This is a genomic window from Polaromonas sp. P5_D5 (genome assembly GCF_054049435.1).
In genome coordinates this window covers 57,168-103,169 of the sequence record NZ_JBFUMJ010000009.1, presented here as the reverse complement: position 1 = coordinate 103,169, position 46,002 = coordinate 57,168, and the positions used below count along the sequence as shown (strand labels likewise).

General features: G+C 60.9%; 42 protein-coding genes. 11 read left to right on the top strand and 31 right to left on the bottom strand.

Features of this window, described 5'->3' with window-relative positions; translation table 11 throughout:
• Positions 1 to 2,393 (bottom strand): HAMP domain-containing protein (locus ACXJKE_RS22405; RefSeq protein ID WP_457282794.1); only part of this gene is annotated, 2,393 nt, incomplete at its 3' end.
• A gap of 200 nt (positions 2,394 to 2,593) precedes the next feature.
• Here ACXJKE_RS22405 and ACXJKE_RS22400 point away from each other — a divergent pair.
• Both ACXJKE_RS22400 and ACXJKE_RS22395 read left to right on the top strand, forming a co-directional pair.
• Positions 2,594 to 3,412 carry a hypothetical protein gene (locus ACXJKE_RS22400; RefSeq protein ID WP_457282793.1) on the top strand — a complete coding sequence of 273 codons (819 nt, stop codon included), beginning with the start codon at positions 2,594 to 2,596 and terminating at the stop codon, positions 3,410 to 3,412.
• Positions 3,413 to 3,523: 111 nt separating this feature from the next.
• A complete protein-coding gene (locus ACXJKE_RS22395; RefSeq protein WP_457282792.1) occupies positions 3,524 to 4,429 on the top strand; it encodes a hypothetical protein in 906 nt (301 codons plus the stop codon).
• Between the two features lie 38 nt (positions 4,430 to 4,467).
• Here ACXJKE_RS22395 and ACXJKE_RS22390 read toward each other — a convergent pair whose 3' ends face one another.
• Genes ACXJKE_RS22390 through ACXJKE_RS22380 form a run of 3 tightly spaced genes read right to left on the bottom strand, consistent with a single transcriptional unit; the run spans position 4,468 to position 5,451 of the window.
• Positions 4,468 to 4,653, bottom strand: coding sequence for a hypothetical protein (locus ACXJKE_RS22390; RefSeq protein WP_457282791.1), 186 nt, complete (start codon positions 4,651 to 4,653; stop codon positions 4,468 to 4,470).
• A 22-nt stretch (positions 4,654 to 4,675) separates the two neighbouring features.
• Entirely contained in the window at positions 4,676 to 5,029 is a 354-nt protein-coding gene (locus ACXJKE_RS22385; protein WP_457282790.1) for a hypothetical protein, read from the bottom strand.
• 11 nt (positions 5,030 to 5,040) lie between these two features.
• Complete coding sequence (locus ACXJKE_RS22380) at positions 5,041 to 5,451, bottom strand: response regulator transcription factor (protein ID WP_457282789.1); 411 nt, start codon at positions 5,449 to 5,451, stop codon at positions 5,041 to 5,043.
• A 344-nt stretch (positions 5,452 to 5,795) separates the two neighbouring features.
• On the opposite strand from ACXJKE_RS22380, the gene ACXJKE_RS22375 reads away from it, so the two are divergent.
• Together ACXJKE_RS22375 and katE are read left to right on the top strand one after the other, a co-directional pair.
• On the top strand, positions 5,796 to 6,065 hold the full coding sequence (locus ACXJKE_RS22375) for a hypothetical protein (protein ID WP_457282788.1): 270 nt from the start codon (positions 5,796 to 5,798) through the stop codon (positions 6,063 to 6,065).
• A gap of 108 nt (positions 6,066 to 6,173) precedes the next feature.
• Positions 6,174 to 8,348 (top strand): catalase HPII, encoded by a 2,175-nt coding sequence (katE, locus tag ACXJKE_RS22370; RefSeq protein ID WP_457282787.1) that lies wholly within the window; start codon positions 6,174 to 6,176, stop codon positions 8,346 to 8,348.
• Positions 8,349 to 8,363: 15 nt separating this feature from the next.
• On the opposite strand, the gene ACXJKE_RS22365 is transcribed toward katE, so the two are convergent.
• From ACXJKE_RS22365 to ACXJKE_RS22355, 3 genes are all read right to left on the bottom strand, one after another.
• Complete coding sequence (locus ACXJKE_RS22365; RefSeq protein WP_457282796.1) at positions 8,364 to 10,934, bottom strand: penicillin acylase family protein; 2,571 nt, start codon at positions 10,932 to 10,934, stop codon at positions 8,364 to 8,366.
• Between the two features lie 98 nt (positions 10,935 to 11,032).
• The gene (locus ACXJKE_RS22360; RefSeq protein WP_457282786.1) at positions 11,033 to 11,965 is read right to left on the bottom strand and encodes an FHA domain-containing protein; all 933 of its coding nucleotides are present in this window, start codon (positions 11,963 to 11,965) and stop codon (positions 11,033 to 11,035) included.
• A gap of 142 nt (positions 11,966 to 12,107) precedes the next feature.
• Entirely contained in the window at positions 12,108 to 13,547 is a 1,440-nt protein-coding gene (locus tag ACXJKE_RS22355; protein ID WP_457282785.1) for an aldehyde dehydrogenase family protein, read from the bottom strand.
• 282 nt (positions 13,548 to 13,829) lie between these two features.
• On the opposite strand from ACXJKE_RS22355, the gene ACXJKE_RS22350 reads away from it, so the two are divergent.
• Positions 13,830 to 14,171, top strand: coding sequence for a hypothetical protein (locus ACXJKE_RS22350; RefSeq protein ID WP_457282784.1), 342 nt, complete (start codon positions 13,830 to 13,832; stop codon positions 14,169 to 14,171).
• A 158-nt stretch (positions 14,172 to 14,329) separates the two neighbouring features.
• On the opposite strand, the gene ACXJKE_RS22345 is transcribed toward ACXJKE_RS22350, so the two are convergent.
• Positions 14,330 to 15,274: an LD-carboxypeptidase gene (locus ACXJKE_RS22345; protein WP_457282783.1), complete on the bottom strand. Its 945-nt coding sequence runs from the start codon at positions 15,272 to 15,274 to the stop codon at positions 14,330 to 14,332.
• A gap of 77 nt (positions 15,275 to 15,351) precedes the next feature.
• Here ACXJKE_RS22345 and ACXJKE_RS22340 point away from each other — a divergent pair, with 77 nt between their 5' ends.
• The gene (locus ACXJKE_RS22340) at positions 15,352 to 15,960 is read left to right on the top strand and encodes a trimeric intracellular cation channel family protein (RefSeq protein WP_457282782.1); all 609 of its coding nucleotides are present in this window, start codon (positions 15,352 to 15,354) and stop codon (positions 15,958 to 15,960) included.
• Here the strand turns inward: ACXJKE_RS22340 and tadA are convergent.
• The 6 genes from tadA to guaB form a co-directional block, all read right to left on the bottom strand.
• A complete protein-coding gene (gene tadA, locus ACXJKE_RS22335) occupies positions 15,944 to 17,347 on the bottom strand; it encodes a tRNA adenosine(34) deaminase TadA (RefSeq protein ID WP_457282781.1) in 1,404 nt (467 codons plus the stop codon). The genes ACXJKE_RS22340 and tadA overlap by 17 nt on opposite strands.
• A 64-nt stretch (positions 17,348 to 17,411) precedes the next feature.
• Positions 17,412 to 17,639, bottom strand: coding sequence for a hypothetical protein (locus tag ACXJKE_RS22330; RefSeq protein ID WP_457282780.1), 228 nt, complete (start codon positions 17,637 to 17,639; stop codon positions 17,412 to 17,414).
• A gap of 1 nt (position 17,640) precedes the next feature.
• Positions 17,641 to 18,279 carry an FMN-binding negative transcriptional regulator gene (locus ACXJKE_RS22325; protein ID WP_457282779.1) on the bottom strand — a complete coding sequence of 213 codons (639 nt, stop codon included), beginning with the start codon at positions 18,277 to 18,279 and terminating at the stop codon, positions 17,641 to 17,643.
• A gap of 80 nt (positions 18,280 to 18,359) precedes the next feature.
• On the bottom strand, positions 18,360 to 18,944 hold the full coding sequence (locus ACXJKE_RS22320; RefSeq protein WP_457282778.1) for a 2'-5' RNA ligase family protein: 585 nt from the start codon (positions 18,942 to 18,944) through the stop codon (positions 18,360 to 18,362).
• 13 nt (positions 18,945 to 18,957) lie between these two features.
• A complete protein-coding gene (gene guaA, locus ACXJKE_RS22315) occupies positions 18,958 to 20,577 on the bottom strand; it encodes a glutamine-hydrolyzing GMP synthase (RefSeq protein WP_457282777.1) in 1,620 nt (539 codons plus the stop codon).
• Between the two features lie 121 nt (positions 20,578 to 20,698).
• On the bottom strand, positions 20,699 to 22,168 hold the full coding sequence (guaB, locus tag ACXJKE_RS22310) for an IMP dehydrogenase (protein ID WP_457282776.1): 1,470 nt from the start codon (positions 22,166 to 22,168) through the stop codon (positions 20,699 to 20,701).
• A 166-nt stretch (positions 22,169 to 22,334) separates the two neighbouring features.
• On the opposite strand from guaB, the gene ACXJKE_RS22305 reads away from it, so the two are divergent.
• Positions 22,335 to 22,874: a DUF4124 domain-containing protein gene (locus ACXJKE_RS22305; RefSeq protein ID WP_457282775.1), complete on the top strand. Its 540-nt coding sequence runs from the start codon at positions 22,335 to 22,337 to the stop codon at positions 22,872 to 22,874.
• Between the two features lie 45 nt (positions 22,875 to 22,919).
• Here the strand turns inward: ACXJKE_RS22305 and ACXJKE_RS22300 are convergent, their stop codons facing one another.
• Positions 22,920 to 23,279 carry an RnfH family protein gene (locus ACXJKE_RS22300; protein ID WP_457282774.1) on the bottom strand — a complete coding sequence of 120 codons (360 nt, stop codon included), beginning with the start codon at positions 23,277 to 23,279 and terminating at the stop codon, positions 22,920 to 22,922.
• Entirely contained in the window at positions 23,266 to 23,712 is a 447-nt protein-coding gene (locus tag ACXJKE_RS22295) for a type II toxin-antitoxin system RatA family toxin (protein ID WP_457282773.1), read from the bottom strand. Before ACXJKE_RS22295 ends, ACXJKE_RS22300 begins: the two co-directional genes overlap by 14 nt.
• Positions 23,713 to 23,791: 79 nt before the next feature.
• Between ACXJKE_RS22295 and smpB the strand changes: the two genes are divergently transcribed.
• Positions 23,792 to 24,325 carry an SsrA-binding protein SmpB gene (gene smpB, locus ACXJKE_RS22290; protein WP_457282772.1) on the top strand — a complete coding sequence of 178 codons (534 nt, stop codon included), beginning with the start codon at positions 23,792 to 23,794 and terminating at the stop codon, positions 24,323 to 24,325.
• 131 nt (positions 24,326 to 24,456) lie between these two features.
• Complete coding sequence (locus ACXJKE_RS22285; protein WP_457282771.1) at positions 24,457 to 24,831, top strand: COG4315 family predicted lipoprotein; 375 nt, start codon at positions 24,457 to 24,459, stop codon at positions 24,829 to 24,831.
• A 9-nt stretch (positions 24,832 to 24,840) separates the two neighbouring features.
• Here ACXJKE_RS22285 and ACXJKE_RS22280 read toward each other — a convergent pair whose 3' ends face one another.
• The 12 genes from ACXJKE_RS22280 to ACXJKE_RS22225 form a co-directional block, all read right to left on the bottom strand.
• A complete protein-coding gene (locus tag ACXJKE_RS22280) occupies positions 24,841 to 25,956 on the bottom strand; it encodes an enoyl-CoA hydratase/isomerase family protein (RefSeq protein WP_457282770.1) in 1,116 nt (371 codons plus the stop codon).
• Positions 25,953 to 26,828 carry a DMT family transporter gene (locus ACXJKE_RS22275; protein WP_457282769.1) on the bottom strand — a complete coding sequence of 292 codons (876 nt, stop codon included), beginning with the start codon at positions 26,826 to 26,828 and terminating at the stop codon, positions 25,953 to 25,955. Before ACXJKE_RS22275 ends, ACXJKE_RS22280 begins: the two co-directional genes overlap by 4 nt.
• A 221-nt stretch (positions 26,829 to 27,049) precedes the next feature.
• Positions 27,050 to 28,876: a translational GTPase TypA gene (typA, locus tag ACXJKE_RS22270; protein WP_457282768.1), complete on the bottom strand. Its 1,827-nt coding sequence runs from the start codon at positions 28,874 to 28,876 to the stop codon at positions 27,050 to 27,052.
• A gap of 35 nt (positions 28,877 to 28,911) precedes the next feature.
• Positions 28,912 to 29,958 (bottom strand): tRNA pseudouridine(55) synthase TruB, encoded by a 1,047-nt coding sequence (truB, locus tag ACXJKE_RS22265; protein ID WP_457282767.1) that lies wholly within the window; start codon positions 29,956 to 29,958, stop codon positions 28,912 to 28,914.
• Positions 29,959 to 30,048: 90 nt separating this feature from the next.
• Positions 30,049 to 30,417 (bottom strand): 30S ribosome-binding factor RbfA, encoded by a 369-nt coding sequence (rbfA, locus tag ACXJKE_RS22260; protein ID WP_457282766.1) that lies wholly within the window; start codon positions 30,415 to 30,417, stop codon positions 30,049 to 30,051.
• Between the two features lie 60 nt (positions 30,418 to 30,477).
• The gene (gene infB / locus ACXJKE_RS22255) at positions 30,478 to 33,375 is read right to left on the bottom strand and encodes a translation initiation factor IF-2 (protein WP_457282765.1); all 2,898 of its coding nucleotides are present in this window, start codon (positions 33,373 to 33,375) and stop codon (positions 30,478 to 30,480) included.
• Positions 33,376 to 33,402: 27 nt separating this feature from the next.
• The gene (gene nusA, locus ACXJKE_RS22250; protein WP_457282764.1) at positions 33,403 to 34,929 is read right to left on the bottom strand and encodes a transcription termination factor NusA; all 1,527 of its coding nucleotides are present in this window, start codon (positions 34,927 to 34,929) and stop codon (positions 33,403 to 33,405) included.
• A gap of 32 nt (positions 34,930 to 34,961) precedes the next feature.
• A complete protein-coding gene (gene rimP / locus ACXJKE_RS22245) occupies positions 34,962 to 35,564 on the bottom strand; it encodes a ribosome maturation factor RimP (protein WP_457282763.1) in 603 nt (200 codons plus the stop codon).
• Between the two features lie 458 nt (positions 35,565 to 36,022).
• Complete coding sequence (locus tag ACXJKE_RS22240; protein WP_457282762.1) at positions 36,023 to 37,666, bottom strand: ABC transporter ATP-binding protein; 1,644 nt, start codon at positions 37,664 to 37,666, stop codon at positions 36,023 to 36,025.
• Positions 37,666 to 38,820: an ABC transporter permease gene (locus ACXJKE_RS22235; RefSeq protein WP_457282761.1), complete on the bottom strand. Its 1,155-nt coding sequence runs from the start codon at positions 38,818 to 38,820 to the stop codon at positions 37,666 to 37,668. The genes ACXJKE_RS22240 and ACXJKE_RS22235 overlap by 1 nt, the downstream gene beginning before the upstream one ends.
• On the bottom strand, positions 38,786 to 39,820 hold the full coding sequence (locus ACXJKE_RS22230; RefSeq protein ID WP_457282760.1) for a microcin C ABC transporter permease YejB: 1,035 nt from the start codon (positions 39,818 to 39,820) through the stop codon (positions 38,786 to 38,788). Before ACXJKE_RS22230 ends, ACXJKE_RS22235 begins: the two co-directional genes overlap by 35 nt.
• A gap of 140 nt (positions 39,821 to 39,960) precedes the next feature.
• Entirely contained in the window at positions 39,961 to 41,763 is a 1,803-nt protein-coding gene (locus ACXJKE_RS22225; protein ID WP_457282759.1) for an extracellular solute-binding protein, read from the bottom strand.
• Between the two features lie 107 nt (positions 41,764 to 41,870).
• Between ACXJKE_RS22225 and fabI the strand changes: the two genes are divergently transcribed.
• Positions 41,871 to 42,680 (top strand): enoyl-ACP reductase FabI, encoded by an 810-nt coding sequence (gene fabI / locus ACXJKE_RS22220; RefSeq protein ID WP_457282758.1) that lies wholly within the window; start codon positions 41,871 to 41,873, stop codon positions 42,678 to 42,680.
• Positions 42,681 to 43,024: 344 nt separating this feature from the next.
• On the opposite strand, the gene ACXJKE_RS22215 is transcribed toward fabI, so the two are convergent.
• Complete coding sequence (locus ACXJKE_RS22215; RefSeq protein ID WP_457282757.1) at positions 43,025 to 43,765, bottom strand: GNAT family N-acetyltransferase; 741 nt, start codon at positions 43,763 to 43,765, stop codon at positions 43,025 to 43,027.
• Positions 43,766 to 43,949: 184 nt separating this feature from the next.
• On the bottom strand, positions 43,950 to 44,309 hold the full coding sequence (locus ACXJKE_RS22210) for a GFA family protein (protein WP_457282756.1): 360 nt from the start codon (positions 44,307 to 44,309) through the stop codon (positions 43,950 to 43,952).
• 150 nt (positions 44,310 to 44,459) lie between these two features.
• On the opposite strand from ACXJKE_RS22210, the gene ACXJKE_RS22205 reads away from it, so the two are divergent.
• The gene (locus tag ACXJKE_RS22205; protein ID WP_457282755.1) at positions 44,460 to 45,389 is read left to right on the top strand and encodes a DNA ligase; all 930 of its coding nucleotides are present in this window, start codon (positions 44,460 to 44,462) and stop codon (positions 45,387 to 45,389) included.
• A gap of 147 nt (positions 45,390 to 45,536) precedes the next feature.
• On the opposite strand, the gene ACXJKE_RS22200 is transcribed toward ACXJKE_RS22205, so the two are convergent.
• Positions 45,537 to 45,962: a hypothetical protein gene (locus ACXJKE_RS22200; RefSeq protein ID WP_457282754.1), complete on the bottom strand. Its 426-nt coding sequence runs from the start codon at positions 45,960 to 45,962 to the stop codon at positions 45,537 to 45,539.
• Positions 45,963 to 46,002: the final 40 nt, after the last annotated feature.

Below are 46,002 nucleotides of genomic sequence, written 5' to 3'. Positions count from 1 at the left end.
ACCATGGTGTTGATGGTGTTCTTGAGCTCCAGAATCTCGCCCTTCACGTCCACCGTGATCTTCTTGGAAAGGTCACCGGCCGCCACGGCGGTCGTCACCTCGGCAATGTTCCGCACCTGTGCCGTCAGGTTGGAGCCCATGGAGTTGACCGAATCGGTCAAATCCTTCCAGGTACCGGCCACTCCCTGCACGTCGGCCTGCCCGCCCAGTTTGCCTTCGGTGCCCACTTCTCGTGCCACCCGCGTCACCTCCGAGGCAAACGATCGCAACTGATCCACCATGGTGTTGATGGTGTTCTTGAGCTCCAGAATCTCGCCCTTCACGTCCACCGTGATCTTCTTGGAAAGGTCACCGGCCGCCACGGCGGTCGTCACCTCGGCAATGTTCCGCACCTGTGCCGTCAGGTTGGAGCCCATGGAGTTGACCGAATCGGTCAAATCCTTCCAGGTGCCGGCCACGCCCTGCACGTCGGCCTGCCCGCCCAGCTTGCCCTCAGTACCCACCTCGCGCGCCACACGCGTCACCTCCGAGGCAAACGATCGCAACTGATCCACCATGGTGTTGATGGTGTTCTTGAGCTCCAGAATCTCGCCCTTCACGTCCACCGTGATCTTTTTGGAGAGGTCGCCCGCCGCCACAGCCTTGGTCACCTCGGCGATGTTGCGCACCTGGCCGGTCAGGTTGGAGCCCATGGAGTTGACCGAGTCGGTCAAATCTTTCCACGTGCCGGCTACACCTTGCACATCGGCCTGGCCGCCCAGTTTGCCTTCGGTGCCCACTTCTCGTGCCACCCGCGTCACTTCAGACGCAAAAGACGAGAGCTGGTCCACCATGGTGTTGATGGTGTTCTTGAGCTCCAGAATCTCGCCCTTCACGTCCACCGTGATCTTCTTCGAAAGATCACCGGCCGCCACAGCCGTCGTCACCTCGGCAATGTTGCGCACCTGGCCGGTCAGGTTGGAGCCCATGGAGTTGACCGAGTCGGTCAAATCTTTCCACGTGCCGGCTACACCTTGCACGTCGGCCTGCCCGCCCAGCTTGCCCTCAGTACCCACCTCGCGCGCCACACGTGTCACTTCAGACGCAAAAGACGAGAGCTGGTCCACCATGGTGTTGATGGTGTTCTTGAGCTCCAGAATTTCGCCCTTCACGTCCACCGTGATCTTCTTGGAGAGGTCACCGGCGGCCACAGCTTTGGTCACGTCGGCGATGTTTCGCACCTGTGATGTCAGGTTACCGGCCATGAAGTTCACGTTGTCGGTCAGATCCTTCCAGGTACCGGCCACKCCCTGCACGTCGGCCTGCCCGCCCAGCTTGCCCTCAGTACCCACCTCGCGCGCCACCCGTGTCACTTCAGAGGCAAATGACCGAAGCTGATCCACCATGGTGTTGATGGTGTTCTTGAGCTCCAGAATCTCGCCCTTCACGTCCACCGTGATCTTCTTGGARAGGTCACCGGCCGCCACGGCGGTCGTCACCTCGGCAATGTTCCGCACCTGTGCCGTCAGGTTGGAGCCCATGGAGTTGACCGAATCGGTCAAGTCCTTCCAGGTGCCGGCCACGCCCTGCACGTCGGCCTGCCCGCCCAGCTTTCCTTCGGTACCCACCTCGCGCGCCACCCGCGTCACCTCGGCCGAGAAGGTTCCGAGCTGCTCCACCATCTTGTTGATGATCATGGCCGTACGCAGGAACTCACCTTCCAGCGCCTTGCCTTCTGCTTCGAGGGCCATGCTCTTGGACAGATCGCCCTGGGCGACGGCACCAATCACACGCGCCACCTCGCTGGTCGGATGAACCAGATCCGCTATCAGGGAATTGATGGATTCGGCAGAGTCGCGCCAAAAGCCGGAGGCATCGGGCACAAATGCGCGCTCTTTCAGGCGGCCCTCCTTTCCGACCACCCGGCTCAATCGCTCCAGCTCCCGCGCCATCCGGACATTCTCGGAAACCACATCGTTAAATGCATCTGCAACCTTGCCCGGTACACCCGTCCAGTCCTGCGGCAACGACGCATGCACATCGCCCTTCTTAAGGTCGGTCAACGCTGCGAGAATAATTTTTGTCTGATCCGCTGCCGTATCGGCGTCATCAAGCACGGTATTAATCGCGACAGCATTTTCCAGCCAGAAGCCGGATAATTTTTCTTCCGGCAGACGGCGACTCACTCGCGCCGTAGAGCGGGATTTGGCAGCAAGTCCCTTGCAGCGGCTGGTGGTCGCCGCCGTCATAGCCGACAGCTGATTGAATTCAGCGGCGATCTTTCCGTAGACGCCTTCCCACTCCGTCGGCAGTGTGACTGCGAGTTCGCCCCGCCGTAGTGCGCTGAGGGATTTGAGAATGAACTTGAGTTCGGTGTCGCGCTCCACCACGGCCAGCTTGGCTAGTGCCTCCATATCATTCATCCTGTATTGAAGGTAACGTTTTGTAGAAACGGCTGACGAGATTACTCGCGAACATTCAGAATGACAACACAAAGCCCTCACTATTTACCGAAGGGCGCGGCAATCTGCAGCATGCCTGTCACAACCTTTCATCTGTAGGTTTTGGCTTACATACCCCTCCGTTCTAACGCTGTATATTTTGAAGTTACGCCTTGAAAATATCGCAGCAAGATGTATTCAAAAAGCGGCGCGGCCCTGCAGCCAACCCTGCAGTTTTCTGGAGCATTTTCGACGGCACGATCACCATGAATGTTCAATTCCACAGCACATCAATCCAGGAAACGGCATTGGAAAGATGCGTGACGGAGGCGGCGCAATACGCACTCCTGCGGCGGCTCGCTCCCGTGATCCGTCACAATATGGCGGGTACGCTGCAACCGATTGCCATGGTTGCGGCCATGCTGGAAAGGCGACTCCAAAAAACAGACACAGATCCGGAAACGCTGCTGCGAAATGCACGCGACATCGTGGCGCTGTCCAAAGAGGCAGCTGCATCCTGTGTTGATTTGATGGGCTGGCTTGCCCCCCGGGAAAACAAGTCAGTCAAAGCCGGAAAAGGCATTGCGGAGTGTCTGGGCATGGTGGCAACCCAGCTCTCGTTCAAGGGCATTTCCATTGTCGACAACACCAGCCAGGTCGATGTCGAGCTGTCCCAGTCGGCGCTGCGCAATGTGTTAACTGCCGCGATCATTACCCTGACCGACACGGCCACCGGACCCAGGGCACTGCTCATGGAAACTGAATTCACCGATGGTTTCTTTTCCGTTCAGGCTTCATTGAATGAGCCGAATGCGTCCGCGCCTGCGCGGGTGCCTGAGAAGTCGTCGTATCGGCAACTTGAATGGCATGACCTGGAAGCATTGGCGCTGCGGGAAGCCGTGCGTCTGACTCGTACGGAAAATCGGATTGCGCTGCTATTTGAAACATCCCCAACAACGCCGGACAGGCTGGCCGAAGTGGCACAAGCCTGACCAAATCCTTTTGGGCTCCCGCTTCCTCCCTTCCTCCTTCTTTTCGGCGATAAATGTAGGACGATGGAGCATATGACCCAATTGCCTGTTTTCCACTGGCACACTGAGACCATGAGCAGCTTTCAAACCCTCGTGGTCGCCTGTTGCCTGGCATTCGGCACATCCCTGCTGCCGGTTGCCGCGCAAGCGCAGCAAGCTCCAGTTGTTTCGGCGGAACCCCACGCCGCTGCCCTGCTCGAAAAGCACATGGCGTTGGCAGGACAGCTGGCGCAGAACGCCTACCACAGGCCGCTTTTTCTGGAGTCTTCAGAAGGCACCAACACGGTCAGTGGAAGTGCATATGCTGTACTGAATTCCCCTTTCAATACGGTTAGCGCCACGTTCAAAAGTCCCAATCGCTGGTGCGAAATGCTGATGCTCCACATCAACACCAAATACTGCCACGCCAGTTCGGACAGCAGCCCCAGCACTCTGAAAATGAACATCGGCAAAAAAACCGCGCAGCAGCTGGAGGACGCATTCGCGTTGCAATTCAACTATCGGCTGACCGCCAGTTCTTCCGACTATCTGGGTGCCCAACTCAACGCCGACAAAGGTCCGCTGGGAACCAGCAACTACCGAATCGAATTGCAGGCAGTTGCACTACCTGGTGGAAAAACCTTCATCCATTTGGGTTATTCCTATGGCTACGGCATCACCAGCCGCCTGGCCATGCAGGGCTACCTTGCCACCGTGGGCAATGGAAAAGTGGGATTCACCCAAATACGGCAAGACCAGAACATGACACATGTAGGCGGAATGCGCGGCGCGGTAGAGCGCAACACCATGCGTTACTACCTGGCGATCGAAGCCTACCTCGCCGCTGTGGACAAACCAGCCGCGCAGCAACTTGAAGCGCGCATGCTGCATTGGTTTGATGCCACGGAACAGTACGCACGGCAGCTTCATGAGGTAGACAAGAACACTTATCTCACCATGAAAAGGGCTGAGTACCAGCGGCAGCAGGCCGCCCTGTAAGCTATTGCGCTGAGTGCCCGCGCGAGCTGGAGCTGTGTTTAAACCGCCTGCGGTGGCACGTTTGTCGCCGGCTCGCGGATCGGTAGCGTCGGCTCCAGCGGTGGATCATTGACCTCAGGGGGCGTGCCTGGCGCAGGAGGAATAATCACCGGCGGCACCTCGGTGGGAACATGGATGCCAGGGGTGCCGGGACTGGGTTCCGGAACGGGAACATGAAGTCGCATAGGATGCTCCGGGGCCAGGGAGTTATCTGATCCAGCGTGGCAAGTGCGAACCGGCGCGGCGACGCAACTGTGATCGCAGCATGATCATGGCCAAGGCGCCGGCGGCGGCGGCCATCAATGCCGAACGGCACGGGTATTCCGCGACCTGGGTTCGAAAAGAACCCATAAGAGGGGCCCGCTTGTCGCCGGCCCGGACTGCCGGCGGCCGGGTCACCTGGGCGTCGGACGGAAAACCGCCTGTTCCATGGACTTGCTCCGCCAATACTGCCTCTTCGGCGGACGGAAAAATATCTTCCGACAACTTGCGTTGACCTGCACCGGAACGGTAAACAGGGTCCTCTGTGGACTGGCCGGTTAACACTGCAGATTCGTTCATGCCGTCCTCCTTCAGGCTCGCTGGAGCGCGGATTCGTCATTCGCAACCTGGTCCAGTTTTTGGCTTTGAGTCACGCAGTAAGCAAGCAGGCAGTCAATTTCAGTCGATTTGTCAAATACCGCATCGACACCCAACTCCGCACAGCGCCTGCGCATTTCGGGTGTTGCGTAGTTACTGAATACCACTATTTTTTGAAGCGGCCTGCGGGCGCGGCAAGCCTGCAACACCCCGAGACCGCTACCTTTCTTGAGAAAGAGGTCGACGATGGCCAGATCCCATTGCGCGTCGTTGCGCGTCAACCACTCTGCCCCCTGCTCTTCAGAATCAGACGTGCCAACCGCTTCCACCGGAGCGAGTTCTTCCAGCGTACTGATCAGGTTTTCGCGGATGGTCGGGTTGTCCTCTACGACATAGGTTTTCATTTTTGGCAACGTCATCGGCGTATCCCCGTCTGTAACTGGGCATGGATGTCTTTCATGGCTGCAAATTTAAGCGAAGCGTCTTCCGGTTTCTGCCGGAGGGACGAGCATGCCCGTGTAGGAGAAAAGGCCAGCGCGCCGCCAAAGGCGCCTGAAACCTGACGTCCACATGAACACTTTGCACACGCTAAAACGGTAAGCCATGTCTTACGCAAGGAGAAGAAAGGCCTTACAGGGTGCACCGGCATCCGGCTACCGGATATGGATCTGCCGGCCCGTATGGTCTATGCACCAGACAACGACACCGGGACACAACCGGTGGAGCGCAAACCACACGGGGAATCACCATGAAACTGATGGGCGGACTTTTGGCAGGCATGGCAGCAGGATTGCTCACCGCCTGGCGAATTCATGCAAGCCCCCGGGATATCGACCTCGTCCATGCATTTCTCACCGCGCTTGTCTGCGCAGCAAGCCTGTTTTTGTGTTCAATGCTGTTGCCCGATGGCCTTGCCGACGCACTTCAGGAACTCATGGGCTGGTGCCTGGCCGGCACCGTTGCCGCACTGGCACTGCTGGCCTGCGTGAAGGGGCTGGAAGGTTTACTCGATACGTGACGGCCATATTTGCGCCGGCCAAACCGCCGGCCCGCCTGCGACAGAAAGCTCCAGGTGCACTCTCATTTCACCGCCCCCGACGCCCTCTTTTAAGAAGAAAGATTTTTCATGCCGCCATCCAAGCGCAACGCTATCAACCCTGGCCGAAATGCGGAAGGTGCAAAAGACAAAAAGTCGCAGCTTGAGGGGTTCTCCACCGGCCCGGCCGCGGCCCTGACCACCAACCAGGGCCTGCAGATTCCGGACAACCATAACTCGCTGAAGGCGGGCGTGCGCGGCCCTACCCTGCTGGAGGATTTCATCCTTCGCGAAAAAATCACCCATTTCGACCACGAACGCATTCCGGAACGCGCCGTCCATGCACGAGGCTCCGCTGCACATGGGTACTTCAAACCCTACAAGTCGATGGTGCAATACACCAGCGCTGCCTTTCTCCAGGACCCGGACGTGGAAACGCCGGTATTTGTGCGGTTTTCTACCGTGGCCGGCTCCAGGGGCTCGGCGGATACTGTGCGTGACGTGCGCGGGTTTGCCGTGAAGTTTTACACCTCCGAGGGAAATTACGACCTTGTCGGCAACAACATTCCCGTTTTCTTTATCCAGGATGCCATCAAGTTTCCGGACCTGATCCATGCGGTCAAGCCGGAGCCGCACCATGAAATGCCCCAGGCGGCCAGTGCCCACGACACGTTCTGGGATTTTGCTTCGCTGATGCCTGAAACTACACACATGCTGATGTGGGCCATGTCAGACCGCGCCATACCGCGCAGCCTCCGCATGATGGAGGGCTTCGGTGTCCATGCATTCCGTTTTATCAATGCCCGCGGCGATTCGCACTTTGTGAAGTTTCACTGGAAACCCAAGCTCGGCATTCACGGACTGGCATGGGATGAAGCCCAGAAGATTGCCGGCAAAGACGCTGACTTTCACCGGCGCGACCTGTGGGAGGCTATCGAAAGCGGCAATTTTCCCGAATGGGAACTGGGCGTTCAAATCGTGGACGAAGGCAAGGAGGACGAGCTGGGGTTCGACATCCTGGACCCGACCAAACTGATTCCGGAAGAACAGGTGCCCGTGCAGATCATCGGGAAGATGGTGTTGAACCGTAATCCCGACAATTTCTTTGCTGAAACCGAGCAGGTGGCATTCCACCCCGGCCACCTGGTGCCGGGCATCGATTTTTCCAATGACCCTCTGCTGCAGGGCCGCCTTTTTTCCTATACGGACACGCAGCTGTCACGCCTGGGCGGCGCCAATTTCCACGAGATTCCGATCAACCGCGCCGTCTGCCCGATGCACAACTTCCAGCGGGACGGCATGCACCGCCAGGCGATCAGCAAAGGACGGGTAGCGTATGAGCCCAATACGCTGGGCAATGGGACAGAGTTCAGGATCGATGGCGGAGCGCATGGCTTCCAGTCATACCCAGAACAGGTAGAGCCACCCAAAATAAGGCGCCGCAGCCCTTCATTCGACGACCATTTCTCCCAGGCGGCACTGTTCTGGAACAGCCAGAGCGCGGTGGAAAAAGACCATATCGTTGCGGCATTCCGGTTTGAGCTCTCCAAGGTGGAGGTCCCTGAAATACGCCAGCGCATGGTGGACAACCTGGCCCATGTGGACCTGAAACTGGCAACCCGTGTGGCAACCCCGCTGGGCATCAATCCGCCGGATCCCAAGGCTGCATCCGGCCGGCTGGGTTTCCGGGACTACCGCATCACCAGCAAGATCGAGGAAGACCCGGCATTGCGCATGGTGGGCCGCACCGGCGGCAGCGTCAAGACACGCAAAGTGGCCATCCTGGTAGCGGACGGCGTCGAAGCCGCAGCCCTCAAGCGCATCCAGCAAGACCTCCTGGACGCCGGTGCGCTGTGCAAACTCGTCGCGCCGCACCTGGGCACGGTCAGCACCTCGTCCGGCCGGCAGCTTGCGGTGGACCATACTTTCACGAATATGCCCTCCGTGATGTTCGACGCGGTGCTAATCCCCGGGGGAGGCGACAGCATAGGCACCCTGGCCGCCATGGGCGAAGCTGTGCATTTCGTGCTGGAGGCCTACAAGCATTGCAAAACGATTTGCGCCATCAACGACGGCGCCCAGCTGTTAAGCACCCTGGGTTTCAGTCTGGGCAAAGACCCGGAGCTGATTCACGTGCCGACGCCGGGAGTCCTGATAGCCGATGCACGCAAAGTGACTGAGGGGCAGGTTTCCCAAGACTTCATGACAGCCATCGCCCAGCATCGCCACTGGGACCGGCTGAATGTCGACGCCATCCCGGCGTGAGACTTCGAAGCCCGTTCAGGGACTCAGCGTGAGCCGGTGCACGTAGGTTGACGGGTTCATCTGCAACGGCCGGTATTGCACTGCGGCCCAGCGGTCCTTCATGTCGCGATAGCGCCCGGAAAACACCAGGCCGCTTTGCCCCGTCTGGTAAATGAAGCGTGAGTTCTCCAGGTCTGCGAGGTCATACACGGCCCGCAAAGAAGCGGCCTGCCTGTTGGCGAAAGGCGTCGCGTCCCCGGTCGCCCAGTACTGCCCCACGTTGACGGTAAAGGTATCGCCACCGGTGGGAACGCGGACATCAAAGAACTTAGCGAGCCAGGGCACGTTGCCAAATGGCTTGTGGGCAGACAGCGCGAAGTGCGCCCTGCCCCAGCTCCAGGCCTCTACGTCGTTCCCATAGGCTGCCTGGAGGCGATCCAGCGCCCGGTTCAGCGCAGCAGCAGACTGCGCCGCACAACCAGCGGTGCCGCACCATCCGGTGTCGTTACTCTCGAGAATGTCTTCCAGCGTGCTCCTGAAATGGCGCTTGCCGTAAAGGGCCTTGAACGTGGGCTCACCCAGTTTTGCACCGATGGTGCCCCGTGTCAGCTCGTCTACCCAGGCGGCAAACACCAGAGGTTCCGCCTGGTCGGCGCGCATGGTCCCGTCAAATCCCGCCATCTTGCGGCGTACTGCTTCTGCCAACGGATGGGCGGAAGACTGCGACAGCGTTTCCTGCAGGAAAGGCAAGAGCCGCACCGTGGCCGCCGAGTACTGGTCACCCTGTATTTTTTGCATGGACTCCATGGTGTGCCTGGGTGTGGCAGCCAGCAACTGTTCAATGCGGTTGTAGCGGTAAGGCACGGTCCAGTCCTGCCCGATGAAGAAGGGATAAGCAGGTGGCGTAATGCGCTGGTTCGCCGTAGACCACCAGCCCTTGGCCTCAATCGCCGGATTGGCGGCCTCGGGCGTCTGCGCATAAGGCACCCAGCCTGCCCAGTCGTAGCGCGCCTCCCACCCGGGGGACGGCGCGGTCCCGAGGATGTCGTTATCGGGTTTTCGCAGCGGTACCTTGCCGACCGCCTTGAAACCGGTTTGGCCGAAGACATCCGCGGTCACGACGTTTTGCATGGGCGAGTGATAGGCCGAAAATGCCGCAARCAACTCCTGGGCAGACTGTGCCCGGTTAGCGCGCAGGCCTGCCAGCACGGTCTGGTTGTCGGCATCCAGGGCACTCCAGCGCAACGCGATCACATATTTGCGGATATCAAGCAGGTCGGCGTGCGACTTCTGGACATCGCTGAGAACGGGGCCGTGGCGGCTTTCTCGCACATTGAGCACCACATCGGGTTGACCCTTCACCTTGATCGTCTCGCTACGAACCTTGAAGTCCTCCCAGGCCGTGTCGGCGTTTGCGCCGCCAGCATGGGGTACGCGGTACTGCTGCGCATTGGCAGGATTAATCTGCTCCAGGTACAAATCCTGCACATCCGGGGCGGTGTTGGTGAAGCCCCAGGCCACCTTCCCGGTATGCCCCATCACCACAAAGGGCAAGCCGGGCAATGTCGCGCCGATCACGTCCAGCGCCGGCGCGCTACCGCCGTTCGCTGTCTTGCCTTCGGATGCCTGCAGCCGCGCGAAATACCAGACAGCCGGCGCAGACAGCCCCAGATGCGGGTCGTTGGCGAGCAGCGGCTTGCCGCTGTCGGTGTGGGAGCCCGCCACCACCCAGTTATTGGAGCCTTTGCCCCCTACGTTACCGAGTGCCAAGGCCCAATCGTTGATGTTCGAAGCCAGGGCTGCGACGTCCAGTGGTCGATTTTCAGCCTCAAATAGCCTCCTAGACCTTGACTGACGGGCGCTGGAAGCTATCTTTTTAGTAGCATCCGGGAGGTCGGACCGGTAAACGCCCAAGCCCGCATACAGCTTGGAAAAGTCCACTTTCGAGGCAGGCTGTTCGCCTGGGTAAGGCGGAAACAACTGCTGGAGTTCTGCGGGCTTCAGCAGCCGGGCCGCCGACAGGCGCGCGAACTCGGTGCCCCAGTTGCCGCCGAGGTCCAGCGCCATCATCAGCGACCATGCGACGCTGTCAGTGGGAGACCAGGCTTTGCCGGAAAGGCCTCCAGGTTTGACGCCCACGATATGGAACTCGGGAGACAGCGCCTGCGAAGAGCCTTGATAAAAAGCATTGATGCCGTCGCTGTAGGCCTGCATCGCATCGCGCCCCTCGGCCGGAAGGTTCTGCCATTGGCGCTCGGCGGCCTGCACAACACCCAGGGTGCGCAGCAACTTGTCGGTGTCAAGTGTGGCCGGGCCAAACACCTCGGACAGCTCACCGTGCATAACCCGCCGGTTGAACTCCAGCTGCCAGCCACGCTCCTGTGCATGGACATAACCAAGGGCAAACCAGGCGTCGTGGGGCGACTGGGCCTTGATGTGGGTGACATCCGCGGTGTCACGGGCAACCGATACGGGGCCACGCAAGCCCGCGGTCTGGAGTTCACCGTCGAGTGTCGGGAAGGTCCGGTAAATATAGAAACCCGCCACGGTGGTTGCGATCAGCAGCAACACCAGCAGCGCAGCAGAAATGCGTTTGAACCAGACCATCATGTTCCATCGGGTGATACGGATAGCGCAGCCAGGTGCCCATGGCGATGAGCAGTTGGCATGCCAGGCAGAATCTGGTCGGCCCTGCCGGAAAGACGCTATTTTGTTTGAAGATGGACTTTGCCGTCAGCAAACTTGAAACTGACGGTAGGCACCGTGAAGTCTTCAAAGGGAGCGCCCAGAGCAATCTCACCCTCTTGCAGCAACACACATTCCTGTCGGCGCAATGCCACGACAGCTGCGCTGTCGGAAAATCGCACCCAGGTGCCGTAACTGCTGACATCTTCAAGGTAAAACTTGCCGGCACGCCATTCAATTCTGGCGTGCCTGCGGGAAACGCGCGGATCTTGAACCACAAATTGCGCGTCGTGGTCTCGCCCCAGGAAAATCGGCAGCTCACCCGAGGCGAACTCGGTATTGATGTCCAGCCAGCACAACTCGATCGACGCCAGAGCCAGGGGCTGCGGGGCCGAGTGCGCCGTCAGGCTGGAAGGTACGGTAAATGATTCGGTCATGACTTCTGCCTGCCATTCGATGCGGTGGACCAGGCAGGCTTCGGTGCGGCCACGAATGTCCATGGCGCCAAGATTTCGGGAGCGTACGAGTGTGTCGGCTGGCAGCTTTTCGATGACGGCTTCGGTCGCGAGTATCTGGTCCGGGCCGGACAGATCGCTCAACCGGGAGGCCACATTGACGGCGTCGCCGAAGCAATCGCCGTCCTGCTCGACAATTTCACCCCGTGCCACGCCCAGCTGCAGCCGCATCTTGAGGTGCTCGGGCCAGTTCCGGATACGGTCGCGGTGAACCCGCTGCAGCTCGGTTACGGCGTCAACGGCGTCTGCGTTGTCTGGAAACACCACCAGCACACCGTCGCCCAGGTATTTCACAACGTGGCCGCGATAGGCCACGCTGACCTTGCCTATCCACTGCGTCAAACGTGTGATGGCCTGAGTTGCCTTGGCATTGCCCAGCGATTCAAAAACCCCGGTGCTTCCGGTGAGATCGGCAAAAACGACGGTGACTTCTGCCATAGGGTCTATGTAACTGCTTGTAGCTATCTTGCGCAATTAAAACATAAGCATGATTACGACAAGAAGAAATTGCGTGCCAAGACCCGCAACTGTAACTAAATGTTTTAATCTTCCATCCATCAGCAGCGTTGAACCAGGCGGCTCAAGCCACGGCGGCTTTTAGCTGAATGGCCTTGAATTCCAGAAATTCTTCAAAACCATAAACGCCGTTTTCGCGGCCATTACCCGATTGTTTGTAGCCACCAAACGGCGCCTGACCGTTGAAAGGTCCGCCATTGATATCCACCTGTCCCGTGCGCAAGCGGCGCGCCACTTTCATGGCCCGTTCGTCGGTGCCGCCCCACACCGCACCGCCAAGACCGTAAATGGTGCTATTGGCAATCGACACCGCCTCGTCCTCATCGTTGTAGGAAATAACGACCAGGACCGGGCCGAAAATTTCTTCCTGTGCCAGCGTGTCAGTTGCCTTGATCCCCAGGATGGTGGGTTGGACAAAATAGCCCTGCGCAAAATCAGGCGCCTCAGCACCGCCGGCAATCACATCCGCACCTTCTTCAATGCCGGTTCGGATAAAACCGAGGACGCGGTCACGCTGGGCTGCACTGACCAGCGGTCCGAGTTTGCTGGTTTCCACCAGGCTGGGGCCGATACTGAATTTCGCGACAGCTGCCTGTGCGAGCGCCTTGGCTTCCTCGTAGCGCCCGGCCGGCACCAGCATGCGGGTGTGGGCCGAACAGGTCTGGCCGCTGTTGAGCATGCAGGCCGATACAGTGCCTTTGACCGCAGCTTCGAAATTTGCATCTTCCAGGATGACACTGGCCGACTTCCCGCCGAGCTCGAGCGCTACCCGCTTGACCGACTGGCTGGCCAGTTCGCTCACACGTTTGCCTGCCCGGGTAGAGCCGGTAAAGCTCAGCATGTCGACTTCGGGATGCGTTGCCAGCACCTCGCCCACCACGGGGCCTACACCGTTGACCAGGTTGAACACACCGGGCGGCAGGCCGGCCTCATGAATGATTTCAGCCAGGATCATGGCGTTGACCGGGGCGATTTCGCTGGGCTTGAGCACCACGGTGCAACCTGCCGCCATGGCGGGGGCGATCTTGAGTGTGATCTGGCTGAGCGGGAAATTCCAGGGCGTGATGCACCCCACGACACCGATCGGCTCGCGTACCACGAGCGAGTTGCCGACCTGCTTTTCCCATTCGAACTGGCGGGCCACCTTGGCAAAGTTTCCCCAGTGCCATGCGGGCCCTCCTACCTGGACGGCCCGGGCCATCTTCAGGGGCATGCCCACCTCGCGCGCAATGGCCACGGCCAGGTCTTCGATGCGGGCCTTGATGCCGGCGGCCACCTTATCCAGGTAAGCAGCGCGCGTCTCGACGGGCAACGTAGACCATCCGTCAAACGCAGCCCGGGCCGCCAATACCGCAGCTTCTGCTTCCCCGACCGTACCGGACGGCACGGTTGCCATCACCTCTTCGGTACTGGAATCATGGACAGGAAGGGTCTCCGAAGACTGGGCTTTGACCCATTGTCCGTTGATGTAATGCGCGGGATAGGCGGTCATTGTGGTGTTCATGTTGGGTCTGGCTGGGGCTGAAAAGTTGAGCGAATGGTGGAAGGGTGACTTTTGTCTACAGCTGAAACTTAATGTAAGTCTAAAGATTTAAACGCTGTTCAATACCAGAATCGACTTGACATCTAGTTACTAACTCCTTGATTCATTTGTTGTTTTGCGTTAACCATTTCACACAAAACGTCTTGCAAATGAACCGCCGCAGTCTTAATCTAACAGAACAAACCGTTCCTCGGGAACGTGAACAAATACCCTACGGATGCCCGGTAGAAAGTTGTGAGACACATGCGCTGGTTAAAACCGAATCTGAAAAGCAGTTTCATGGCTTTGCTGGGCACTGGTGAAGTCACTGCTTCCGTTCTGGAAGACCGCACCGAAGAAATCCGCCAATTCATCCTGGATGAGCTTGGCGAGTTTGGTGAAAAGCACTACCCCAAGATCACGCGCCGCGTGCGCTACGCCCAAGACGTTCAAGGCCTGTGGTACACACGCGGCGACATCATGGCGGTGCTTGCTGCCATGCATGGCGAAACAGTTGCCCGCGAAAAAGTCAGCCGTATCAGCGACAAATTCAAGGGCATGCTGCCGCGCGGCCTCAGTTCCCGGTCCAGCCCCCTGACAACCTGACCTTCCAGCTTTCAGTTTTTTCGCTTTTTCCGCCTGTTTTTTCCGTTTTCTTCCTGGCCTCCAAGGCTATTTTTAAACCAGCTTCGTGCTGGTTTTTTTTTGCCCTGAACATCGCCGCCGGCAGTCAAGCTCAGCCAGGGCCAGCGTTTTAACGCCGGTTAGTGCTGGTGGCCCCAGAGCAGGAAGGCATCCCGGTCTTCTACCACCAAGGTGGTTTTGCAGCCCACCGGCAGCAGCACCTTGGTCGGCACGTGGCCGAACGGCAGGCCGGTCAACACGTGTGCCTTCACCTGCCCTTGAAGCCAGGCGATGGCGGTATCCAGCTTGAAGCCCTTGTCATTCGGCGCCAGCTTGTAGTTGGTGAACTGGCCAAAAACAATCGCCTTCTGCTGCGCCAGAATGCCGGCTTGCAACAGCTGCGTGAGCATGCGCTCCACCCGATAAGGGTGTTCGCCGACATCCTCAACAAACAGGATGCCGCCTTTGACGGCCGGCAGATAAGGCGTTCCCACCAGCGCAGACAGGATGGCGAGGTTACCACCCCAGAATACCGCGTCTTTAATGGTGAATCCGGCTCCAGCCTTTGCACCACGAGCGGAAGAAGCTATTAAATTCATAGCAGACTTGGGCAACTGCCAGCCGGTGCCTTCGCCCTGCCCCGTGATCAGGTCGTCAAAGCAGGCTTCCATGATGTCGTCAGGTGCTTCCGCGCCAAAATCATCTAACGAAGGACCTGCCCAGGTCATCGCGCCGGTTTTGGCCAGCAAGGCCATCTGAAAGGCTGTGAAGTCGCTCAGGCCCACAAAACGCGTGCCTCCGGCAGCAGCTTTGGCGACCGCCTTGTAGTTGATCTTCGGCAGGATGCGGGTGAGGCCGTAGCCGCCGCGGGAGATCAGGGCGATGTCGGCCCCACTGGCTGCCGCACGGTGAATAGAGGCAAGCCGGGTTTCGTCGTCGCCGGCAAAACGCTGATGCTGCGCCAGTGCATCGGTATCGATTTCAACTTCATGCCCCTGGGACTCGAGGCGCTTCACGCCACGCTTGAAAGCTGCTTTGTCGCGCACCGCGCTGGAAGGGGAATAGATGTAGATATGTTTTTTCACGGATGCAAGTATCCCATCCCGCGAAGACCTTCGCCCCTTCCCTGCCGCGGATAGCAGCAGGTATAAACGGGTCAACCATGTTCCTTTACCTGCTTGACCTCTTCGGCGTTGCCGTGTTTTCAGTGAGTGGCGCACTGGCGGCAGGACGCCTGCAGCTTGATTTGCTGGGCGTGCTGGTCCTGGCCTCGCTGACGGCCATCGGCGGAGGCACCCTGCGGGACTTGCTGATGAACCGGCACCCGGTGTTCTGGATGGCCGACCCCACCTACCTGCTGGTGATCTGCGCGGCGGCACTGGGCACAGTGCTTTATGTGCAGCTCCTGCCGATTCCTGCGCAGGCCCTGCTGGTGGCCGATGCCTTCGGCCTGGCCCTGTTTGCCCTTTCAGGTGCGCAGCTGGCCGAGGCAGCGCGGCTGTCGCCCATCATCGTGGTGTTGATGGGCACCATGACCGGTGTGGCCGGCGGCGTGATGCGCGACATCTGCAGCAACCAGATCCCCCTGCTGCTGCGCCAGGACATTTATGCCAGCGCGGCGATTGCCGGAATTGTGCTGTACCTGGCTCTGAAGACGCTGGGCCTGAAACCCTCCTGGGCGTTCAGTATCGGGCTGGTGGCCGTGGCAGCGCTGCGGCTGAGCGCTATCTTCCTGGGCTGGCACTTGCCGGTCTTCAAGCTGGCGGGCTGAAAAAACGCGCGGCTTGCTGCGCAATCGGCTCACCGTGCTCTTGCACAAAGTGGCCGGCCCGCGGCAGCATCACGGGCTCGCCGCAACCGCGGATCAGGGCTTGCAGTTCTTTCATAACGGGCGGGCCCAGCACCGGGTCTTGCGCACCCACCACCATCCATGTCCGGCCGGTCCAGTCGTTGTGCCAGAAGGCGCGCGCCTGGCGTGAAATGGCCGCGCCGTCAGCATCAGGAGCATCCGGCACCATGGGCGGGAACGCGCGCAGCGCGGCGCGATGCCCTTTGTCCGGGAACGGCGCGTTGTAGGCGGCGCACTCTGCGGGGCTCATCTGCAGGTTGCCGCGCGCAAAAAGGCGCGCCACATCAAACTCGGGATTTTTGGCGCACATCTCGCGCCAGGCCACAAAGCCTGCAGGCAAGGGGGCATCCCCAGTGCCCAGCAGAGTGTTCATGACCAGCAGGCCCTTGTAGCGATGCCGCGCGGCCATCGGCAGTGTCAGGCCCAGCAGGCCACCCCAGTCCTGCACCACCAGCACGACGTTTTGCAGGTCCAGCTTTTCCACCAGCTCGAGCAATATTTGCCGGTGGGCGCTGAAGCTATGAAAGCTGTCCTTCTTGGGCTTGTCACTTTTGCCAAACCCGACCATGTCCGGGGCAACAACGCGGTGCCCGGCTTGCAGCAGCGGCGGGATCATCTTGCGATAAAGATAGCTCCAGGCCGGGTTGCCGTGCAGGCACAGAAAGGTCAGGCCGCCTCCTTCGCCCTTGTTCCCACTGCCGCCTTCGTCGAGGTAATGCATGCGCAGCCCCTGCAGCGCCGGCAGGTCGCTCACATAACGGGGCTGCCAGGGGTAGCCCGGCAGGGCCTCAAACGCGACGTCGGGCGTGCGCAATGCATCGTCACGCAGCGGATGGGCCAGCCGTGATGCCTCGCGCTGCTCATCCCTGCGCCGGCGAAAAAACTCCTGCAGCAGTGCGCTGCATTCCGCAGCCAGCACCCCGCCCTGCAGGTGGGTCTGGTGGTTCAGCCGGGACTCGGAAAACAGGTCGATGACCGAGCCGGCGGCGCCGGTCTTGGGATCGGTCGCGCCGAACACCACGCGTTTGAGCCGGGCATGCAGCATGGCGCCGCTGCACATGGCGCAAGGTTCCAGCGTCACAAACAGTTCGCAATCGTCCAGCCGATAGTTACCCAGCGCCTGGGCCGCCGCACGCAACGCCACGATCTCGGCATGTGCTGTCGGGTCGTGCCCGTCCACCGGGGCGTTACGGCCCGTGGCAATGATCTCGCCACGCCGCACCACCACTGCGCCCACAGGCACTTCACCCGACCCGGCTGCCTGACGGGCCTGCGCAAGCGCCTGCTGCATGAAGATGATGTCATTCATTTGCTATTATTTTCATAGCTGCTTGCGCTCGTCCTGCAAGGGCCATGGCCTGTTTCTTATTGAATTACTTGTCGTCCTGCGACGGCCGGGGCTGCTGCATCAGGCTTTCCACGGACTGTTTGACCTGCTGCTGCACTTGCCGGCTTTGTTCTTGCGGCGTGGCGCCGCCAGAGACTGCAGGCACGCCGGCCGCCGGTGGGCCGGCCAGTTGGCTGCCCAGCTGCTTCTTGACCAGGAACCCCACGATGGCCAACACGACCAACAAGCTCACGATGCTGAACATGGCGCGCATTTCAGGCCTCCGTTGGCGTGTTGCTTGTGCCGGCCATGCCCAGGCGGGCCATCCAGTTGGCCAGGCCGCGCTCGTTTTCATTGCCGGCCGCGTAAATGGCCTTCATCGCTGCGTGGGACTCGGGCCTGTGCTGGTTGATCTTGACCTTGCATTGCAGATCGGTCACCTGCAATTCAAAGGCCACAATGCCGGCCAGCATTTTGTGGGCAAACTCTTCGCCCAGGCCGCGCCACTGCTCGGCGTAGGGTGGTTCGTGGTCGCCAATCAGCTTTTTAAGCAGGCGGTCTTTTGCCAGGGGATCTTCGATCAGCGTGGCCTGCACGGTGCAATGCACGGCCAGGTAGTTCCAGGTCGGCACCCGCGCCAGATCCGGGTAGACCTTGGGCGACAGGTAGGCATGAGGCCCGAGAAAGGTGGCCACGGCCTGCGGTCGTGCCTGCAGGTAGCGCCAGTGCGCATTGGGCTTGGCCACATGGCCCAGCAGCACCAGCTGATCGCCGCGATCTTCCAGATGCAAGGGCAAATGCGTGACATACGGAAGACCAGCGTCATCGACACTGATCAAGCTGGCAAAGGGGTGTTCCTGGATCAGCGCCGCAGCCTTTGCGCGGTCGCCTTTGAATTGGGGCGGCATGTACATGGGCTGAAGCATAGGCCAAAAAACGGATTTGGCGGCGGCTTGATCAGCCGGAAATTTCCCCGGAATCTGTTACCGCGGGCTCAGGGGCGCAATGGCCAGCGGGCCAGTGGAACGTGCAGCGTCTGGCCGATCAGGCTGCGCACAAGGATAAACTCGCCGGCCGTCCAGGTGATGGGCTCGACCACTTGTTCGGCCACCGCGCGGTCGTCATAGAGCAAAGTGACATGGGGCGTGTAGGCCGGTTTCGCCCAGCGCCCCAGCCCGGCCTTGGTCATCTCAATGCCCAGCGCCCGCTGGAACGCCATCAGGTCGGCAAGGCCAGCGTCACCGCGCAGGACAAAAGGCCGGTTGCGCGGAGAACTGGAGAAACTTGCGGCCCGGTCAAAGGTGACAGAGAACGGCTGCGATTTGACCGCAGCGGCAGCTTGGCCCGCCATATCGACAACGCCTTGGGGCAGGCCCGCGTAATCGCCCAGATGGTGGAGCGTGATGTGAAAGCGCCCGGTTTTCAGCGGTGCACCATGCAGGCCGTGTTCTGTCCGCAATTGCCGGGCACACTGCGCAATACGCTCGGCGGTCTCAGCATCAGGAAAGAGCGCGAAAAACAGCCGGTCCGTCGGCGCCGGCGTGTCATCAAAGCCGGGTAATGCGGATTGCCCGGACATGGGTCTCAGCTCCTCATTCCCACTCAATCGTAGCCGGCGGCTTGCTGCTCACGTCGTAGGTCACGCGGTTGATGCCGCGCACTTCATTAATGATGCGGCCCGAGACCTTTTTGAGCAGCGCGTAAGGCAGCTCGGCCCAGTCGGCCGTCATGAAGTCGCTGGTTTGCACCGCGCGCAGGGCCACCACGTAGTCGTAAGTCCGGCCGTCGCCCATCACGCCCACGCTTTTCACCGGCAAAAACACAGTGAAAGCCTGGCTGGTGAGGTCGTACCAGGTTTTACCCGTCGCGGCATCCTTGAAGTTGCGCAGCTCTTCGATGAAGATCGCATCGGCACGGCGCAAGAGGTCTGCATACTCCTTCTTGACTTCGCCCAGGATGCGCACGCCCAGGCCGGGGCCGGGAAATGGATGGCGGTACACCATGTCGTGCGGCAACCCGAGAGCGACGCCCAGTTCGCGGACTTCATCCTTGAACAACTCGCGCAAAGGCTCGAGAAGCTTGAGACCCAATTGCTCAGGCAGACCGCCGACGTTGTGATGGCTCTTGATGGTGACGGCTTTTTTGCTTTTGGCGCCGCCGGATTCGATCACGTCGGGGTAAATCGTGCCCTGGGCCAGCCATTTGGCGCCCTTGTGGCCGCCGGTGCCGGCCTTGAGCCGGGCCGCTTCGGCCTTGAACACCTCAACGAACTCGCGGCCGATAATCTTGCGCTTGGCTTCGGGTTCGCTGACGCCTGCCAGGTGGCCGAGGAACTGGTCGCTTGCATCGACACGGATCACGTTGGCGTGCAGCTTGCCGACAAACATCTCCATGACCATGTCGCCCTCGTTCAGGCGAAGCAGGCCGTGATCGACGAACACGCAGGTCAGTTGGTCGCCGATAGCGCGGTGGATCAGCGCCGCAGCCACTGAGGAGTCAACACCACCGGAAAGGCCCAGGATGACTTCCTCGTCACCCACTTGCGCGCGGATTTTCTCGACCGCCTCGCTGATGTAATCGCCCATGACCCAGTCCTGGCGGGTGCCGCAAATGCCCAGCACGAAGCGTTTGAGGATGGCGTTGCCCTGCTTGGTGTGCGTGACTTCGGGGTGAAATTGCACCGCGTAAAAACGGCGGTCTTCATCGGCCATGCCGGCGATGGGGCAGGAATCGGTCGAGGCCATGAGCTTGAAGCCCGGCGGCATTTCGGTGACCTTGTCGCCGTGGCTCATCCAGACGTCGAGCATGCCCTGGCCTTCGGGCGTGGTGTAGTCGGCGATATCCTTGAGCAGGGCGGTGTGGCCGCGGGCCCGCACGTCGGCGGAGCCAAACTCGCGTTTGTGGCCGCCTTCGACCTTGCCGCCCAGCTGGTGCGCCATGGCCTGCATGCCGTAGCAGATGCCCAGCACCGGCAAGCCCAATTCAAACACCGCTTGCGGCGCCTTGTCGGTGGTTTCTTCGTAGATGCTGGCGTGGCTGCCGGACAGGATGATGCCCTTGAGCGTGCCGTCTTTGGCGTATTCGCGGACCCAGTCGTCGCTGACGTCACAGGGATGAACTTCGCAAAATACATGGGCGTCGCGCACGCGGCGGGCGATCAGCTGGGTGACCTGGGAGCCGAAATCAAGAATGAGTATTTTCTGGTGCTGCATTGAATTAATCAGTCGCTGCCAACGGCCTTAAAAGAAGAATCAATTTTCCGACGGGCCGCCCCTAGGAAAATTAGCCCCCTTGGGGGGCAGCGCAGTACACGAAGTGACAAGCGTGGGGGCCCTAATCAGCCCGGTAGTTCGGCGCTTCCTTGGTAATCTGCACGTCGTGGACATGGCTTTCGCGGATGCCGGCGGAGGTGATCTCCACGAACTCGGCCTTGTCTCGCATGTCCTCGATGGTGGGGCAACCGCAGTAGCCCATGCTGGCCCGCAGACCGCCGGCCATCTGGAACACGATGGCGACCATGGAGCCCTTGTAGGGCACGCGGCCTTCAATGCCTTCGGGGACCAGCTTGTCGGCGTTCGGGTTGCCGGTGCTGGACTCCTGGAAATAACGGTCTGCGCTGCCTTGCTGCATGGCGCCAATGCTGCCCATGCCGCGGTAGCTCTTGTAGCTGCGGCCCTGGAACAGGATCACTTCACCCGGCGCTTCTTCGGTGCCGGCGAACATGCCACCCATCATCACCGTGTTGGCGCCCGCCGCGATGGCCTTGGCGATATCGCCGCTGTAGCGGATGCCGCCGTCTCCGATCAACGGAACGCCGGTGCCGCGCAAAGCCGTGGCGACGTTGTCGATGGCCATGATCTGCGGCACGCCCACACCCGCAACGATGCGGGTGGTGCAGATGCTGCCGGGGCCGATGCCGACCTTGACGCCGTCGGCGCCGGCTTCCGCCAGTGCCAGCGCCGCAGCGCCGGTGGCGATGTTGCCGCCAATCACATCAACTTTGGGGTAGTTCTGCTTGACCCAGCGGACCCGGTCGAGCACGCCTTTGCTGTGGCCGTGGGCGGTGTCCACCACAATGGCGTCGACGCCGGCTTTGACCAGCGCCTCGACGCGTTCTTCGGTACCCTCACCCACCCCGACAGCGGCACCCACGCGCAGCTTGCCGTGCAAGTCACGCGCGGCATTCGGAAAGGTGGTCTGTTTGGTGATGTCCTTGACGGTGATCAGGCCCTTGAGCTCGAAATCGTCGTTGATCAGCAGCACACGCTCGAGGCGGTGTTTGTTCAACAAGGCCTTGGCGTCGGCCAATGAAGCGGTTTCAGAAATGGTGATCAGGCGCTCGCGCGGTGTCATGATGGTGCTGACCGGCACATCCATGCGGGATTCGAAGCGCATGTCGCGCCCCGTGACGATGCCGACGACCTTGCCCCCATCAATCACGGGAAAGCCGGAAATGCCGAGTTGCTCGCTGAGTGCCATGACCTGGCGCACAGTATGCGTGGGGGTGATGACCACCGGATCGCGCAGCACACCGCTCTCGTAGCGCTTGACCTTTGCAACCTCGGCGGCCTGCTGCTGGGGCGTCAGGTTTTTGTGAACAATACCTATGCCGCCTTCCTGCGCAATGGCAATGGCAAGCCGGGCTTCGGTGACCGTATCCATCGCTGCCGACACAAGCGGCAGATTCAGGCGGATATTTCGGGAGAACTGGGTGGAAAGTGAAGTGTCCTTGGGCAGGACCTGGGAGAACGCTGGCACCAACAATACGTCGTCGAAGGTGAGCGCTTTGCCGAGTAGGCGCATAGGGATGGCTCCAAAAACACGATTGTACCCTTGTCGTCACACGCCGTCGGTACTTACCCCTAGCATCCCTTCACGGCCTTCGCCCCTGTGTGCCAAGTGGTTGTAAAAAAGCCGCTTTACCCTTCAGCCGCAAGAAAACCGGACGGCACGGCGCTACACTGGTGAAATGCACTTCAAATCCGTTTTTCGCCCCCTCCTGCTGGCGCTCGCCTGCGGGTCATTTTCGCTGACAGCGTTCGCCCAATGGCAGTGGATCGACAAAGATGGCCGCAAGGTCTACAGCGACCGTTCGCCGCCCGCCGAAATCCTGGAAAAAAACATCCTGAAGCGACCGGGTGGCATGGCGCGAACGGCAGCGGCCCCTGATCCCGCCCCAAGTGCAGCCGATCCGGCTGCCCCGGCAGCGTCTGCGCCCGCCGGTAAAGCCAGTGCGCCCAAGCTGTTGTCCGGCAAGGACAAGGACCTTGAGGCCAAGAAGAAGCAGGCTGAGACAGAAGAAGCCGCCAAGAAGAAGGCCGAGGAAGAGAAAATAGCCAAAGCCAAGGCCGAAAATTGTGACAATGCAAAGCGCAACATGGCGACATTGCAATCGGGCGTACGCATCACTGCCGTCAATGGCAAAGGTGAACGGGAAGCTATGGACGATACGAAGCGCGCAGCCGAAGTCAAGCGCGTCCAGGAAGCCATTGATAGCAGCTGCAAATAACAAGCAGCTTCTGCGATGTTCGCCAAACATCGCTGGCGGCCACGGCTAATATCCGGCTTTCGCCCCCGCTCTTTTTTTAGCGAACAGCCCGGCGCTTTTGGCGCCCTGCCGGCTGAAACGTTCGCGGCGCGCAACCTTTGGATCCACCCGAAGACCGCGGTAGACCTCAACCCTGTCATGGTCATGCAGCGCATGCCCCAGGGTGGTTTTACGGCCCCAGATACCGACGACCGGGTGGCCGCCCTGCCGCAACTCCGGGAATTCATCAAAAAGCCCGGCCGCAGCAAGCGCCTGCGCCACCGTTGTGCCCGCCGCCAGCTCCAGCACCCACTCGCGAACCTGCCGCGGCGCCGCTGAATAGACCAAGGTGACTTTGAGCGGCGCGCCGCCCTCAGGCTTCGCCATAAACGTCTTCAGCCCTTTTGACAAAGGCATCCACCAGGCTTCCCGCTATTTTTTCGAAGACGGGACCGACCAGCGCCGCCAGCGCGGCATTGTCAAAGTCATAACGCAGCGTGAAATCCACCTTGCAGGCTCTTTCATCGGCCTTGCCGACAGGCGTGAAATCCCAGTGGCCGTCGAGCTTTGAAAACGGGCCGTCGACCAGTTTCAGGCTGACCTTCCGGTTTTTTTCGTGTGTGTTGCGGGTGGTGAAGCTTTGCGTCAGCCCGGCCAGCGAGATGCCGACCTTCGCTGTCATGCCGCGCGCGTCTTCCTCCAGCACAGCGGCCTGGTCACACCATGGGAGAAACTCGGGATACCTGGCGACATCAGTGACCAGCCCAAACATTTCGGCGGCGCTGTACCAGATTAAAACGGACTTGTGAACGGTTTTCATACAATCGAGGGCTGGGCGCAATTGTATTAGCCACTTCGCGGGCACTGTACTTTTCAGATTTCGCCCTTACCTTTTATCCATGGCCACCAAAGAAGCATCCTCCTCCAAAAAAACGGCCGCAACGCCCTCTGCCAATCTCTCACCCAAGGCAGCGGCGGCCGCCGTGCGCATTGCCGACAATAAAAAGGCGCTTTTCAATTACCAGATTGAAGAGCGCTTTGAGGCGGGCATGGTGCTTGAAGGCTGGGAAGTGAAGTCCCTGCGCGAAGGCAAGGTCCAGCTTACCGACGGCTATGTCGTTATTCGCAACGGCGAACTCTTCATCATCGGCTGCCAGATCAACCCGCTGGGCACGGCGTCCACTCATGTGCGTCCCGACTCGGTGCGCACCAAGAAGCTGTTGATGCACAAGGAAGAGATCCGCCGCCTGATCGGAAAGGTCGAGCAAAAAGGTTTCACGCTGGTGCCGCTGAACATGCACTGGAAAGCCGGCAAGGTGAAATGCGAGATCGGCCTGGCCAAGGGCAAGGGTGAGCACGACAAGCGCGACACCATCAAGGACCGTGAAGGCAAGCGCGAGGTCGAGCGCGCGATGAAGTCCCGCAACCGCTAGGGCTTGCTCCAAAACGCGGCGTCCGCCGCTTGCCCTTCTCCGGGAATCGTGGAAGTATGTTTCGAGTAAGCCCGGGTCTGCCGGTGTTTATGCTTGTGCAGCCATCCGCTGTTATTCACCGGAGCTTTTCCATGAAATTCCTGACGACCGCCTTGTTGACCGCCGCCCTGCTGGGCGGCTGCGCCTCCACGACATCAAAACATCCCGCCACCGTCGCCGATGGCGTGCTGGTCGGGCCCAACGGCATGACGCTTTACACCTTCGACCGCGACACCGCCGGTAGCGGCAAGTCGGTCTGTAATAGCCAATGCGCGGCCAACTGGCCGCCCCTGGTGCCCACTGCGACAGCCCAGCCGCTGGGCGACTACACCATCATCACCCGTGATGATGGCAGCCGGCAGTGGGCGATAAAGGGCAAGCCGCTGTACTACTGGGTCAAGGACGCCAAGCCCGGGGACAAGACCGGCGACAACGTCATGAATGCCTGGCGCGTCGCCCGTCCCTGAGCAAACGACTCAGAGCCCGCGCAGCGGGTGTTCGTCCGCCGTCCAGGGGCTGGCGAAAAAAGCCTGGGTCATTTCCGGCTTCACGTCTTCGATGCGCGCGGGCATCCACTGCGGCTTGTAGTCCTTGTCAACGGCCAGCGCGCGTATGCCTTCTACCGTTTCGCTGGCTGCGCCGGGACGCAGGTGAAAGCATTGGTACACCATGTCGCGCTCCATGCGCAGGTCGTCGGCCAATGTCATGGTGCGGGCGCGGCGGATTTGCTCCAGTGTCACATGCAGCATCAGCGGTGAACGTTTGCGCAGCGTGGCGGCGGTCTTCAGCGCCCAAGGGTCGGTTGAAGCTTCCAGCGCATCCACGATGTGTTTGACCCGTGCCAGTGAAAAATAGGCATCAAGATGGCCGCTAACCGAAACAGGACGGGCGCTACCAGCTATCAATTCAGTAGCAATCCACTGCTTAGCCCCAGCGGCTGATGCGAAAGCCCGGCCGCCCAGGGCATCCCAAAGTGCCGGCAGGCGGGCGGCTTCCAGCTTGACGTCCGCCAGACCGTAGCCGATGGCTTCATCTGCACCGATCACGTCACCCGTGAGTGCCAGGTACTCGCCGGCGTGGCCCGGGCAGCGGCTCAGGAAGTAGCCACCGCCGACGTCCGGAAACAGGCCGATGTTTGTTTCCGGCATGGCCATTTTGGTGTGCTCGGTGACGACGCGCACCTTGGCGCCCTGGCTGATTCCCATACCGCCGCCCATGACCACGCCGTCCATAAAGGCGATGTAGGGCTTGGGATAGTTGTGGATCAAGTGGTTGAGCGCGTATTCCTCGGTGAAGAAGTCCTCCAGCGCGGAATCGCCCGCGAACACCGCCTGATGGAAAAAGCGGATGTCGCCGCCCGCGCAAAAACCGCCGAAGAGGCTCTCGGGCGTGCCGGGCTGGCCCTTTTTGTTGGTGCCGCGTATCGCCACCACATGAACCTCAGGGTCGTCGCGCCAGTCCAGCAAGGCGGCGGACAGATCCCGAATCATGGCCAGCGACAACGCATTGAGCGCCTTGGGGCGGTTCAGGGTGATGAGCCCGGCGCTGCCGCGACGCTCGACCAGCACATCGTTTCCACTGACAGTATTCATGCCCGCTGCCTCCATCCGACCAGTTCATTGACCACCAGCGCACCTATAACCAGCGCGCCGCCTGTCAGCACGCTCGCGCCGGGCACCTCACCCGCGCCAAACCAGGCCAGCAAAATACCAAAAATCACTTCCAGCAGCGCCAGCAGGGCGACTTCCGGCGCCTTGAGAACGCCGGCGCACATCACCGACAGCACGCACGGGATGGCCAACTGAACCAGGCCCAGCAAGGCCAGCAGGCCGACGTCATGTGGCGTGGCGGAAAACGGGAACGACAAGGGCAAGGTGGCCAACGATGAGATCACCGCCCCCACCAGCACGGCAGGCACCAGGTCGATGTTCTTGCCGTGGGCACGGCTGTGCTGCACCACCGTCCAGTTGCTGGCGCTCGCCAGCGGCACCATCAGGGCTACCAGCGTGCCGCCCAGGTGACTGGAAAGGTCCATCTGCCCGCCGTACATCCACGCAATACCGGCGCCCGCCATGGCAATGGCCAGCCAGGTGCGGCCGGGAATGCGGTGACCGATAAACGCACGCGCCAGCAAAGCCGTGATGAAGGGGCTGACCGCCATCGTCACCAGCACATTGGCCACCGTGGTGAGCGTCAGCGCCACCATGAAAGCCGTGAACATCACGCTCCAGCAAAAGCCGGAAATCCAGAGTGCCGAGCCGCCGTTGCGGATTTTGGTGAACACCGCCCTGCCCTGCCACAGCGGCAAGATCACCAGCAAAGAGACCACGGTGAAAAAGCTGCGCCAGAACGTGACTTCAAAACTGCGGGCCGATTCGAGGTGACGCGTGACCACACCCGCAATCGACCACATCATGGTCACGAAGATCATCAAAAAAACGGCTTTGGGATGCGTGAGTTTCATAGGCTGGTTATCAATTCAGGCGGCTATGCGTACACAAAAAAGTTAAAAAGGCCGCTGGAGCTTGCACACACAGCGGCCTGGTTTCCAGCGATTCACCCCGCAACCCGGTGGGTCCCTGTCCCATTCCAGCAGGGGCCGCGGGACCGGCTTTGCCGGACCGCAGGCGCAGCGGCCCCCTCGGGGGGCAGCGCATTACACGAAGTGAAAAGCGTGGGGGCTCATTAAGACCTGCCTGCGCGCTTGCGATCGCTCTCTTTGAGGTGGCGCTTGCGCAGGCGAACCGACTTGGGCGTGATTTCAACCAGCTCGTCGTCCTCGATGAACTCAACGCCGTATTCGAGCGTGAGTTCGATAGGCGGCGTGATCTTGATCGCGTCTTCCTTGCCGCTGACGCGGAAGTTGGTCAGCTGCTTGGTACGCGTGGCGTTCACCACCAGGTCGTTGTCGCGGCTGTGGATGCCGACGATCATGCCTTCATACACCGGGTCATTGGCACGCACAAACATGCGGCCGCGGTCGTCCAGCTTGCCCAGGGCGTAGGTGAATATCTCACCGTCGTCCATCGAGATCAGCACACCGTTTTTACGGCCGCCGATTTCGCCCTTGTGCGCTTCGTAGCTGTCGAAGATGTTGGAGATCAGGCCAGAACCACGCGTCAGGTTCAGGAACTCGTTGGTAAAGCCGATCAGGCCACGCGCCGGGATGCGGTACTCAAGGCGCACACGGCCTCGGCCGTCCGGCTCCATGTTCACCAGTTCGCCCTTGCGCTCGCCCAGTGCCTGCATCACGCCACCCTGGTGCTGATCTTCGATGTCGGCCGTGACCAGCTCAATAGGCTCGTGCTTTTCACCGTTGACGTCCTTCATCACGACGCGCGGCTTGGACACCGCCATTTCGAAGCCTTCGCGGCGCATGTTTTCCAGCAGGATGGTCAGGTGCAACTCGCCGCGGCCCATGACTTCAAAGATGCCTTCTTCGTCGGTCTCGCTGACGCGCAGGGCCACGTTGTGCTGCAGTTCTTTTTGCAGGCGGTCCCAGATCTGGCGGCTGGTGACGTACTTGCCTTCGCGGCCGGCCAGAGGGCTGGTGTTGACGCAGAAATTCATGGTCAGAGTCGGTTCATCGACCTTGAGCATGGGCAGCGGCGCGGGGTTGGTCGGGTCGGTGATCGTCACGCCGATACCAATGTCGGTCAGGCCATTGATCAACACGATCTCGCCGGGGCCGGCTTCCGTGGCCTGCACGCGCTCCAGGCCCTGGAATGTCAGCACCTGGTTGACGCGGCCTTTGACGGCCTTGCCGTCCGGGCCTTCCATGACCACCACATCCATCATGGGCCTGATCGTGCCCTGGCTGATACGGCCGACGCCGATGCGGCCGACGAAGGTCGAGAAATCGAGAGCGGAAATCTGCAATTGCAGCGGCGCAGCGGGGTCGCCCTTTTGCGCAGGCACATGCTTAAGGATGGTATTGAAGAGCGCCGACATGTCGGGGCCCCACTGCTCGTTCGGCGGGCCTTCTTCGAGTGACGACCAGCCGTTGATGCCGGAGGCGTACACCACGGGGAAATCGAGCTGCTCGTCGGTGGCGCCCAGCTTGTCGAACAGGTCGAAAGCGGCGTTGATGACCTTGTCGGGGTTGGCGCCCGGCTTGTCGACCTTGTTGACCACCACGATGGGCTTGAGGCCCAGGGCAAGTGCCTTCTTGGTCACGAAGCGCGTCTGGGGCATGGGGCCTTCCTGCGCATCGATCAGCAGCACCACGCCGTCGACCATGGACAGCGCGCGCTCCACTTCACCGCCGAAGTCGGCGTGGCCCGGGGTGTCGACGATGTTGATGTGCGTGCCTTCCCAGGTCACGGCGCAGTTCTTGGCCAGGATGGTGATGCCGCGTTCTTTTTCGATGGCGTTGTTGTCCATCACGGTGTCGACCACTTTTTCGTGCTCGGCGAAGGTGCCGGACTGACGCAGCAGCTGGTCAACCATGGTGGTTTTGCCATGGTCAACGTGGGCGATGATGGCGATATTGCGGATTTGGTTATGGCTCATGGTTGGCTTTCAGGAAGACTCGAAACGGTACGGGGTTAATGTTGGAAAGAAGAAGCCGCAACGCCTGTGGGCGTGGCAGCGAAATCGGGTGTGGAGCGTTCAGCCGGCGTTCTGGCGGCTTGCAAAATGTCCTGTATTTCAATCGGGCTCAGCAAACGCTGCGGAATCAATTCGTCGGCCGTGACATGGGCCGAGCCCAGGAACGCCGGCGGCTCGGTGCCATAGACCTGCACCAGCGGCGCATCGGCGCCCCACTGCCCGGGTTCGCCCCGGCGGCGCAAACCACTTAAAAACCGCCCTGCATTGTCGGCGTCCAATGTGACAGACGGGTACGCCGACACCAGCGACTGCGCCGGCAGCAGGCAGGCTTCGCGCTCGGGCTCGGTCATGGCTTCCAGGGCAGGCAAAGTCACGCACTGCTGCGCCGTGTAGCCGCCGGTCTCCAGCCGCCTGAGCGATCCGAGATGCGCGCCGCAGCCAATGGCTTCGCCAATGTCTTCACCGAGCGTGCGGATGTACGTTCCCTTGCTGCAGGTTACTATGATTTTGATAGCTGCTTGCGCACGACTGTCCTGGGTTGCAGCCATATTCAGCTTGAAAATCGTGATGTGGCGCGCTTCCCGCTCCACCTCTTGCCCCTTGCGGGCGTACTCATACAGCGCTTTGCCGTCTTTCTTGAGCGCCGAGTACATGGGCGGAACCTGTGCTTGCGGGCCAGTGAAACGTTCCGTCAGTGACTCCAGCAAGGCCGGCGTGATTTCGGGCACGGGCCGGGTCTCAATCACGTCGCCTTCGGCGTCGGCCGTGGTGGTTTTCTGGCCCAGCAGCAGCACCGCTTCGTACGTCTTGTCGGCGTCGAGCTGGATCTGGCTGAACTTGGTGGCCGCGCCAAAACACAACGGCAACACGCCGGTGGCCAGCGGATCGAGCGTGCCTGTGTGACCGGCCTTGTCGGCGCGCAGCAGCCATTTGGCCTTCTGCAAGGCCTGATTGCTCGACAGGCCCAGCGGCTTGTCGAGCAGCAGCACGCCGTGCACGGGACGTCGCTGGATTTTCTGGCGATGAGAAGAGGTTTGCGTCATAAATTCCGACAGGCTCAACGCACGGGCTGGCCCGGGCGCGTCGTTGGCACCGTTGTCCCTGAACCTGTCATCAAGGGGAACGGCGCGAACTCAGTCGTCTTGCGCGCGGGAGGAAACCGCCTTGGCAATCAAGGCGTTCATGTCGGCCGCACGTTCGGTCGTGCGGTCGAAGTGGAAATGCAGCGTCGGCACGGTGTGCGTCATCAACCGCTTGAAGAGGCCATTGCGAAGGAAACCGGCGGCCTGGTTGAGCGCTTCTTCGCACTCTTTCGGGTCACCGACAAGCACACTGAAAAACACTTTCGCATGCGCATAGTCGGCCGTCACCTCGACGGCCTGCACGGTCACCATCCCGACCCGCGGGTCTTTAAGTTCGCGCGCGATCAGCTCCGTCAGATCGCGCTGGATCTGATCGGCGACGCGAAAACCGCGATTCGGGGTGGATGATTTTTTACGCATGTCAAAAAATGGTGAGGTCTGCGGAAAGGCTGGCAGCCAGGGGCTGCCGGCCAGCCGGGATCAGACTTCCAGTGTCCGCGCCACTTCCCTGATTTCAAAGAATTCCAGAATGTCGCCAACCTGGATATCGTTGTAGTTCTTGATGTTCAAACCGCACTCGAAGCCTTCCTTGACTTCCTTGGCGTCGTCCTTGAAGCGCTTGAGCGAGTCGAGTTCGCCCGTGAAGACGACCACGTTCTCGCGCAGAAGGCGCAGGCGCGCGGTGCGGCGAACCACCCCGGCGGTGACCATACAGCCGGCGATCGAGCCGATCTTGCTGACCTTGAACACCTGGCGAATCTCGGCATTGCCGATGACTTCTTCCTTCTTGTCCGGTGTCAGCATGCCCGACATCGCGGCGCGAAGTTCGTCCACAGCGTCATAAATGATGTTGTAGTAGCGAATGTCCACGCCGTTGTTTTCGGCCTGCTTGCGGGCCTGGGCATCGGCGCGGGTGTTGAACCCGATCACCACGGCCTTGGAGGCGATCGCCAGGTTGACGTCGGACTCGGAAATGCCGCCGACACCGGAGTACACGAGCTGGACCTTGACCTCTTCGGTCGAAAGCTTCAGCAGCGACTGGGCCAGCGCTTCCTGCGAGCCTTGCACATCGGCCTTGATGATGATGGGCAACATCTTGACTTCGCCGGCGCCGATATCGGAGAACATGTTCTCCAGCTTGGCGGCCTGTTGCTTGGCCAGCTTGGTATTGCGGAACTTGCCGGCACGGTAGGTGGAGATCTCACGGGCACGGCGCTCGTCGAGCATGACCATGAATTCATCACCGGCTTGCGGCACTTCCGTCAGACCCTGAATTTCCACGGGAATCGACGGGCCTGCCGTTTTGATCGGCTTGCCGTTTTCGTCCAGCATGGCGCGCACGCGGCCATAGGTCGAACCGGCCAGCACCACGTCGCCGGCTTTCAGCGTTCCCGCCTGAATCAGCACGGTCGCCACGGGGCCACGGCCCTTGTCGAGGCGGGCTTCGATCACCAGGCCCTTGGCCAGTGCATCCACCGGCGCCTTGAGTTCAAGCACTTCTGCCTGCAGCAGCACCTGTTCGAGCAAGGCATCGACACCGGCGCCGGTATGGGCAGAGACGCCGACAAACGGAACGTCGCCGCCGAACTCTTCGGGAATCACTTCTTCGGTGACCAGCTCGCCCTTGACGCGCTCCATGTTGATACCAGGCTTGTCGATCTTGTTGATCGCCACCACGATGGGAACACCGGCCGCCTTGGCATGCTTGATGGCTTCCTTGGTCTGCGGCATCACGCCGTCGTCGGCCGCCACCACCAGAATCACGATGTCGGTCGCCTGGGCGCCGCGGGCACGCATGGCGGTAAACGCCTCGTGGCCCGGGGTATCCAGGAAGGACACCATGCCGCGCGGGGTTTCCACGTGATAGGCACCAATGTGCTGGGTGATGCCGCCCGCTTCGCCGGAGGCCACTTTGGCGCGGCGGATGTAATCGAGCAGTGAGGTCTTGCCATGGTCGACGTGACCCATGACCGTCACAACCGGCGCACGCGGCAACAACTCGGCCTGCTGGCCTTGCACGTCTTCGTCGGCAAAGGCTTCCGGGTCGTCCAGCGAAGCCGTCACGGCCTTGTGGCCCATTTCTTCCACCACAATCATGGCGGTGTCCTGGTCCAGCGGCTGGTTGATGGTGACCATCTGGCCAAGCTTCATCAGGTGCTTGATCACTTCCGATGACTTCACGCTCATCTTGTGCGCGAGTTCGGCCACGGTGATCGTCTCAGGCACGTGCACTTCAATGACCTTGAATTCGGTCGGCGCCACGAAGGTGGATTCCGGACGTGCTTCACGGTCATTGCGGCGGCCACGCGGGCCGCCACGGAAATTGCCACGGCCGGGCACAACGGGTGCGCCACGGCTTGGAATGCCCTTCTTCTTGGCGGCGTCGTCCTTCCATGTCGAAGACAGGTTCTCCGACTTGACTTCCTTCTTGCCAGCGGCACCAGGGGCACCCGCAGCGGCCGGCGCACCCGGTTTGGCCGCGGCACCCGGCGCGCCGGCCGGCTTGTGCAGCGTGCCCTTGATGGCGGCTTTGGGATCGACGTGGGGCACCAGAACGCGCTTGGGCGCGGACATCATGGCGCGAATGCCGGCAGCTTCTGCTTCAGCCTTGCGGCGGCGGTCCTGGAGCTCTTGCGCCTTCGCCGCGTCGGCCTGGAATTCGGCGGTGGCTTTGGCCTTGGCAGTTGCAGCGGCAGCCGCGGCATCGGCAGCCTTCGTGGCCTGTACGGCCGCAGCGGTTTCAGCGGCCTTGGTGGCTTCGGCCGTTACCGGTGCAGCGTCCTTGGCTTTTCCGGCCGGCTTGGCCTTTTTGACCACAGCCTCGGCAGCCGCGGCGGCCGCCTGGGCGGTTTGCTCGGCGGCCAGACGCTCCTGCTCGCGCGCAGCATCCTTGGCGTCCTGCTCTTCGCGAAGACGGCGTTTTTCAGCAAGCTCCTGCTCCTGGCGGCGCAGCAGTTCTGCGTGGCGGCTGGCTTCTTCTTCGCGGCGAATCAGCTCGGCATCGTCAATGACGGGAGGTGCCGGCGGAGCGGCCACTTCAGGCTGCACTTCTTCCGCAGGCTGGTCGGAGCCGTCGTCACGCTTGATAAAGGTACGCTTTTTACGCACTTCCACCTGGATGGTGCGTGCCTTTCCGGTGGCATCGGCCTGCTTGATCTCGCTGGTGGATTTTTTCACCAGGGTGATCTTCTTGCGCTCGGCCGTGACGGTGCCATGGCTGGCCTGCAGATAGCCGAGAAGCTTCTGCTTGTCCGCTTCGGACAAGGGGTCGCTGGCTTGCACCTTGGCGACACCCGCGCTGGTCAATTGCTCGATCAGGGTGGCGGGAGATTTATTGAGTTCAGCTGCGAATTCAGCGACGGTAGTGGTACTGGACATATGTTTTTTTCCTGCTGGCCTCCATGATCATTGCTCTTGGGCCGCTGCAGGTGCAGGGGTGTCAGCGGCAGCGGGTTCATCGGTAAACCAATGGGCGCGTGCGGTCATGATCAGGGCTTTGGCTTCGTCCGAAGACTGGCCGGTGATATCGGTAAGTTCGTCCACGGCCAGATCGGCCAGGTCGTCGCGGGTATGGATACCCGCTTCTGTCAGTTTGGCGATCAGCTCTGGCGTGAGGCCTTCGACGTCGCGCAGGTTCTGCGACACGCCTTCGGCATTTTCTTCCTTGGCGATTTCCATCGTCAAGAGCGCATCTTTGGCGCGCGTGCGCAGCTCATTGACGGTGTCTTCGTCGAAGGACTCGATCTCCAGCATTTCCTGCAGCGGCACATAGGCCACTTCTTCGAGACTGGTGAAGCCTTCGGAGATCAGGATGTCGGCGATTTCCTCGTCCACGTCGAGCTTTTCCATGAACAGCTTGCGGCTGGAATCGGTCTCGGTGGCCTGCTTTTGCGCAGACTCATCGGCCGTCATGATGTTGATCTTCCAGCCGGTCAGCTCGGCGGCAAGGCGCACGTTCTGGCCGCCGCGGCCGATCGAAATCGCCAGGTTTTCTTCGTCGACGACGACATCCATGGCGTGACGCTCTTCGTCGACCACGATGGACGACACGTTGGCCGGGGCCAATGCACCAATCACGAACTGGGCCGGGTCTTCGCTCCACAGCACGATGTCCACGCGCTCGCCGGCGAGTTCGTTGGTCACGCCGTTGACGCGGGTGCCGCGAACGCCGACGCAGGTGCCGATCGGGTCGACACGCTTGTCATGCGACAGCACGGCGATCTTGGCGCGGGAACCGGGGTCACGGGCGCAGGATTTGATCTCCAGCAGGCCTTGTTCGATTTCAGGGACTTCCTGGCGGAACAGCTCGATCATGTACTCGGGCGCGGTGCGCGAGAGGATGATGGGCGCGCCGCGCAAGGTCGTGTCCACTTCCATGATCATGGCGCGAACGCGGTCGCCGGAGCGCAGATTTTCCTTCGGGATCATGTCGGAACGGCGCAGGCGGCCTTCCACACGGCCGGATTCGACGATGATGTCGCCCTTGTCCATGCGTTTGACGGTGCCGACAAAAATCTTGTCGCCGCGCGACATGAAGTCGTTGAGAAGCATTTCGCGCTCGGCGTCGCGGATTTTCTGCAGAATGACCTGCTTGGCCGCTTGCGCGCCAATACGGCCGATCGGCAGGCTTTCCACCGGCTTTTCGATGTAGTCGCCTTCTTCGATGTCGGCGATTTCGTCGCGTGCGTCGCTGACCAGCTCTTCGGCTTCAGGGTTCTGCAAGCCGGCTTCGTCAGGCACCACCAGCCAGCGGCGGAAGGTTTCGTAATTGCCGCTGTCACGGTCGACGGCTACGCGGATGTCCACTTCGCCTTCGTAGACCTTCTTGGTGGCCGAGGCGAGCGCGAGCTCGACGGCGCCAAAAACGACGTCACGTTCCACATTCTTTTCACGCGAGATGGCATCAACCAACATCAACAGTTCGCGATTCATTTCACAAGCCTGCCTTTCTTCATTTCTTGAAATTAATTCTCTGCGGAGGGCTCGGCACCAGGCGTTATTTTGGGTTTACGCCCCTTGAAATCAACCACGGGCGCGAGGCGCGCCTGTTGAATCTCATCGAGGGTAAAACCCAACGCCTGCAGCGGTGCGGGAACCTTCTTCTTACTGACCTTCTGGCCGGGTTTGACGGCCGGCTCGTCGCTCCACACGATCTGCCAGCCTGCCACGCCGTCCGCGGCCACGACACGCTCGAGCGTGCCGCGAAACTTCTTGCGGCTGGCCGCGACGGTAGAACCGGCGCTGGCAGCCACGCCAATGGGAGCCTTGAGGGTGATGTCGATCAACTCACCGGCAAAACGCTCAAAATCTTTTTCGTTGCGCAAGGGCCTGTCGATGCCGGGGGAACTGACTTCCAGCCGCGCATATTCGGCGCCTTCGACTTCCAGGACAAACTGGAGCTGGCGGGTGACTTTTTCGCAGTCCTCGGCATTGATGAACTGTTCGGCACCCTTGACGTAGGGCATGTCGATCGTGACGCGCAGCAAACCACCGCCGGTGCGTTCGATCTCGACCAGCTCGTAGCCCAGCCCTGTCACAGTTTGCTCAATCGTCTCTTGCAATGCCATTCAGTCTCTTAAACCCGCTCTAAATCCGTATGTTCAAAAACAAACGCCCAAAAAAAATGGGCGGTGAAAACCCGCCCATTTGGTCGTGAAGCTCTTATTGTAACGTGCTGCGCTCTTCGATGCAAACAATTTCCGTGCCTGACGCACTAGAGAACGCCTGCATCGCCGATGTAAATCCTTCTGGTTACGCCCCCGCCCTGCTCATTGGAACAGGCCTGATGGGCGGGCTAGGGCACATTCCTTTCGGTTAACCATTCCGGCGTCACCACTAGAAAGAAGCAGAGTGAAAACGGATGCATCGCTGCGTGAAAGTCCAAATGACACCTCCTCCTCACGCTTCCTTGAAAAAGATTTATGAATCCAATAAAATCAATTAAATCATATGAGTTTTTAATTTAGTTAAAGTAATTTATGAAGATTTTTTGTGATCTCTACCGGGCCGTGGAGATGCACAACGTTCAAGCCGCAGTGACCAGAACCCGTGTATATGGATGCCGCGGCGTATCCAGCACTTCGCTCAGTGAGCCTGACTCCAGCACGTCGCCGTCCTTCATCACCATGACCTCGTGGGCCATGGCGCGGATCACGTCGACGTCATGCGTGATCAGCAAATAACTCAGGCCACGCTCGCGCTGCAATCTTTGCAGCAGTCCCAGCACCTGTTTCTGGATGGTCACGTCCAGCGCGCTGGTGGGCTCATCCAGTACCAGCAGGCTGGGGTTGACGATCAGCGCGCGCGCAATGGCCAGCCGCTGGCGCTGCCCGCCTGAAAATTCGTGTGGATAGCGTTGTAGCAAACCCGGAAACTGGGCCTCGGTCATACCGACATCGGCCAAGGCCTGCAGCGCCCGTTCGCGCCGCCCGGCCGGAGCCAGCTTGGGCTCATGCACCGTCAGGCCCTCCTCCACAATGGCTTCAACGGTCATGCGGGGTGACAGGGAAGAAAACGGGTCCTGAAACACCACCTGAACGGCGCGGCGGATGGCTTTGTTGCGTGCCGCATCCCGGCTCCAGGCCTGGCCCGCCGCCTGCAGCTGCCCTGAAAAAGGCAGCAAGCCCAGGCTGGCCAGCGCCAGGGTGGATTTTCCGGATCCCGACTCACCGATCACGCCCAGCGTTTTGCCCGGGGGGATATGAAAGCTGGCGTCTTTGACCGCCACAAATTCGGCTTTTTTAAACCATCCGCGTATGCCTGGAATGGAGACCGGATACCCCACACGCAGGCTTTCCGCGCGCATGGCCGGCGCCGCGCCCGCTTGCGCGCCGGTGCCGGCCGCCAGCCCGTCCCGCTGGGGCTTGCTGTCGATCAGTTTGCGCGTGTAGGGGTGCTGGGGCCGGGCGAAAACCTCCGCCACGGCGCCCTGCTCCACGATGTGGCCGTTTTCCATCACCGCCACGCGGTCGGCAAACTTGCGCACGAGGTTCAGGTCGTGGGTGATCATCAGCACCGCCATGCCGTTGCGCTGCTGCAGCTCGCCGAGCAGGTCCAGGATCTGGCCGCGCAGGGTGACGTCCAGCGCCGTGGTGGGTTCGTCGGCCAGCAGCAATCTGGGCTGGCAAGCCAGCGCCATGGCAATCATGGCCCGCTGCCGCTGGCCGCCCGAAAGCTGGTGCGGGAAAGAGTTTGCGCGTCTCTCAGGCTCGGTGATGCCCGTATCTGCTAGCAATTTGATAGCTTCTTGCGCACATTCTGCGGGGGTCAAACCCTGTTTTAGCTGAAGAACTTCGGCAATCTGGTTGCCAACGCTGAACAGGGGGTTCAGTGCTGTCATGGGCTCCTGAAAGATCATGGCGATGTCACGGCCGCGAATCCCCCGCAAGGACTGTTCCGGCAAGGACAGCAAATCCACGGGCGCCCTGGGCGGCGCACCGCTGGCAGCCCGATCTGCCGCATCGATGCCGGTAAAAACAGCCTTGCCACCGACCACGGCGTTTTGCGCCAGCCGTAGCAGGCTCAGCGCCGTCACCGTCTTGCCCGAACCCGATTCGCCCACCAGCGCAAGCTTTTCGCCAGGTGCGATGGAAAAATCGATGCCGTGGACAACGGATTTTCCTGCGAATGAAATCTGCAGGTTTTTGACATCAAGGAGCGGTGGTGTCATCAGTCGGCCTTCCTGGGATCCAGGGCATCGCGCAAGGCGTCGCCCATGAAAGTGAGGAGCAGCAGCGTGATCACCAGCACCGCGAAGGTAGACAGCGATATCCACCACGCATCGATGCTGTTCTTGCCTTGCGACAGCAATTCACCGAGCGAAGGCGTGCCCGGCGGCACCCCCAGCCCCAGGAAGTCCAGCGAAGTCAGCGCCAGAATCGCGCCGCTCATGCGAAACGGCAGGAAAGTCACCACAGGCGTCAGGCTGTTGGGCAGGATGTGGCGCCAGATGATGCTCAGGTTACCGACGCCCAGCGCACGCGCGGCGCGCACGTAGTCCATCTGCCGGTTGCGCAGGAACTCGGCGCRCACATAGTCTGACAACCCCATCCATCCGAACAGGCTGAGCAGGATCAGCAACAGCGCCACACTGGGCGCGAAAACGGCGCTGAAGATGATCAGCAGATAGAGCTCCGGCACGGAGCCCCAGATTTCGATGAAACGCTGGAACAACAAATCGGTCTTGCCACCGAAATAGCCCTGTAGCGCCCCCGTCAGCATGCCGAGCAGCACACCGGTGACCGTCAGCGCCAGCGCAAACAATACGCTGACCCGAAAGCCGTAAATCAGCTGGGCGAGCAGGTCGCGGCCCCGGTCGTCGGTGCCCAGCAGGTTGGCGCGCGTCGGCTTCGAGGGGTTGGGCTCTTTCGCAAAATAATTGAGTGTGTTGGGCCCATAGGGGTTGAGCGTGTACAGCGCGAAGTTGCTGCCACGCGCCAGCCGTTCCTGAATATAAGGATCGAGGTAATCCGTGGTCGTGTCGAAATCACCGCCAAAGGTTTTTTCGCTGTAGTCCTTCACCATGGGGAAGTAATAACCGCCTTCATAACGCACCAGCAGCGGCCGGTCGTTCGACACCAGCTCGGCAAACAGGCTCAGCACCACCAGCGTGCAAAACACCACCAGGCTGTAAAACCCCAGCTTGTTGCGCCGGAACCGCCTCCACGCACGCCGCGCGGGCGAGTTGGAAACGTACTTTTCTTGTACAGCGTCGCCGCGGACCGGGCTTTGCCCGTCCGCAGGAGGCGTCCCCTCGGGGGGAAGGCCGCCGGAGGTGGCTTCAGGGGGGTTAATCGAACCGTACACGCGGATCCACCCAGACATAAGACAAATCGGAAATCAGCTTGGTGAACAAGCCGATCAAGGTAAATAAGTAGAGCGTGCCCAACACCACCGGGTAGTCGCGCCGGATGATGCTTTCATAGCTGAGCAGCCCCATGCCATCCAGCGAGAACAGGGTTTCGATCAGCAGCGCACCGGTGTAGAACGAGCTGATAAAGGCCGCCGGGAAGCCGGTGATGAGGGGGATCAGCGCATTGCGGAAAATATGCTTCCACAGCACCTGGCGCTCACCCAGGCCCTTGGCGCGGGCCGTCAGCACGTATTGCTTGCGGATTTCCTCCAGGAAGGAGTTCTTGGTCAGCATGGCCGTAACTGCGAAGCTGCCCAGCACCATGGCCGTGACCGGCAAGGTGATATGCCAGAGGTAATCGGTGATGCGCGCACCCCAGCTCAAAGTCTCCCAATTGGGCGAGGTCAGGCCGCGCAACGGAAACCACTGCAACTGGCCGCCGAAGATCACCAGCAGCGCGACACCCAGCACAAAGCCGGGAATGGCATAGCCGGTCAGCACCAGCAATGTTGTGACGAAATCGAAACGCGAGCCGGCACGCACCGCCTTGGCGACGCCCAGTGGCACAGCCACCAGGTAGCTGATGAAAAAGGTCCACAAACCCAGGCTGATGGAAACCGGGAGCTTTTCCTTGACCAGTTGCCAGACCTCCTTGTTGTGGAAGAAGCTTCTGCCAAGGTCAAAGCTCAAAAACTGCTTGAGCATCAGGTAAAAGCGCTCGGGCGCCGGCTTGTCGAAACCATAGAGCGCCTTGATCTGCTCGACGCGTTTCGGGTCGACGCCCTGCCCACCCCGGTAGCTCAGGCCGCCACCCTCGGCGCCGCCTCCACCGCTGGGGCCGGCCTTGGCCTCGGCCATGTATTGCTCCACCGGCCCGCCCGGCACGAACTGCGTCACCACAAAGGTGATCAGCAACACCCCGAACAAAGTCGGGATCATCAAAAGACAGCGTTTGAGAATGTAGGCAAACATGGTCGATCAGCCCCTCTCAAATCCAGCAGGCGCAGCGGAACTGGCTTCGCCAGGCCGCAAGCGCCGCCCCCTACAAGGGGGGAAGGCGCTACGCGAAGCGAGCGTCCGACGGGGGTGTTCAATTTGCTCGACGGGGGTATTCATTGCTTGGCCCACCAGGTATCGATGATCCAGGTCTCGCCTGGCGCATAGGGTGGCATCTGGCCCGGCATGGCAAGGCGGCGTGCGTTATAGACCACGCGATGGGTGCCGGCCGTCCATTCCGGCAGCAGGTAGTGGCTGTGCGCCACGATGCGTTCCAATGCACGGCAGGCGGGCAACAACTCGGCCTTGGTTTTGGCGCTGGTCATTTTGGTGATCATGGCATCAATCGCGGGATTGGCGGCTCCGCTGAAGTTACCCGACTCCTCAGTGGCGGCGGCCTTGCTACCGAACATGTCGGCGAACTCCTGACCCGGGTTGTTGGTGCCACCGTAGGCGATGGAGATGATGTCGAACTCGAATTTATCGAGGCGCTGCTGGTAGAGCGCGAAGTCGACCTGCCGGAAGTTGAGCTGGATGCCGAGCTTTTCGAGGGCGCGTATCCAGGGCGAAATCGTGCGCACACCGCCCTCGTTGCTATCCAGGTATTCCAGCACCATAGCCTCGCCTTTGGCGTTGCGCAGCTTGCCGTCCCGAACCTCCCAGCCGGCTTCCTTCAGGAGCACCTGGGCACGGCGCAAATTGGCGCGCAGCGAGGAGTCGCCGTCAGTACGCGCCGGCACGTACATGGTGCCGAATGCCGCTGTGGGGATGTCCTTGCGCCAGGGTTCCATCAAAGCCAGCTCTTCGGGCTTCGGCAGTCCGGTGGCCTGGCAATCGGTGTTTCCGAACAAGCCGGTCACGCGCTGGTAGGCGTTGTAAAACAACTGGCGGTTCATCCACTCGTAGTCGATCGCCAGTCCCAGAGCTTCCCGCACGCGCGGGTCCTTGAGCTTTTCACGCCGGGTATTGAGCACATAGCTCTGGAAACCCGTGGGCAGGCTGTGCTTGAATTCCCCCTTGACGAGTTCACCGTTGTCAAAACGTTTGCCCGTCAGGCGCCGCGCCCAGTCGCCGGCCGAGAAGAACCGCATGATGTCGAACTCGCCGGCCTTGAGCGCCTCAAGCCTGGCAGTGTTGTCCTTGTAAATCTTGACGGTGACGGTGTCGAAATTCTCGGTGCCTACCCGCACATTGAGCTTCTCACCCCAGTAGGTCTTGTCGCGTACATAGCTGATGTCTTTGCCGAAGATCACCGGGCCGATGCGGTAAGGCCCGCTGCCAATGGGGATGTCGGTCACGACCTCATTGAAGGGCTTGGCCTTACCGGTGGCGTCCATGCCCCACTTGCGGCTGAACACCGCCATGCCGCCCACTTTCAACGGCAGTTCGCGGTTCGGCTTCCTGAAACGAAAGCGCACCGTCCGCTCGTCCACCACCTCGCAGGCTGCGACGTCTTCGAACACGGTCTTGTAGGACGGCGAGGTATGCGGGCCCATCAGGGTGTCAAAACTGTATTTGACGTCGGCCGCCAGCACCGGGTCGCCGTTGTGAAAGCGCGCTTCCTTGCGCAGGCGGAAGGTGGCCGTGAGCCCGTCAGCCGACACCTCGACGTCTTCGGCCAGCAGCCCGTAGCCTGAGGCGGTTTCGTCCATCGCCCCCGTCAGCAGCGTGTCGAACATGAAGCTCGACAAATAGGCCGGCGCCGAGCCTTTGATCGTGAAGGGGTTGTATTTGTCGAAGGTTGAGTAACGCAGGTTGCTGACCAGGCGCAGGTCCCCGCCTTTGGGTGCTGCCGGGTTGACATAGTCGAAGTGGGAAAACCCCGCGGGGTACTTGAGATCTCCCCAGAGCGCATAGCCGTGCGCGGCCCATGACGGTGATGAAAGACCCAGCAGGATCCAAACCAGCAAACTTCGCATGCGACAATTCTGCACTACTTAAGCTGGCAAGATTCCGGCGCGCAGACGTTGCGCCCTTGTCCCTTGCCCCCCCTTCCCCCGCGAACTACCTACTCTGGAGCACCTGCATGGCCACCAACACCGGATTCCTCACTGGCAAAAAACTGTTGATCACGGGGGTCCTCTCGAACCGGTCCATCGCCTATGGCATCGCCAAGGCCTGCCATGCCCAGGGCGCCGAGCTGGCTTTCGGCTATGTCGGCGAGCGCTTCAAGGACCGCATCACCGAGTTTGCTGCCGACTTTGACTCCAAGCTGATTTTTGACTGCGACGTGGGCGACGACGCACAGATCGACAAGATGTTTGCCGACCTCTCCAAAACCTGGCCGACGTTTGACGGCTTTGTGCACAGCATCGGCTTTGCGCCGCGCGAGGCGATCGCCGGCGACTTCCTGGAAGGCCTGTCGCGCGAGGGCTTCAAGATCGCCCACGACATCAGCGCCTACAGCTTCCCGGCGATGGCCAAGGCGGCCCTGCCCTACCTCAACAAAAAGTCCGCACTGCTCACGCTGACCTACCTGGGCGCCGTGCGCACCGTGCCCAACTACAACACCATGGGCCTGGCCAAAGCCAGCCTGGAAGCCTCGGTGCGCTACCTGGCCGAATCGCTGGGCCCCAAAGGCATGCGCGTCAACGGCATCAGCGCCGGCCCGATCAAAACCCTGGCTGCCAGCGGCATCAAGGGCTTCGGCAAGATTTTGAGCGTGGTTGCCGAAGCCTCGCCAATCCGCCGCAATGTGACGATTGAAGACGTCGGCAACGTCGCCGCCTTTTTGTTGAGCGACCTGGCCGCAGGCGTGAGCGCCGAGATCACCTATGTGGACGGCGGCTTCAGCCACGTGGTCGGCGGTATTGCCGAGCCGGCAGCCGAAGCCTGAAGGCTTTCGCGCCCGGCTGGCTTGCCGGGCGGCGCGCACATGCGGCAAGTTGCACTCTTGTCTCGCATGGCGCGCTATGAAATAGATAGCTGCTCGCGCATGACCCTATTGGTCTGGAGGCCAAATATGTGCACGAAAGACGGCTTCCAGGTGCTGCAAAGCCGTTTTTTTGAGGCAAGACGGGGCAGCAAGACAGCCAAATTCGATCAAATCAGGCCTGAAAATAACAATAAAGCAGGCTCTAGCCTAATAGCCGCCAGCGCGAGCAGCTATAAAAATCATAGCGCCTTGCCGCATCCAGTATCCCGCACACACCCAATTCCGCACCGCGTCTGGATCAAGGTTCAGCCCTGGGTCCAGTAGTCATAGCGCCAGACCGTTTCAAAGCCCGCCCGCCGGTAAAGCGCCCGCGCCGCGGCATTGCCTTCTTCCACCTGCAGGAATACACGCTCAATGCCCCGCTGCATGGCCGCTTCGGCCATCGCGGCCAGTACCCGGCCTGCCAACCCCTTGCCGCGATGTGCCGGGTCGGTTCGCATGCCGTGGACACTGGACCACCCGTGGCTGAACGCCGCCGCGCCAGCCGCAATGGCCTTGCCGCCTTCGCGCACGCTGGCAAACACTGAATCGCGTCCGCGGCTCAGTGACCTGACGCGGCTGGCACCGTCCACAGGATCAAACCCCTCGGCCAGGAACAACGCGGCCCAGGCCTCGTCCGGCGTGTTGGCTGTTTCAGCCAGCGCCTGCGCCGACACAGCGCGCATGGACTTGACCTGCGCCACTTCCACCAGCACCGGTTTGCCTGCCGTGTAGCCACGCGCGCCCAGCTCGCGGCGCAGGGCATCAAAACAGGCCTCATTGGCCAGCCGGAAGACCGCCCGCTTGCCGCGCGCACGGTACAGCCCTTCAATGCGATCGATCACGCCGTCGGCGGGCGGCTGATGCAGCAGGGGCACGGCACTTTTGGCCCGGCTGACCGTTCCGCTGTCGAAGGGCAGAAGCCAGCCCTCAATTTCAAGCTGCTCCTCGGGCGAGACAGCCGCCACGGTGGCGCGCTCGATATTTTCAATGTCGCTGGAAGTCATGGTGTCGGTAAAAATGCCGGGCCGGCTGGCCCAAGGGAATCAAACAGCAATGAATACAGGCCGGGAATACCGGCCCCAGGGGTACGGGCGAAGTGGCAGATTATTGCGTCCGCCAGGGTCCGGGAATACAGGATCCGGGGGTCTCCAGGAAGAGCTAGGAAGAGCTAGGAAGAGCTAGGAAGAGCTAGGAAGAGCGCCCATCGAAATGCGTCACCTTGATGGTGTCCAGATCGATTCCCTCAAGGCAGCGGACGTTGATAGCTGCAATGCGATTGCCGGCAGGGTCCGTTCCTTCGCCATAGGGATGAATGCCACAGGTGGGACAAAAACGGTGGCTGATCACATGCTTGTTGAACTGATAGTTGCTGGCATTTTCGTCGGGGGTCAGCAAACGGAGCTGGTCATGCGGCACAAACCACAGCAGCGACCCTTTGCGCTGGCAGATGGAGCAGTTGCAGGCCAGGGCGCTGCTCGGCTGGCCGTCGACCTCAAACGCGACTTTTCCACAATGGCAACTCCCTCTGGAAGTCTTTTTTTCTGTCATAAGTTGATTCCTCTCATGGCCATTGCAGCCTTCATGGTTGACGGGGTTGCGCGGGCAACACAGGCGCCCACAGAACGCTTGCACCGCGCAAATTTGAACTATAAACTGTACATTCATACAGTTATAAGTCAAGAAAAAACAGGGAGGCCCATGCGGCAACACATCACCCGCTCCGGCGAGCGGGCCAACACGGTCTTTTTTCGCCTCAAAACGCTTCACTGGCTGCTGGCACTCGCCGGCTTGCTGGCACCAGCGCTTCCGGTGCTTTCGGCATCCGCAGCTGCGCAAGCGCCGCCGCTGATGCTCGCCAAGGTGTACCAACCCGGCGTCTCCCTTCAGGATTATTGGGTCAGCGAAAAATTCGACGGCGTGCGCGGCTACTGGGACGGAGAACAGCTGCTCACGCGCGGGGGTGAACGCATCGCCGCGCCGGCCTGGTTTACCGCAGGCTGGCCCAAAACACCCCTGGACGGCGAGTTGTGGGCGGGCCGTGGCCAGTTTGCCAGGGCGGTGTCTACCGTGCGCCAGCAAACCCCGGACGACGCTGCCTGGCGGGCCATGCGCTTCATGGTGTTTGATTTGCCCGCGCAAGGCGGCCCGTTCAGCGAGCGGATCCCGGCCCTCAATGGCGTGGTGAGCCGCATCGACCAGCCCTGGGTGCAGGCCGTGGCGCAATCGAAGGTGGCAAGCCACGCCGCCTTGCAGGCGTTACTGGCCACCACCGTGAAGCGCGGCGGCGAAGGCCTGATGCTGCACCGCGGCGCGTCTTTCTACAAAGGCGCACGCAACGACGACCTGCTCAAGGTCAAGACCCACGAAGACACCGAAGCCCGCGTGGTGGCGCATGTTCCCGGCAAGGGAAAGTACGCCGGCATGCTGGGCGCGCTGCTGGTGGAAATGCCCGGTGCCGACGGCAAACCAGGGCGGCGCTTCAAGCTGGGCACCGGGCTCAACGATGAGCAGCGCCAGAATCCACCGCCCGTCGGCAGCACCGTCACCTACCGCTTTCGCGGACTCAATGACAGTGGCCTGCCCCGGTTTGCCAGCTTCATGCGGGTACGGGAAGACCAGCGGCTTTAAAGGTGGGCCCGCAAGCCGGCGCGCCGCCGGCAACCAACGTGAGTTGGCCTTGCGCCCAACGCACCTGGCGGGAAAAATGGCCTGTGGCGCCCCCTAGTCATGCGCCCCAGCTACAAAAAATATAGCAAACGCTCCGGGGAGGCGGCCTTATTTTTTCTGGCTCGCCAGCAGGCCGAGGCCTGTGTATCCCAGGCTGGCGATGACGAAGAACCAGCCCACCCACTTGAGGAAGGATGATCCGCCGGCTTCCTGCGCGAACCCCACCTGGCTCGGGTTATTTGGCATGTAGTAGATGCTCACAGGCTTGCCCGCCGCGAAATCCTTCAGCACGGCCTCAGGGAACGAGCGCTTGATCACCATGGGTTGCCCGGCTTCGGTGCGGAATTTGAGCTCTGCCGTGTAGATGGTTTGGCCGCTGCGGGAAAAACTCTTGTACTCCTTGATCGGCTCGACCACCGCCGTCTTGCCGCTGGCCATAAGGAGCCGCAACTCGCTGTCTCCGCTGGCCTGCACGCGCAGGAACACTGCGCCGACGATGACGCCGAGCACTCCGAAGAGAATCGTCTTGAACATGCCGCCTCCCAATAAATATGGGAGGGACTATAGCAAACGA

Excerpts from the sequence above, each read along its gene's own strand:
- ACXJKE_RS22395 (WP_457282792.1), top strand. The coding sequence starts at position 3,524 with ATGAGCAGCTTTCAAACCCTCGTGGTCGCCTGTTGCCTGGCATTCGGC.
- ACXJKE_RS22390 (WP_457282791.1), bottom strand. The coding sequence starts at position 4,653 with ATGCGACTTCATGTTCCCGTTCCGGAACCCAGTCCCGGCACCCCTGGC.
- ACXJKE_RS22385 (WP_457282790.1), bottom strand. The coding sequence starts at position 5,029 with ATGAACGAATCTGCAGTGTTAACCGGCCAGTCCACAGAGGACCCTGTT.
- ACXJKE_RS22380 (WP_457282789.1), bottom strand. The coding sequence starts at position 5,451 with ATGAAAACCTATGTCGTAGAGGACAACCCGACCATCCGCGAAAACCTG.
- ACXJKE_RS22375 (WP_457282788.1), top strand. The coding sequence starts at position 5,796 with ATGAAACTGATGGGCGGACTTTTGGCAGGCATGGCAGCAGGATTGCTC.
- katE (WP_457282787.1), top strand. The coding sequence starts at position 6,174 with ATGCCGCCATCCAAGCGCAACGCTATCAACCCTGGCCGAAATGCGGAA.
- ACXJKE_RS22360 (WP_457282786.1), bottom strand. The coding sequence starts at position 11,965 with ATGGCAGAAGTCACCGTCGTTTTTGCCGATCTCACCGGAAGCACCGGG.
- ACXJKE_RS22355 (WP_457282785.1), bottom strand. The coding sequence starts at position 13,547 with ATGAACACCACAATGACCGCCTATCCCGCGCATTACATCAACGGACAA.
- ACXJKE_RS22350 (WP_457282784.1), top strand. The coding sequence starts at position 13,830 with ATGCGCTGGTTAAAACCGAATCTGAAAAGCAGTTTCATGGCTTTGCTG.
- ACXJKE_RS22340 (WP_457282782.1), top strand. The coding sequence starts at position 15,352 with ATGTTCCTTTACCTGCTTGACCTCTTCGGCGTTGCCGTGTTTTCAGTG.
- tadA (WP_457282781.1), bottom strand. The coding sequence starts at position 17,347 with ATGAATGACATCATCTTCATGCAGCAGGCGCTTGCGCAGGCCCGTCAG.
- ACXJKE_RS22330 (WP_457282780.1), bottom strand. The coding sequence starts at position 17,639 with ATGCGCGCCATGTTCAGCATCGTGAGCTTGTTGGTCGTGTTGGCCATC.
- ACXJKE_RS22325 (WP_457282779.1), bottom strand. The coding sequence starts at position 18,279 with ATGTACATGCCGCCCCAATTCAAAGGCGACCGCGCAAAGGCTGCGGCG.
- ACXJKE_RS22320 (WP_457282778.1), bottom strand. The coding sequence starts at position 18,944 with ATGTCCGGGCAATCCGCATTACCCGGCTTTGATGACACGCCGGCGCCG.
- guaA (WP_457282777.1), bottom strand. The coding sequence starts at position 20,577 with ATGCAGCACCAGAAAATACTCATTCTTGATTTCGGCTCCCAGGTCACC.
- guaB (WP_457282776.1), bottom strand. The coding sequence starts at position 22,168 with ATGCGCCTACTCGGCAAAGCGCTCACCTTCGACGACGTATTGTTGGTG.
- ACXJKE_RS22305 (WP_457282775.1), top strand. The coding sequence starts at position 22,335 with ATGCACTTCAAATCCGTTTTTCGCCCCCTCCTGCTGGCGCTCGCCTGC.
- ACXJKE_RS22300 (WP_457282774.1), bottom strand. The coding sequence starts at position 23,279 with ATGGCGAAGCCTGAGGGCGGCGCGCCGCTCAAAGTCACCTTGGTCTAT.
- ACXJKE_RS22295 (WP_457282773.1), bottom strand. The coding sequence starts at position 23,712 with ATGAAAACCGTTCACAAGTCCGTTTTAATCTGGTACAGCGCCGCCGAA.
- smpB (WP_457282772.1), top strand. The coding sequence starts at position 23,792 with ATGGCCACCAAAGAAGCATCCTCCTCCAAAAAAACGGCCGCAACGCCC.
- ACXJKE_RS22285 (WP_457282771.1), top strand. The coding sequence starts at position 24,457 with ATGAAATTCCTGACGACCGCCTTGTTGACCGCCGCCCTGCTGGGCGGC.
- ACXJKE_RS22280 (WP_457282770.1), bottom strand. The coding sequence starts at position 25,956 with ATGAATACTGTCAGTGGAAACGATGTGCTGGTCGAGCGTCGCGGCAGC.
- ACXJKE_RS22275 (WP_457282769.1), bottom strand. The coding sequence starts at position 26,828 with ATGAAACTCACGCATCCCAAAGCCGTTTTTTTGATGATCTTCGTGACC.
- typA (WP_457282768.1), bottom strand. The coding sequence starts at position 28,876 with ATGAGCCATAACCAAATCCGCAATATCGCCATCATCGCCCACGTTGAC.
- truB (WP_457282767.1), bottom strand. The coding sequence starts at position 29,958 with ATGACGCAAACCTCTTCTCATCGCCAGAAAATCCAGCGACGTCCCGTG.
- rbfA (WP_457282766.1), bottom strand. The coding sequence starts at position 30,417 with ATGCGTAAAAAATCATCCACCCCGAATCGCGGTTTTCGCGTCGCCGAT.
- infB (WP_457282765.1), bottom strand. The coding sequence starts at position 33,375 with ATGTCCAGTACCACTACCGTCGCTGAATTCGCAGCTGAACTCAATAAA.
- nusA (WP_457282764.1), bottom strand. The coding sequence starts at position 34,929 with ATGAATCGCGAACTGTTGATGTTGGTTGATGCCATCTCGCGTGAAAAG.
- rimP (WP_457282763.1), bottom strand. The coding sequence starts at position 35,564 with ATGGCATTGCAAGAGACGATTGAGCAAACTGTGACAGGGCTGGGCTAC.
- ACXJKE_RS22240 (WP_457282762.1), bottom strand. The coding sequence starts at position 37,666 with ATGACACCACCGCTCCTTGATGTCAAAAACCTGCAGATTTCATTCGCA.
- ACXJKE_RS22230 (WP_457282760.1), bottom strand. The coding sequence starts at position 39,820 with ATGTTTGCCTACATTCTCAAACGCTGTCTTTTGATGATCCCGACTTTG.
- ACXJKE_RS22225 (WP_457282759.1), bottom strand. The coding sequence starts at position 41,763 with ATGCGAAGTTTGCTGGTTTGGATCCTGCTGGGTCTTTCATCACCGTCA.
- fabI (WP_457282758.1), top strand. The coding sequence starts at position 41,871 with ATGGCCACCAACACCGGATTCCTCACTGGCAAAAAACTGTTGATCACG.
- ACXJKE_RS22215 (WP_457282757.1), bottom strand. The coding sequence starts at position 43,765 with ATGACTTCCAGCGACATTGAAAATATCGAGCGCGCCACCGTGGCGGCT.
- ACXJKE_RS22210 (WP_457282756.1), bottom strand. The coding sequence starts at position 44,309 with ATGACAGAAAAAAAGACTTCCAGAGGGAGTTGCCATTGTGGAAAAGTC.
- ACXJKE_RS22205 (WP_457282755.1), top strand. The coding sequence starts at position 44,460 with ATGCGGCAACACATCACCCGCTCCGGCGAGCGGGCCAACACGGTCTTT.
- ACXJKE_RS22200 (WP_457282754.1), bottom strand. The coding sequence starts at position 45,962 with ATGTTCAAGACGATTCTCTTCGGAGTGCTCGGCGTCATCGTCGGCGCA.